Here is a 57,671-nt window from a genome sequence, read left to right as displayed (position 1 = left end):
TTGTTTACTAACTTTCCATCCTTTAGTGCTACTATATTATCTGAATAGCAAGATGCAAAGTTTATATCATGTATAACAATTATTATTGTTTTTCCAAAGTCATTCACCATTTGTCTTAGCATCCTCATCATTTCTGCAGAATGCTTCATATCTAAATTATTTAATGGTTCATCTAAAAGAATATAATCTGTATTTTGAGCTACTATCATAGCTATGTATGCCCTTTGCTTTTGTCCTCCACTTAGTTCATCAAGATATTTATCTTGAATATCTATAAGCTTCATGTATTCTAAAGCATTGTCCACTATTTTTTCATCTTCCTTTTGAAGCTTCCCTTCACAATATGGAAATCTTCCAAAAGAAACAAGTTCCCTAATAGTTAATCTTATATTCAAATTATTGCTTTGTTTTAATATAGAAAGCTTCTTAGATAACTCTTTTGAATTCCACTCTTTTATTTCTTTACCATCTATAAATACTTCTCCTGAATCTGCATCTAAAAGTCTTGATATTATGGATAAAACAGTACTTTTACCAGCGCCATTTGGCCCAATAAAAGAAGTTATCTTTCCTTCCTCTATATTAAAAGAAACATTATCTACAACCTTTTTATTTCCGTAACTTTTATTTATATTTTTTATTTCTATCATAGCTTACTCTCCCTTAATAATAGATTTATAAAGTAAATTCCACCAATAAAGTTTATTATTATGCTTATAGTTGTATTAAATACAAAGACCCTTTCAACAAGGAATTGTCCACCTACTAAGGCTATTATACTTATAAGAGTACCAACTATAAGAAGAACTGAATGTTTATAAGTTTTTGTTATTTCATAGGTCAAGTTAACAACTAATATTCCTAAGAAAGTTATTGGTCCAACTAAAGCTGTTGATAATGAAACTAAAATAGCAACAATAATTAATATTTTTTTGCTAAATTTATCATAATTAACACCTAAGTTTATAGCTTGTTCTCTTCCTAGAGACATAATATCTAACTTACTAAAATCCTTATATAATACAAAGGCCACTATTATAAGTATTACAATTGAAACTAATATTATTTTTGTATTAACCAAACTAAATGATGCAAATAATTTTGCTTGAAGTGCATCAAATTCATTTGGATCTATTAAAACCTGCATAAATGAAGACATACTCCTAAATAAGGTTCCAACCACTGTCCCAACTAAAAGTAAGAAAAATATATTATTTTTACTTTTCTTAAGAACTACCTTAAATAAAATCATTGATAACATAACCATTAATGTACCTGATACTAAAAAGTTAACTGTTTTATTTACCATAAAAATTGATGTTGAACCAAAGGTAAAAACCACAATTGTTTGAACTAAACTATATAAAGAATCCAATCCTATAATACTTGGTGTTATAATTCTATTATTTGTTATTGTTTGAAATAGTATAGAAGCTACTGAAATAGTTCCAGCTGCAATTAAAATACCTAATACTTTAGGAATTCTTAAGGATAAATTAAATCTATAATTTTTAGCAGTTAGTCCCCAGACTACGAAAAGAGTTAAAAACACTATTGCTATAATTGACATTGTTATTATTTGTTTTTTATTCTTACTCATTAATTATTCCTCCTAAAAATTAAGTAAAGGAATATTATTGCACCAATAACACCTATAGTTAAATTAATAGGAATTTCATAAGGTGCTATTATAATTCTACTAATTATGTCACAAGCTAATACAAAACTTGCACCTAAAAGTGCTACTAGTGGCATATTAGTTTTTAAATTATCACCTTTCCATATAGAAACTATATTAGGTATTACAAGCCCAACAAAAGGTAAACTACCTACAGTTATTACAACTAAAGAAGAAATTAATGCAACTATTACTACTCCTAAATTAGTTACTCTTTTATAATTAAGTCCTAGACTTACTGACATCTCTTCCCCCATACCTGCTAAAGTAAATTTATGTACATAAGAAAAAGCTACTATAACTAATGGAATACTTAGATATAGAATTTCGTAGTTCCCTTTTAAAATAGTTGAAAAACTTCCTTGTAAAAGTGCTCCCATACTTTGAGTTAAATTAAATCTATATGCAAAAAAATCTGTTATAGATCCCACTACATTTCCAAGCATAATCCCTACTAATGGTATAAATATTACACTTTTTATCTTTATTTTCTTAAGTATAGTCATAAATATAAAAGTACCTGCTACTGAGAAAATAAAAGCTAAAATCATTTTTTCAAACAAACTTGCTGAAGTGAATATTATCATTGAAAATAAAACTCCAAGCTGTGCTGAATCTACAGTTGCTGCAGTACTTGGTGAAATAAACTTGTTATTACTTATTTGCTGCATAATAACTCCACTTATACTCATTCCAACTCCAGCTACTAATATACTTATTAATCTTGGAAGTCTGCTTATCATAAGGACTTGTACATCCTCTGAGGTAAGATTAAATATATTTATATCTATTACTCCAACAAAAATTGAAATTATTGATAGTAATATAGTTATAATCCATAAAGATTTTTTAGCCATAAACTCAACTCCTGTCATTTGATAATTTATATCAACTGAGTATTATTATAATTGATAAGGATTATCATTGTCAATATGTATTTTGGAAATAAAAAAATAGAAACTACATAATTTCTTATTCCGTAACTACGGTATAAAATAGAAAATTATATCGTTCCTATATATCTTATTTTAATCTTTATATCTATTAACTTCTTTTTTCACTAAAACTAATAAATTATTTAACTCATTTATTTCCCCATCTTCTACTAACTTATTTAAAGAGCTTTCAAATCTACTTGCTTCAGCATTTTTTCCTAAAGATCTTAAACTTAATATATTATGCATAATATTAGTAATGATATCTGATTTAATTTCAAATAATTTTTGTGCATCTTTAATTTCATCTTTAATATCTAACATAAGTTCATCTAATTCAAAAGCTGCATCTGCTGCTTTCTTTAGCTTTTCCCTTACCATTTCTGGCAATTGTTTTTTATACTTATAATTTAAAGAATGTTCAATAGTGGCCCAAAAATTCATAGCTAAGGTTCTTATTTGAAATTCTGCTAATATCTCCTTTTGTCCTTCTGCCATGTTTACAGGATATTTTATTATTATATGATAGCTTCTATATCCACTTTCCTTTACGCCTCTTACATAGTCCTTTTCGTAAAGAATTTGCATATCTTTTCTACATCTTATTATTTCTACAACCTTATCTATATCATCTACAAACTGACACATTATTCTTATACCAGCTATATCCTCAATTTCGTATTGAAGTCTATCTACTGGTATACCAAACTTATTTGCTTTTTCTAAAAGGCTAGAAATTTCTTTTACTCTACCTGTAACAAACTCTATAGGTGAATATTCATTCTTTTTTCTATATTCCTTTCTTATGCTTCTAAGTTTAACTTTTAATTCATCTACTGCCTGTTCATAAGGCATAAAAAAACTTTTCCAATCATGAATTACCATCTTATATCACCCTTTTCAAACTTCACCCTAACTATTATATCAAAAAACTTATAATGTGTAATCTAATTCTTATATAAAATAATTTCTTATATCTACATTTTTCCTATATTATGCTATAATTAGATATATGTAGAATTACGAGGTGATAACAGATGATAAACTCTTTAAAAAGTAATAAAGATTTAATTAACAAAGATAATAATATACATAGTAAAAACATATTTTTAAAAGAAATTACTTGTCCAGTTTGTGATAATGTCTTTAAAACACCTGCAGTTAAGGTTAATGCTCCAAGAATTACCTCAAAGGATTCGGACTTTTTCATTAGATATTCTGTGGAAAATCCCTACCTTTACGAGGTTTGGTTATGCCCTAATTGCGGTTATGCTGCTCTAAAATCAGATTTTGAAAAAATAAGAAATTTTCAAACTAAGCTAGTTAAAGATAATATTACTCCAAAATGGGTTAGTAGAGACTATCCAATTCCCTTTAATGAAAATGTAGCTATAGAAAGATATAAATTAGCTTTACTTAATTCCTTAGTAATTGAAAGTAAATCAAGTACTAAGGCAATGATCTGCCTAAAAATAGCGTGGATGTTTAGATTATTATCTGATGAAGCTAATGAAAACAATTTTTTAAGACAAGCACTAGTTGCTTTCAATGATACATATACTAACGAGAAGCTACCAGTCTATGGATTAGACAGATTTTCAATTATGTTTCTTATTGGAGAAATAAATAGGAGAATTGGAGAAGAACAAACAGCCTTAAGATGGTTTTCTGAAGTCATTACATCTATAGGTGCACCTCAAAAAGTAAAAGAAATGGCTAGAGATGGAAAAGATAAAATTAGGAGGTAGAAAAATGGGTTTATTTTCTAAGAAAAATAAGAAAGCTGTAATATCAAATGATTCTAACAATACTATTTTAGACGAGGTTGCAGCTACTGAAATTATTGAAAGAGAAAATACTAATGAGAGTTTAAAAGATGAGATGGTTAAATTAAGTGAAAGTAGTTCTAATATATCTACTGCTATTCATGATGTTAATAGCTCATTATCAGCTTTAACAAGTGCAAGTTTGACACAAGCTGAAGAAATTAATAATGCTAGAAATATATTAGAAACCTTTAATAATCGTATGGAACAGTTAGCTTATAATATTACTAATGTTCAAATAACTGTTTTAGATACTGATAAGGTAGCAGATGAGGGATTAAATACATTTACTGATTTAGATCATTCATTAAATGCTTTACAGCAAGCTTTTAAAACAGTTAGTTCAACTGTAAATTCTCTAGTGTCTAAACTTGAATCCGTAAATACCATTACTGATTCTATTAGCCAAATTGCAAGTCAAACAAATTTACTTTCTTTAAATGCTGCTATAGAAGCTGCAAGAGCCGGTGAAGCTGGTAAAGGTTTCTCAGTAGTTGCTGGTGAAGTTAGAAAGCTTGCAGAAAACTCTAAGCAATCCGTTGAAAGTATAACTAAAATATTAGATGATATTAAAACAGACATATTAGATGCTTCAAAAGCTATGGAAGCTGGTGGTGTTGCTGTTGATAATCAACAAAAAACTTTACAAAGTACAAAAGGAAGTTTTACTAATATAAAAGCTTCAATTAATGAATCAGTTAAGGAAATAGATAGTTGCATAGAAAATCTAACTACTGCTTCTTCAGAAAAAGACGATGTTTTATCCATAATGGAAAAGGTAACTACTTTATCTCAAGAACATTCAGCTGTTTCAGAAGAAATTGCAGCAAATATGGATTTACAAACTAGAAACCTTGAGGATTTAAACAACACTATTTATTCATTAAATAATCAAATAAATTAATAGGTATATTTAAAATTGTGTACTAAGAATGAAAATATAAAAATGGGTTGTCTTTGACAACCCATTAAATTTTCCCTGTAACTTTAGTAGAGTAAAATATTAGTATTTTATATAAATAAATTAATATTTGAGTCATCTGCTTGACCCAAGTAATATCCAACCCCACCATAAGTAATTCCATCTATTAATTCTTCTTTTTTAATCCCCATAACATCCATAGACATAGTACATGCTACTATTTCTACTCCATTTTTTATAGCTGCCTCCATTAAATCTTCTAAGGATTGAATGTTTTTATTATTCATGACTCCTCTAATCATTTTGGCTCCCATACCACCCATATTCATTCTTGATAAACCTAATTTTTTACTTCCTCTTGGCATCATAACTCCAAATGCCTTTTCAATAATATTTTTAGATACATTAACCTTTTCAGGCTTTCTAAGAACATTTAATCCCCAGAAGGTAAAGAACATTGTAACCTTTTTCCCCATAGTTGCTGCTCCATTTGCAATTATAAAGGATGCTATAGCTTTATCCAAATCTCCGCTAAATACCACCATAGTTTGCCCATCTTTCACTGGAACTAATGGTAAATTATTGTTTTGGAAGTTATTCATCATCTTTTCTTGCATTTCTTCTTTATTTAAAAGCTGATTTGAGCACTTCATAATTGTTGCTTCAATTATTCCCTTGTCTTTTTCTATATTTAATAATCTATTATTAGTTTTCTTTGACCAAGCTTCTATATCTCTATAAAATCCTGGATCTGATGCTCTAACCTTTAACACTTCCCCATCAAACATACTATCCATAGTTAGTTTAACTTGCATTAATGGTCCTGGACATGATAATCCCGTAGCATTTAATTCTCTAACCTTGTCTATTGCAACTTCCTTCATTACTAAATCCTCTTCCTTCTCATTATTAAACTCTATTACTTTTGCCTTGTAGTCAAAATTTAAATAAGTTTTATATCCGCCATTTAAATTTCTAACTTTAAATCCATTGGCCTTTAACAATCTAGCTGCTATATAACCTCTAAGACCTACTGCACAATAAACTATTATTTCCTTATTTTTATCTAGCTTATCTAAATTATTTCTTAAATCATTTAATGGTATATTAATTGAATTTTCTATTCTACCTAACTCCACTTCCTCTTTATCCCTTGTATCTAAAAGAATTTGCTTTTCAAAATCTAAACTTTTTATATCTTCTATGTTTATTAAATCTACTAAGGCTTTTCTTTGATTTTCTGCCATGAACCCTGCCATATTAGCTGGTGATTTAGCTGATAAAAATGGTGGTGCATAAGCTAAATCTAACTCCTCTAGATCTTCCATTCTTCCACCAAATTTTATAGCTGTTGCAATTACGTCTATAAATTTATCTACTCCATCATACCCTAATGCTTGAGCTCCTAATATCTTGCCTTCTACATCATAAATAACCTTAATAGTTAATGGAATGGCATTTGGATAGTATCCAGCATGACTCATTGGGTGCAAATAAACTTTCTCATATTTTATGCCATATCTATTTAATGTTCTTTCATTATTTCCTGTAGCAGCTGCAACCATATCGAAAACTTTTATTATTGATGTTCCAAGACTTCCTTTATATTCAGAATCTAAACCTGCAATATTATCCGCAACTATTCTACCTTGTCTATTAGCCGGTCCCGCTAATGGAATAAAAGCTTCTTTACCATTTACATAGTCTTTAACCACTACAGCATCTCCAGCCGCATATATTCCTTTTATATTTGTTTCCATATGATCATCAACTACTATATGACCTCTATCTCCAAGGTTTATTCCACTATTTTTTATAAAATTAGTGTCTGGTATTACACCTATAGCTGAAATAACCATATCAGCTTTAATCATTCTTTCATCATCAAGAACTACACTAATTGAGTTTTCTTCATCCTTAAAAGCAATAACTTTATTATTTAAAATTATACTTATTCCATTATCATTTAATTCTTTTTCAATAATATTAGAAAAGTCTGAATCAAATGGTGCCAATACATGAGGAGCTGCTTCAATTAAAGTTACATTTATTCCTCTTTCTTTAAGATTCTCAGCCATTTCGATTCCTATGAATCCTCCACCTATAACAATAGCTGAGTTAGTTACGGAATTATCCACATATGCTTTAATTTTATCTATATCAGATATGTTTCTAACTGTAAAAATTTTCTCACTATCTATTCCTGGCAAATTTGGTCTTATAGGTTTTGCTCCTGGTGATAATACTAAATAATCAAAAGTTTCTTCATAATCTCCATTAATATTTTTGACTTTAACTTTTTTATTAATTGAATCTACTTCTATAACCTCACTATTTACTCTTACATCTATATTAAATCTATCTTTCATTTTTTGTGGAGTTTGAAGTAATAAAGCATCTCTTTCTTTTATAACCTCACCTACATAATATGGAAGTCCACAATTTGCAAAAGAAATATATTCACCTCTTTCAAATATTACAATATCCATATCTTCTCTTAATCTTCTTAACCTAGCTGCAGCTGATGCTCCTCCAGCTACTCCTCCAACCACTAATACTTTTTGTCTCATTTTTTTACTCCTTCCCTTATAATATAAATCTTTATATTAATATATTATGATATTTAGATATAAATGTTATTAAAAAATACTCCATTATGGAGCATTTAATTTTTATGATTTTAATAATGCTTCTATTATTTTTCCAGCTCTTTCATCAACTACCTCATAAACTATCTCTAACCCATTTCTCTCACCTTTAATTATCCCAATGCTTTTAAGCTTTTGTAGGTGTTGAGAAATAGTTGATTGAGGCATACCTAAACAACTATGCATATTAGTCACATTACAACATCCCTTTTCCAAAAGATTTTTAACTATGCAAAGTCTAACTGGGTGTGCTAATACCTTTAAAAATTCTGCTACATCCTCATATTGCTTATAATTACTCTCCAACCATATCACCTCATTTATATTCCCATTTTTTTCAATATTGTTATAATAATATCAATAATATTACTATATTCAAATTTTATGATGTTGTTATTAAATTGTCAAGCTTTATTTATAAATCCAATTTTTTATTTTTATTTTCCCTCTACCTAATTCTAAAATTCCTCTTTTCTCTAAAGTCTTTAAACTTCTACTTACAACTTCTCTTGAAGACCCTATATCAGCCGCTATTTTTTCATGAGTAGTATAGATTATTTTTACTCCATTGTTTTCTTCTAGCTTTAAATTAAAATAATCAATTATCCTATTTTCAATGCTATTAAATGTTACTTTTTCTAATCCTTCAACTACATTTTCAAACTTATTATATAAGTTTTTAAAAATATATTTTAAAAAAACACTATTATTAACTAAATATCTTTTAAATAAATCCATAGGTAAAATAGCTATCATAGCATTTTCCTCTACATCCGCAAAGGATTTTTCTTCTGAATCAGTTAAAGCACATAATATAGTATTAAAGCAACTGTCCCCTTTACTAATTCTATAAAGAGTTATTTCTTTTCCATCATCACCAAGCTTATAAATCCTAAGCTTTCCTTCTAAAATAAATGAAAATCCTATACAACTTACGTTGTTGCTAAAAACATTTTGACCTACTTCATAATTATTTACTATTATTCTACTTAAAAATAACTCTAATACTTCTTTTTCCAAGTCTTTTAAAAAAGGATAATTCTTTAACAATTCATACTTTAAATCCATATTTCCCCCTTAAATAAAAAAAGTAAAACTACCTTAATTGTAGCCTTACTTTTTTTAATAATCAACTGATTAAATGAATATTGAAATTTATAGGTCTAATAATGAGTCTATTCTATTCTTATCAAATCCAACAACTATACTTCCGTTTATGTCTAGAACAGGTACTCCCATTTGTCCGCTTTTATTTATCATTTCCATTGCTGCAGCTCTATTTAATCCTACATTTACTTCTTCATAATTTAAATTTTTACTTCTTAAATAGTTTTTTACCTTAGTACACCATGGACAAGTATTTGTTGTATAAACTTTTATATTATTCATTTTGAATTCCTCCGTATCATAAAATATTTCTATGATATAAGTATATTCTTATTTACTCTTTTTGACTGTAACAAAGTCACAAAAGGTATTTATCTTAAAATAGCTACAACTGTAAATAAATAAACAAAAAATCCAATAGTACTAGCTATATGTAATTTTCTTGTAGCTCCTCTTCTATTTTCTTTAAAAAAGTAGCCTGTTATTCCGATAGCAAGCATTATTAATGTAAAACCAATATATTTTATAAAGTCTTCACTTCCTATTTTTTGTATTAAAGCAAGACACATAGCAATTACAGATATTCCTCCTATAACTATATGTGCTTTTCTAAAATTGAATTTTTTTATTCTTAAAAGTTTTGGTATATAATAAGCTAAAAGTGATACCATAAACAAAAGTGATGATAATCTTTCCATACGTTCTTAACCTACACTTCCTCTTTAAGTTTTGTTGATAATTTTTCTTCTTTTGTAATAGTCTTAATTCTAAAAATAAAGTAATAGAATTTAAATAAAATTAATCCTAATATAAAACATTTCATAAAAATACTATCTAAAATAATAAGTGGAAAAGCTAGCATAAAATCTGCAAAAGCTAAAAGGCATACTTTTTCCTTTAATGTCATAGCTCTTTCCTTAACAAAGGATTCTAAGTGATTTTTATATAACTTAGTATTAATAAACCAATTATTAAATCTTTCTGATCCTCTAGCAAAACAATATGATGCTAATAATAAAAATGGTGTTGTAGGTAATATAGGCAGAATTACTCCTATTGCTCCTAATACTACTGCTATAAGTCCTACTGATATATAAAAATATTTCTTTATTGACTTCATACTAATCTCCCCATCTTAAAATTATATTTTTAATAAGTTAAATGTCTAAATAATTCTATTGGATTATATATAAGTAGTCTTGGCCCTGAAAATCTCATAACCGCTTTAACTTTTTCCTTCATATCCTTTTTGTAACAATGTATTGGACACTTTCCACAGGTAGTCTTTTCTTCACCAAACTTACAAAAGCTAAGTCTTTTATGTGCATACTCTAATAAATCCTGACATTCATCACATAATTCCTTATTCTTATGCTTTTTCTTACAATAAATTTTTATCATAAGCTCTATAGTTCTTTTTTCTCTTTCTATTTTAGTCATATATATCTAATCTCCCCCCATTAGGTTTTGATAATCATTATCAATAATAATTCTTAATAAAGAGGATTTATCATCCTCTTCATTAAAGTTATACTATTTTTTTGTTTTCTAGTTTACAAACTTTATCACATATAGCCGTTGTAGACTTTCTATGTGAAATAAGTATTATAGTCTTATCCTTACAATTTTCATTTATAGACTTTAAAATTTCTCCTTCATTTAAAGCATCTAAATTACTAGTTGGCTCATCTAATATAAGTACTTCACTATCCTTTAAGAAGGCTCTAGCAAGTCCTATTCTTTGCTTTTCTCCTGAAGAAAGATTTCCACCAAGTTCCCCCACTTTAGTATCATAACCCTTAGGCAGCGTTAATATAAAATCATGTATCGATGCTTTTTTAGCAGCTTCAATAACTTCTTCTTCAGTAGCATTCTTATTTCCTATCTTAATATTTTCCATTATTGATTCATTAAAAAGATAAGTTTCTTGGCTCACTAATCTTTGTCTATCTCTTAAAGATTTAGTATTAATTTCTTTTATATTTATATCATCTAATTTTATATCCCCGGAATTAACATCCCAAAATCTCATTATTAGCTTAATAAATGTACTCTTACCAATTCCACTTTCCCCTATTAATGCAATCTTTTCTCCCTTTTTGATATTTAAACTAGCCTTTTCAAATATCTTTTCTTTTCTATTTGGATAAGAGAAGGTTACATCATTATAAGTTATATCCCTGCAAAGTGTATCATTCATTCCTGTAACTTCTTCTACTTGTGGATTTTCATCTAAAAGTTCAAATATTCTTTCTGCACAAGCAAAAGTTTGAAGTAATGTATTAGATAAATTACTTAAAGCAACTACTGGCCCAAAGGATGATGAAATTATTACAATAGCAACTATAGCAGTTGTAAATGCTATTTCTCCATTTAAGAATTTACTTACGCCAAGTACAACAAATGTTAATATTGCTATCATTATCGTTATATCTGTAGTAGCTCTTATTATTCCTTCATGATCTTTTATCTTATCTAGACTCTTATTTAGTCTTCTAGAATTTTCATTTATCTTCTTAAGTCTCTCTTCACCATTTTTATATAATAATACTTCTTTTAATCCTCTTAAAGAATCTAAAACATAGTTATTACTTTCTCCAAAGATATTTCTATAATTAACTCCAGCTTCTTTTGCAAAGCTTGAAGAAGCATATGGTATTACAAATCCTACTATTATATAAAATATAGCAGCTATAACTCCGAAAATTGGATTAATTAAAAATAATATTATAGCTATAATACTATTTGTTATTATTGCTATAGATATTGGTGCTATAGTATGAGCATAAAAAACTTCTAAAAGCTCAATATCTGAAGTTATTAAAGCAATTAAATTTCCTTTTTCCTTACCTTCTAATTTTGCAGGCGCAAGCTTTCTTAAAACTGTGAAAATCTTATCTCTTAAGATATATAAGATCTTAAAAGCTATATAGTGTCCTGATAATTGTTCACCATATCTTAAAAATCCTCTTAATACTGCAGCTACAGCCATTACTATTAAAGCACCTTTAAAACTTATAAATGTTATATCTCCAATAAAAGCACCTAGTGCAACTGCTCCAAAGGCAGCTATTGAAATAGCAGCTAAAAATCCTAACACTCCCATAGATATTGTAATTAACATTATTGGTGCAAGTGGTTTTAATTCTACTATTAATCTCTTCATTATTTGGAAGCCTGATCTTCTTTTCATATTAACAAACCTCCCTAATTTCTTCTAATTCATTTTGTTTATTTACCATGTTATGATAATATCCATTAAGATTCATTAACTCTTCATGAGTTCCTTCTTCTACTAATTCTCCCTTATTCATAACATAGATATTTTTAGCATCTCTAACATTAGCTAATCTATGAGATATTACCAATATAGTTTTATCCTTAGATAAATCGTATATAGCTTCCCATATAGCCTCTTCACTTTCAACATCTATATTTGAAGTAGCTTCATCAAATATTATCATTTTTCTATTTGCAAGTATTGCTCTAGCTAAAGATAATCTTTGCTTTTGTCCACCAGATAAGGCACTTCCACCTTCTCCTACATTAGTATTTAATTTATCCTTTAATCCTTCTACGAAACTATCTAATCTTGCAACTTTTAATGCTTCATTAATTTCTTTATCTGTAGCATTTTTATTACCTACTAAAAGATTATCTAATATGCTTCCATTAAAAATATAGCTATTCGTAGATATTAATCCTATATTTTCATATACAAGATTTAAATTTACTTTTTCTATATCTGTATTATTTAATAAAACTTGTCCCTTATTAACTTTATAATTATTTAATACTATAGATGCAACAGTACTTTTACCTGAACCACTTTCCCCTACTATTGCAACTATTCCCTTTGGTGTAATATCCATATTGATATTCTTTAATACTTCTCTTTCACCATCATAACTAAAAGTAACATTTTTAAGTTTTATATTTATATCTTCTTTAATTTCTTTTATATTTTCATCAACTTCTTTTTCTCTTTCCTCTGCATCTAAGATTCCAAAAATTCTATCAGATGCTGCCATTCCATTCATTGCTATATGGAAATATGAGCCTAAAAGTCTTAATGGAATAAAGAATTCTGAAGATAAAAGTATTATTATAAGTAAACTTCCTGGTAGCAAATCTCCATTTTTCAATTGAATTAAAGCAACTATAGTTCCTGCTGCTGCACCACCAAAAGCAACTAAATCCATTATTGTAATAGAATTTAACTGCATACTTAAAACCTTCATTGTTATTTTTCTAAACTTTTCAGCTTCTATATTCATCTTTTCATGTCTTTCTTCATCAATATCAAATACCTTTAATGTTGTAAGACCTTGAAGATTCTCTAAGAAACTTCCACCTAAGTCAGAATAACTTTTCCAATAATCCTTTAAAATTCTCTTTGCTATTTTCATTATTGCAATTATTGAAATAGGAATAAGAGGCACACAAAGTATAAATACAAGGGCTGCTTTAAATGATATAAAGCTCATAAATATAAACAATGTAACCGGAACTAATAGTGAATAGAAAAATTGTGGTAAATACTTACCAAAATATATTTCAAGTTGTTCTACACCTTCTACCATTACTTGAACAATAGATGATGTACTTTCAACACCACTATAGCCAGTACCTAATTTAAGTAACTTCTTATACACAAGTTCTCTTAAAATTGTTCTTGCCTCTGAAGAAGCTAAATTAGAAAACTTAGCATATAATATGTTGCAAATAAATCTTATAATTAAAAGTCCAATTATTATAACTCCAGGTTTTAAAATATCACCTAAATTTAAAGTAGTTATTCCTCCCGAATAAATCCTATTTATAAATTGTCCAACAAGTATAATAGTAATAATATTACATATTATGGATATCCAATTTGCTAATATAGTAAGAACTATGTATTTCTTGGATTGGCTACATAAATTTATTAGCCTTTTATTAATCATCATAATATCTTCCCCCTTATATAAATACTGATATTCATTTTCATATGATAACAACAATTGATATTATATCCCAAATGATATTAATTTTCAATAGATAATCGTTAAAAATTTACCTCTTCTCTCTAACTATTTATTATATATTAATTGTAAAATATGTTTTTATTTTACTTCTATTTATGTATAATTAATTATATAGATTAACTAGTAGTAGTTAAATTTTATTTAGAACATAGTCTAAAATAAAATAGAGAAAAAAATCAAATGATTTTTTTCTCTAATATATTAATACTATTAATTTACTTAAATTTTTCTAGTTTAATAACTCTAGAATGTACTATGCTTCCACATTCTTTACATATTGTATGTTCAATTGGGCTTCCTAATCTAAGACCCCATAATTCAGGATAAACACACCCCTGAGCGTATTGATGACCTGTAGTGAAATCTTTAGCTCCACAATAAGGACATTCTTCAATCTTAATTTCCTTCAACTTAAACCTCTCCTTCAATTACTATTCTCAAAAAGATCTCATTATCTTTTCATTATACATTAAACTGTATATAATTACTATATTTACCACAACAAATCCTTTTATTAAAGATTTCTACTTTAAAAATAAAAACTCAGCAAAAGCTGAGTTTTTACATTAATTTTTTATTTTTAACTCTTCATTATTCACCTGACTAAGATTGTACTACTTCTCTAACTTCTTCTTTATTGAAATATTTAACTAAAATCAATATTCCAAGTGTAACTATTCCTAGAAAGGTTAGAAACTCTAATGTATAAATAAGAGTTACTCCACCTGTAATAAGTGTTGCTATGAACCTAAAGAAATAAGCTACTACCCAAGCTAATACAAATTGATAAATAACAGATAAGAACATCATTTTTGTTCCATACTCTTTTTTCATAACACCTATAACCGCAAAGCATGGAGTATATAATGATACAAAAACCAAAAAGCTTAATGCTGTTATTGCTGTAAACATTGTTGGTAAAACTACGGCTAAATCTCCATAAACTATTTCCATAGTTCCAATTATAACCTCCTTAGCTGCAAGTCCAGTAAGTATTGATACTCCAGCTTCCCATCCACCAAATCCTAGTGGCTTAAATATAGGCGATATAAATCCGCCAAGGCTAGCTAAAAAGCTTGTGTCTATTTCATCTGTAAAACCATTCATATTAAAATAAGTTAAAAACCAAACTACTATTGAAACTGCAAATATTAGTGTTCCAGCTCTAATAATAAATCCCTTTGATTTATCCCAAGCATTTAAAATAATACCTTTAAAACTTGGTAACTTATATTGTGGAAGTTCTAATATAAATGGTTGTTCATCCTTTTTAAATAAAGTGTTCTTAAATATCAATCCAACTAAAATTGCAACTACAATTCCTAATAAATATAATCCCATAACTACAAACTCTTGATTTGAAGCAAAGAATATTGATGCAAATAAAGCATATACAGGTAATCTTGCTCCACAAGTTACAAGTGGGGCTAATAATGCTGTCATTTTTCTATCCTTTTCACTCTCTAAAGTTCTAGTAGCCATTATTGCAGGAGCTGAACATCCAAATCCCATTATTATAGGAATAAATGCTTTTCCTGACAATCCAATTTTTCTCATTATTCTATCCATAAGGAAAGCAACTCTTGACATATATCCACTATCCTCTAAGAATGATATACCAATAAAAAGCGAGAATACTATTGGGAAAAAAACTATAACCCCGCCAACTCCGGCTACTATTCCATCAACTATAAGTGATTTAAACCAATCTGATGAATTTACAAGTAGACCTTCTATAAATGGAGTAAAAGTATTCGCTACAAATCCATCTAATCCATCAGCTAAAGGTTGTCCGAACCAACTGAATGTAAATTTGAATATTAAAAACAATGCTAATAAAAATACTGGATATGCTAAAATTGGATTTAAAACTATTTTATCTATTTCTTCTCCTATGTATCTTGATTTTCCTTTTTCTTCAGATGCTTTTTTTATAACATTATCAATATATCTATATGCCTCATTTTCACTTTTAAAATTTATATTATAATTTGGAATAATTTCTTTAGATTTGTTTATTACTTCTGATATATTAGCTAGACCAATTTTATTTTTAGCTGATATAGGTAAGATTTTTACCCCTAGATTTTCCTCTAAAACCTTTGTATCTAGATTGATCCCTCTTTTTTTAACTATATCCATCATATTTAAAAATACTAGTATAGGTTTATTAAATTGCATTAATTGAGTTGTAAGGTATAAATTTCTCTCTAAATTCGTAGCATCCACTACATTTATTATTACATCAACATCTTCATTTTCTAAATAAGTTCTTGATATTTTTTCTTCATTTGAATATGTGTCCATTGCATATATTCCTGGCAAATCAACTATTGTTATATCTTTATTGATAAATCCATATTTCTTATCTATAGTTACTCCTGGCCAATTTCCTACATATTGCTTAGATCCAGTTAATGCATTGAAAACAGTAGTTTTTCCTGTATTAGGATTACCAACTAGTGCTACATTTATCATACTCCCCACTCCTTAAACATTTAAATAAATATTCTTTGCATCATTTTTTCTAATTGCTAAATCAAAACCTCTAAAAGTTATTAATATAGGATCTCCAAGTGGAGCAACTAACTTCACCTTAACTTGTGTCCCCTTTACACATCCTAAGGCCTTTAATCTCTTTGCCAATTTAGGATCTCCTAGTACTTCTTTTACAGTTCCAGATTCTCCTACTTTCATTCCGTATATATTCACATATACTCCCCCTTACATGGTTTTCTATATACAATTATAACCAATTGATATTGATTGTCAATAACTACTGAAGTTTTTTATCAAAATTTTGTGAATTTTTTAGCAAGTCAAATAAAAAAGTGAACTTTACACTCTATTTTTTGTGTAAACTTCACTTTTTAGTTATTCTAATATTTTTATAGGATCAAAATTTAAGTAGTCACAAGAAGTTATAATATATTCAATGTTATCCTCTACCCCATTAACGGCTGTTAACAATGATGGCCCATGAAGATGTCCATAAATGACTTTTTCAACTCCATATTCTTTAAATATCTCCGTAAAAGCTGAAACTTCTCTTTTCTCATTTATTGGAGGATAATGAATCATAACTATAAACTTATTATATCCAGCTTCTTTTGCTTTATCTAAAGATAATTTAAGTCTTATAATCTCTCTATTAAATATTTTTTTATCTTTTTCTGTAAATCTATCCGTTCCCTCAAGTATCCATCCTCTTGAACCACAAATAGCATAATCTTTATAGGTGTAAAAATTGTTTTGAAGGAATTTAGTATTTTCATACATCCTATTTAGCTTAGATATACCACTCCACCAATAATCATGATTCCCCTTAGAAATTATCTTTTTACCTGGCAAGTTATCTATCCAATCTAAATCGCCTTTACTGTCACTTGCCTTCATTGACCAAGATATATCTCCAGCTATAAGAACTGTATCTTCTTCGTTAATCTTGTTAATCCAGTTTTCCTTAATCTTTTCATCATGCCTAAGCCACTTTTCTCCAAAAATATCCATTGGTTTATCTGTTGTAAAAGCAAGATGAAGATCTGAAATAGCGTATAAAGCCATTAAACCTACTCACCTTTCTATTATTCTATCTAAATCTGTTACATATGCAATAATATGTGCTACTGCTTCATAAAGATCTCCTGGAATATATTCCCCAATATCTACATTACAAAGCAAATCTGTCAATTCCTTATTATACACTATCGGCACATCATTTTCTTCTGCTTTTTCAATAATTTTATCGGCAATATGTCCCATTCCACTAGCAGTAATTACAGGAGCCACTAAATTTTCTTGATATTTCAAGGCAGCAGCTTTCTTTCTTCCCTTCATAATTTTTTCCTCCTATTATAAAAGACTATACCCTCCTATCTATAGAAACTCCAAAACCAGAATTAAAGAAATCTCTACATGTAGTTAGTGATACTTCTTCCTCTTTTTTAGACACCTTCACATCTACTATAAACCCCATATTTTCAATGCTAGATACTAATTTATTTTTTGCCATATCTACTATTTTAACATAGCCATCCTCACATTTTAAATCTATATCTATTTTTTTATCTAAAACTTTCATATATCCATCTACTGTACCTAAATTTTTTGTATCTATAGTTATTACCATCTTTAAATTTTTACTATCTATTTTCTTTCCATCTTCTCTTTTATCTTTAACAATAATTTTACAAGGATACTCTCTTTCTTTTATATTAATTGGAATATCCGCATAATAATATTCAGAACTTACTTTATTAAATAGCTTAATTTCATTTATATTATTTTTTAAAACATCTACTATCTTTTCAGATGTAATACCTTCACTTTTTATACTAACTAATAAATCCTTCAGTATTTCTTTACTTGCTTCCCCAGTTTTATTGATAGAATTTTTTATAATTTCTTTTGTAGGCAAATCTTCAATAGTACTTTTTAAATTTGTCATTTCCTTAATATTTTCACTTATACTTTCCTTCATAATATCTATTTTATCTGATTGTAAGATATCCTTTAATGGACTTTCTTTATCAATAACTTCTTGATACTTCAAATTTATTCCGTCTTTTAACTTACCAAACTCATCTTCAGTTAAGTTTATTCCTTTTCCCATAAGCTTTGACAGTAATACTTCTAGTTCTCCTTTAGTAAACTTTAATGTTTCTGTTATACCTAAAGATTCATTATTAACCTTATTTACATACTGTCCTAAATCGTTATCTATAGGTAACTCCCCTATTTCTTTAAATTCTGAAATAACAGCCTTTAGACTTTTTATAAATTCCTCAGGCTTTAGCTTGTTTATCCTATTGAAAGTTCTATCAAACTCACTACTAGTAAATTCAGTTCTTCTATTTAATAATATATCCTTTAACCCAACATTAATATAATCTTCTGTTTGCCCTGATATAGACTTTAAAATAGAAAGTAAACTAACTTTTGAATTTCCTTCATTTTTTTGATATGCTCCACTTCCAATTCTATTTCCTAAATTTCCATCCTGAATATTGTTTTCTTCCTTAATAATCTTATTTATATTTCCTTCTACTTCTTTTGAATTAATATTATTTTTTAGCTGCTCAACTACATTATCTCCACCTTCTGAAATTGATGTTTTTAACTGTGGTATAGCAGTTGAAAGATCATTAATTAGTTTTATAATACTATTTTCAGTTTTAAACATTGTATTAAAACCTTTAATATTTTCTTTATTTAATTCAATATTATTTTCAAAAAATAATAATAAATCTTCCTTTGATAAAGTCTTAAATTCAACAAAGAAGTCCTTTAAAATATTGTTTATCTTATTTCCTTCTAAAGTGCTTTCCCCTATTCCTTTACTTAATAGATATTTAGAAATAAATTCTTTAACTTCATTTGGATTTTCATTAATCTTATTTAAAAACTGAATTAACCCTTTAATTTCTCTTATATTTTCTTTAGTAAGAGGGATATTAAATTTAACCATATCTTTCAGCAAATTAATATCTTCTTTACTTAAACCTTCTTTAAGAATAATTTCATTAAAATCCCCTTGATTTAATTCATCACCCTTAACTTTTTCACCTATTATCTTTAACTTTAACTTTCCATTTTCAAATCCTTCAACTTGAAATCTTGTAAGACCTTTTCCTAAAGAGTCTAAGTCTCCATCTACTTCAGCTTGAAATTCCCACCCATCTATTAAACGGATAGTAGCTTCATTACTACCTTCTTTTTTAATTACCTTTCCTGAAAACTTTTCACCAGTATCAAAAGTTAGCTTACTAGATATTCTTTTATTATTTACATTATAGGTATTCCCTATATTAAATATTCCTGGCATTTTCTCACCTCTTAGTGTCTTCTATATTAATTATAATATCGGCTACCCTATAACCTTTCTGAATAGAACTCATCTTGGAAATAAGTTGGAAATATCATCGTTATCTTTAGAAATTTCTTCAGAGTATTATTAAATTATAGAAATACAGGAGGTATAAAAATGAAAAAAGGAATTATAAAAAATCTATTATTATTATTTATTATATTATCTTCTTTAACTCTTTTATCTTGTAGTAATACTTCTAAAAAAATTACAGTCAGTGAAGATACTAAAGAAGAAATTTCTCTTGAAGAAAAAGAAATAATAAAATCTATAAGCGCTGGAGAAAAACTTCTAGATGAAAATAAATTTGATGAAGCTAAAGAAGCCTTTAACAGAGCTATTAATTTTGATAAATCAAATAAAGATACCTATATAAGAATAAAAGATAAGTATCTTTCAATGAATAAAGCGGATGATGCCTACTCCATTATTAAAACAGCAATATCTAATAATGTTGATATTGATAATATGAAAATAATACTAAAAGAAATATCATCTAAATTTGAAGTAATCAAAATATCAAATTCTGTTTATCAAAATGACAATTATGCTTTACCTAAACAAGTAATTATAAATGTATCAGATAATTCAATGACTATCCCTATAACTTGGGATAATGAAAAAGTTGATACTTCTAATCTAGGTACCCTCACCTATGAAGGCTATAACGATGAATATGGCAGAAAAATAGTAGCTGAATTAACAGTATTAGAAAATGTATATGATAAACAAATTGGATGGCTGAAAAACTTATATGAAAAAAATGGTGAAATCTATATTGATATAGACTTAGTTGAATTCTATTTAGGTAGAGAAGAAGCCCTTAGAGAAGCTATTAAAGATGGTAAAGCTGGTATAGATGAAAATGGAGAGTATTTTTTACCTGATCCAGTATGGATAAGAAATAATTCTGATTCTATATTCACTTACCAAGTATCTTCAGATTCCTCATATTCATTATGTGGATATAATACTACACCTAATGATCCTTACGATAGAGGTTTAGTTTCTAAAGTTTCTTACGATGAGTTTCTTAATGTATTCAACAAAACTAAAACTAATGAATCACGTATTCTTCTAGTTTGGATAGATATAAAAAATGGTTCAATTTCTAAAATTACCGAACAGTTTTTACCTTAAAAGAAAGGAGATTTAATTAATGAAAAAAATACTGAAATTACAACTTCTATTTATAATTATTATCTTAGCAACTACTCTATTTGCATGTACTGGTACTATAACAAAAGATGTCATTTTATCTACAAACACAACTGATGATATTTTAGTAGAAGAAAATGAAGCTAATGAACTTATTAATAATGGAACTAAACTTCTTTCAGATGAAATGTATGATGAGGCAATGGCTTACTATAATAAAGCTATTGAATTGGATAAATCTAATAAAGACTTATATTTAGAAATTAAAGATATTTATATAGAAGCTAATAGATTAGACGATGCTTACTTTATAACTAAAATTGCTATTGCTAATAATATAGATACTGAAAATATGAAAAAAATAGCTGAAGATATATCTTCTAAACTTGAAATAATAAAAATTACTGATAAAGTTGAGCAAGATTCAGAGTATTATTTTCCTAAAACTGTTAATACAATAATAAATGGAAAATCAATATCCTTACCTATAAAATGGGATTATTTAAAAGCTGATACAACTGTACCTGGAACTTTTGAGTATTATGGACTTAATGAAGAATACGGAAGAAAAGTCCAAGTTACTTTAACTGTTTCAGAGGTTATTTATGATAAACAAATTGGATGTATAAAAGATATATATACTATTGATGGAAAAACTTATATAGATGTAGATTTGGTTGAATTTTATCGTGGTGAAAATGCCTTAAAAGAGGCCCTAAAAGATAATGAAAAAATTGATTACACGGAAAATGGTACTCCTTATGTTCCAGATGGTTACTATATTCGAAATAATTATGCTAAAATAACTACCTATGAAATATTAAGTAATTGTAGCTTTCAATTATTGCATCATGATTTCACAGATTTAGGCTATAATACTCCTGCCCCAATTAATTCTTCTATAACAGAAACAGCTTCATTTAATGATTTTAAAAATTATATTGATTTAAGAAATCCTATGGATATAAGAGATTTGAATATAGATTCAAGTAAACCAATAACTCAAAGAGAGACATTATTCTGGATTGAGTTAAAAAACAATAAAGCTTACTCAATTTATAGACAATATACTCCTTAAGTCATTTGTAACAATAAAGGATTAATAATTCTTTATTGTTACTTTTAACTTTGTAATATATACCATATAATTAATAATATACCAACAAAGGAGCTGATCATATGTCTAATGAAATATTAATTGTTGAAGATGATAAATCTATAAATGACATATTATTTCATACTTTAAAATCTGAAGGATATATATCCTATAGTGCGTTCACTTTAAAGGAAGCTAAGGACTACTTAAATATAAATTTACCTGATTTAATTCTTCTTGATTTAAATTTACCAGATGGAAATGGATTTGATTTATGTAAAGAAATTAACACTAACTATTCTATTCCTATTATAATTCTAACAGCTAAAAATGATGTTGTAGATAAAATATTAGGCCTAGAACTTGGTGCTGATGATTATATAACCAAGCCCTTTCATATTAAAGAAGTATTAAGTAGAATAAAAGCTGTTTTTAGAAGAATTGAAAAATCCGCTTCTAATACAAATAATCAATTTATCAATATTAATCAAAATATTAAAATAAATTTTAAAAATAGAACTGTATTAAAAAATGAAAAACCTATTTCACTTAAGCCTAAAGAATATGATCTTCTAGAATTTTTTGTTCAAAATAGAAATAAGGTTTTTTCAAGAGAACAATTAATAGATAATGTTTGGGAATTTTCTTATGATGGTGATGTAAGGACTGTAGATATTCATATAAGAAGACTTAGAAGTAAATTGGACAATCCTAATGAACCATCTATAATTGAAACAGTATTTTCTGTTGGTTATGTTATGAGGTAAAATATGAAATTAAAATACAAATTCACCTTAATAATTACTATTACCTTAATTTTTTTAGGATTATCCTTAAATATCTCAGTTAGAAAAATATTAAAAGATAACATGGAAAATTCTATTACCAACTCTTTAAAAGAGGTTATGAAAAGTACAAGAGAGTCTATAAAATATACTTTATCTGTAAGAGATTATGTTCTAAAGGACAAAGCCTTAGCTCAAGAAGCTAATTATTTAATTGAATATATATCTTTAAACTATGAAAGTTCTTTAGAAATTTGTGATGTTAATGGGGAATTGCTTTCCAGTAATATAGATACTAGTCCTGTAGAATTCAAAAATAATTTACCTGAAGTTAAAGATGGAAAAACTATTGTAAATATAAAATATACTAATAATAACCTTACTGGTGTACTTTCTTATCCTCTTATAATAAATAAATCTTATATAGGGATAATTAACTTAACTAAAGACTATACGCCTCTCCTTATTGACTATAAAAAAGCAACGACTACCTTAACTTTAATTGAAATACTACTTATAATCTTTATTTTTATAATTTCTTATAGACTTATAAAAAAAATTACAGATCCAGTTGAAATACTTACTTCTGCATCTAAAAAATTAGGAGAAGGTAACTATGATATAAACATAAATACAAATGGAAATGATGAAATTTCTATACTTTCAAAGGAATTTATTAATATGAAATCTAAAATTCAAGAGCAAATCTTGGATATAGAAAGAGAAAAAGAAAAGGTTGAAAAACTAGCTATAAGTAGAAAAATATTTTTCGATACAGTTACACACGAACTTAAAACACCTTTAACTTCAATTATTGGTTATTCAGAAATGATTTTAGAGAATGTTGTAGATGATGAAAGCTTTAAATTACATGCTATTAATAGAATACATTCTGAAAGCGAAAGATTAAATAAACTTGTTCTAGAAATAATAAAAATTTCTAAGGGTCTATCTTCCATAAATGATACCTACGAAAATATAGATATTTCTGAACTAATAGAGCAAATAATTTCTGACTTAAATATTAAAGCTACAAAATATACATTAACAATAAACTCTAATATAAAGAGTAAAACTATTAACATTAAGCCTAATAAAATAAAAGAAGTATTAATTAATGTAATAGATAATGCCATAAAATACTCTATTAAAGATTCTACAATATACGTAAACTCATATATAGTAGATAACTTATATAATATAGAAATTATTAATTTTACTGAAGCTCCTATTCCAGATGAGGTTTATCAGCATATATTTGAACCCTTTATAAAATCTATGCTATCAACAGATGAATATAGTACAGGCTTAGGTTTATATTTATGTAATGAGATTATTAAGGATCATGGTGGTTCAATCTCATTAGAAAATGGTAAAAAAATAAAAGTGATTATTTCTCTTCCTATATCTACCTAAACTAATTTCAATTTGCTAAGCTATAATAAATTAGGAGCTGCCTTAAGCAGCTCCTTAATATTATTCTACAACTATCTTATTGTAGTTTTTCTTTCCTCTTTTTAATAAAGCACATCCATCTTCTAAATCAGCTTCTTCTAAAGTTCTATTAACTTCAGTAACTTTTTCACCATTTAAAGATAATCCACCTTGTTGAATTAATCTTCTTCCTTCTGCTTTAGATGGAACTATTTTATTTTCAGCCATTATATCTAATATAGTATTTCCTAACTTTTCTTTAGATATAGTTACTGTAGGAACATTACTCATATCAACTCCACCTGAGAATAACGCTTCCGCTGCTGATTTAGCCTTTAAAGCTTCCTCTTCGCCATGTACAAGCTTTGTAACCTCAAAAGCAAGCCTCTTCTTAGCTTCATTTATAGCAGCTCCTTCTACAGCACAAATAGCTCTAACTTCCTCCATAGGAACAAAAGTTAATAAAGATAGGCATTTTTCAACATCAGCATCATCAACATTTCTCCAATATTGATAAAAATCAAATGGTGATGTTTTTTCTGGATTAAGCCATAAAGCTCCCCCAACTGTTTTTCCCATCTTTTGACCTTGACTATTAGTTAAAAGTGAACAAGTCATAGCCATTGCTTGGCCTTGAGCCTTTCTTCTTACAAGTTCAACTCCTGCAATCATATTTGACCATTGGTCATCTCCACCTAATTGCATTTTACAACCATATTTTTGATTTAATACATAGAAATCATATCCTTGCATTAACATATAGTTAAATTCTAAGAAAGAAAGTCCTTTTTCTAATCTTTGCTTAAAACACTCTGCTGTTAACATTCTATTAACTGAGAAATGAACTCCTACTTCTCTTAAAAAATCTACATAATTTAAATTTAGTAACCAATCTGCATTGTTTACTAATATTGCCTTATTATCAGAAAAGTCTATAAACCTTTCCATTTGCTTCTTAATTGAGTTTACATTATGTTCAATTTGCTCTTTAGTAAGCATTGTTCTCATATCTGTCTTTCCGGATGGATCTCCTACCATTGCAGTTCCACCACCAAGAAGAGCTATTGGTCTATGCCCTGCCTTTTGCATATGAGCCATAAACATTAACGCAATAAAGTGTCCTACATGTAAACTATCAGCTGTTGGATCAAATCCTATATAAAAAGTTATTTTTTCCTTTTCTAAAAGCTCTCTAGTTTCATCTTCATGAGTAAATTGCTTTATGTATCCACGATCTAATAACTCGTCTAAAACATTCGCCATTCTACGTATCCTCCTCTTATCTTTACTTATTATAGTATATCTTTTTATTAAAATAATATCAATTACTAAAGAATAAAAAAAGTGTGCTATATAAGTTTGCTTATAACCTAGTCTTCACTTCAAGTCATCCCAGCTTAATACAGAACACTTAAAACTAAAGGAAAGAAAGTATAAAAAGTTAGTAATTATGATAAACTTTTTACACTTTCTTTTAATAGCCTTTTTATTATAATTTTGTGCTTATTTTCTCATTTATTAATTTCTCATACTAATCAATTTTTATCAATGGGAATCCCCATATTTTTATACAATACTCTATTTTCACATTATATTTTCAATTATTTTAAGCAACATACTCTCTAATAAAGTCTGGTAGTTCTTCCATACATTCACAATTTAAATTTATAAATATATTTAAGTTATATCTTTTCGAGAATTCCTTTAATTTTTTGAACAAATTATTTGATTCTAATATATTTCTATTTATTATATTTGATAAAGCATCCACATAAACGTTTTCAATATCATAGTTTTGAGATATAATCCCACAAATTAATCCATAAAAACTATCGCAATCTACTACACCTAAATCATTGGTGTCTATAAACCTTATCTTTCCCTTTAATTGCATCATACGCCTTGCATCATCATCGATATAAACTGAATCACCCTTTGACATTAACGAACGGTCATTTGCAAGCTCTATTAACTTTTTAGACTTGCCTGCACCTCTTTTTGAACAAAAAACTTGAATCATTGGAATCCACTCCTTTAATAGATTTTATATCTTATTTTATATATATTCTTTACTACTGAAATTATTTACAATAAAATCAATAATAAAGCAAAAAGATAGAGAAACTTTTGCCTCCCTATCTTTATTACCTAAAAAAATGTGAACTCATCACTTTATTTTTTCCCACATGTTTAGCTTTATAAAGATATTTGTCTGCACAATTTATTACAGCCTCTAGAGTTTCACCATCATAGGGATAAAAACCTAAGCCAAAACTTGCTGTTATATTTTTCTTTATTTTTCCTTGTGAAATATAATTATTATACAGTGCTTTTCTAATAGAGTCTATTCTTTCATATACCCCATTAGGATCCTTTGTACAATCTATATATAAGATTATTTCCTCTCCACCATATCTAGCAATTATATCTTTAGGTCCTAACATGCTTTTTATTAAATTTGCTGTCTCAATTAAAACTTTATCTCCAAACTGATGTCCTAAAGTATCATTAACTTTCTTAAAATCATCAAAATCAATCATTGCTATTGCATATTCTTTTATATTCTCATTAGCTACTCTTTCATTAACAAGTTCATAAAAGGTTTTTCTATTATAAATACCAATTAATGCATCGCATTTAGCCGCTTTTTCTATTTTTTTATATAAAATCGAATTTTCTAAAGCTATTGCAATTTGACTAGCTATAGAGTTCAAAAAAATTTCGTGAAATTCACTTAAAAAGTTGTAATGAGTATGATCAACTACAATATAGCCAATAAACTTTTCTGCAACTTTAATTGGAACACCAATTCTTGAATGAATGTATATTCCATTCTCCTCATCTTTAGTAATTGATTCCTTAGAATTTAAAATAAAAGTTTTATGATCCTTTATGTATTTAACACATTCCTCATTAAGAACTATACTTTCCTTTGTTCCATTAGTAGCCCTTATAACAAATTCGCCATCTTCTTGTAAGTAAATAGTAGATTGAGTAACTCCTATAATTCCTATTATCATATCGTTAATCATTTGTATTATATTTTTACTACTTAAATTAGAATTAATATAATTGCTAATTAATATCACATTAGAAAGCATATCTAGATTCTTCTCATATTGTACATTACTGGAGCTTAGCTCCTGAATTTTACCTTCAGTGATTTTCTGATAGCTTTCGTATTCTGACTTAATTTGCTTATACTTAACTTTATAATCGTCCATACTCCCTCCCTATTTTCTTATGTATAGTATGAATCGAATTCAGAGAATCTATATAACTTAATATTACTTTATTTTCCTTTTAATATCAATAGGTTTTTGACTTTATTTGTTTTTCATCAAAATAATATCAAATTATTTACAAGCTATCTTTTACTATTCCAGTTCCCTCCATGATAATGTCTACATTTACTTCTAATTCTGTTTTGCTTATAGGATTTTCAATACTAACTTTTGGATAATTAACATCTAATAATCTTTCTATTTGAAAGACATCTATTCCTTCTTCTTTATATTTTTCAAAGGAACTTTTTAAATAACTTTCAACTTCTTTTTCCTTTGCAATTTTTATATAATCTAATAATTCTTTATTAACTATAGCCTCTCCTTGAATTTCTGCTATAGCTACTCTTATTTTTAAATCTTTAATTAATTTAATTTCATTATTATCATATTTTAAACTACTATTAGTAGTATTGCCCAAAATTTCTAAAGTTATAAACCCATTTTCATCTTGTGGATTAGAAATTTCCAAAGTTCCTTTATTTACTTTATCCATTAATAAATTGTAACTCATCGCTTCTCTAGAATCTATCCTATTTACTAAAATCCCATCCTTTATAACAGAGCCTCCACCTATCTCTACTTTTTTATCTAAGGCATCTTCTCTAATTTCAATACTACCAACTATATATGTACTACTAGGTTCTATTGAATTACTTAAATAATCATTAATGTTTGCCCTCATAGCTCTTGGATTCCTTTTATTTTTATGTACTAATTCTTCAAGATATAAACCTAAATATTCTTCATCACTAGAAGTTACTTTTAAAAGATCATCTACCTCTCCGTAATATACAAATATATCTGGCTTTATTTGAAATTCTTGATTATTATTAATTAAATCTATATATCTTTTTATTCCTTCTTTTGCTGCTCTTTCTGTAAATATGTAAGCTCTGTTTTGAGAATAGTTAAGCTCATAGCTTGAGGCTAAATTAACATCTCTCAAAGCTTCTAACGCCGTTTTCCCTAATCCCTTATATATTATTCTTTTTCCCTTATCTGAGCTTTCATTAGTGCTTCTATAAGGCTTAACGCAATCTACATATACTACCGCTCTTCCAAAGTCATCAGTATCAAAAATAATACTTGTAGAAAAGCTAACTTTATTTATGTCTCTATAATTAAAACATCCTACTAATAATAAAGGAAGAATTCCTATTGATAAAACCTTTAAAAAACCTTTAAACTTCATTTTCATCTCCCCTTTTTAATGAAATCCTTAGATATTCTTTTTAATGATCCTCTTAATACTACATCTTTAAATCTATACTCACTTATACTTCCAACAGGAAATAGGAATTGATATCCTACAGAATCTAACTCTGCTATTTGTATTAGTAGCAATAAGGCTCCTGATAAAAATCCTGGAATTCCAAATGCAGCTGAAAAACAAACCAATATTAATGCCCAAAAGGATACTGCCCCATAAAGTTTAGGTATTAAGAAATAAGATAAAGTGCTTAAAGCCACAACTATTATAGTTATTCTAGAAGCTATACCTGCACCTACTGCAGCATCTCCTAGAATCAATGCTGAAACAATGCTCATTGCTCCGCCTATTGGTTGTGGTAATCTAAGACCAGCTTCTTTAATAAACTGAAAAGCTAACATCATTATCAAAACCTCAAAAAAAGTAGGAAATGGTACTCCAGCTCTTGATACTGCAAGTCTAAACATAAATAAAGATGGTATCATGGAAAAATGATATGTTATTATTGCAACATATAATCCTGGTACTAAAGTAGCAATAAAAAAAGCTATCCATCTTAAAATTCTATTAAAATTTGTATAGTATTTATTAAGATAATAATCATCTGGCATTTGAAAGTTCTCTAGAAAGAAATATGGAACTGTAATAACGAATGGTGTTCCATCTACTATTACTCCAATTCTACCTTCTAATAACTTTGCACAAACTTCATCTGGCTTTTCTGTATATCCTACCGTATCAAAAAAACTATTTTGAGTCTTAAGAGCATCTTCTATATAGTTAGTATCTAAAATAAACCTTAAATCCAAACTTTTTACTTTATTCTTTATTTTATCTATTAACTCACTTGGAGCTATTTTATCAATATAACATATAGCCACAGAAGTTTGAGATTTCTCTCCAACTACTACAGCTTCAAATTTTAAATCTGGATTTTTAATTCTTCTTCTTATTAAAGCTACATTATTAACTATTAATTCATTAAAGCCTTCTCTTGGTCCTTTTAGTACAGACTCTGTTTCTGGTGTTCCAATACCTCTAACAGGAAACCCCTTTGTTTCTACAAATATTATTTCATCATAATCATCGAAGACAACTGCAGGATCTCCAGATAATATATGCATTATTGCATCATCTACATCTTTAGCAATATCTGTTGCGCCTATATCTAATACATTTTCTATTACTTCCTTTACTGAATCAATACTGCCTTTTTTAGGATTAATTTTTCCAAAACCTCTTAAAGGTAGTAATACGTATTCACTTATCATATTTACATTACATAAATCATCAATGAATACTACAGTTGCATTGCCTATTACAGTTTTAACAGGTCTATATTTTACGTCAAAGGAGTTTTTTAATTTCTCCTTTATATATTCTAAATTATTCATATACATCACCTGATTGTATTATTTGTTTGAAAACTGTTTAATATTCATTTTTTTGCTAATACTAAGAAAAGAATATTTATTATAGAAAGGATTTTAATATGAATAAAATATCTAGTAAGCATTTTATGTTATTTATACTTGGTGTATCTATAATTTCTCTAAAAACTTATTTATCTGTCTTTATATCTATAGGGGGAAGAGATACTTGGCTATCTTCCTTACTAGCTGGAGGTATTTTTATTTGTTTTTTATTATATATAATTAAAATTTGTAAAGTAACCAATACCTTTAATATAAATGAAATTTTCTTTAATGCCTTACCCAAAGTATTTGCTTTTATTTTATTGGGAATATTTATTTTAGCTTTATTTGTAAATGCTATTGAAGCAGCTGCTGTAGATGCTAATGTTATTCATACAACCTTATTTATTGATACACCAGTTTGGTATGCTTTAATCTTCTTTATAGCTCCATCCTTATTTATATTTAGTAAAAAACTTCGTACTATATTAATTTTTGTATTAGTAAGTGTCTTCACTTTAATAATAAATGGAATATTATTCTTTATCCTAACCCAAAGTTATAAAGATATAAATAATCTACTTCCTGTTTTGGGGAATGGAATAAAATCAAACTTTTTTATTACAGGTATATTAATTCTAGGTGGCTTTTCTACGTTTATGATAGCTATGCCATTTTTAAAGTTTATAGATAAACATGAACATTTAAGTAAGCATAGTTTTTACTCTTCAGTAATTACTGTAGCCTTTGTAGTTGTTTCCTTTGTAGGTGTTATTACTGCTTTTGGTCCATTAAGGGCTGCTAATATATTTTATCCTGAATTTGTATTAAGCCAAAGAATTGAAGTAGCTGGATTTTTAGAGTTTGGTGAGTTATTCTTTATAATTCAAACAGTAGTTGGCTTCTTTATAAAATACGTTTTATGTACTTATAGCATATTAATAATATTCGAAAAATACTTAAAGAATAAAGCTATTTTTATTGGTATTTACACCTTTATTACATTTGTAATCTCTAACTTTTTAAGTATGAGTAACTATTATTTATATGATATACTTAAATATATACAAATCATAAATTTAATTGCATTTTTAATCATTCCTTTTGTTGTCTATAGTGTTTACTACATTAGAATAAAAAATAAAAATTTACACTTAACTAAAAAATAATAAGTTTTATTCTTCTTAAAACAAATGTTATAATTTTCATATTTTTTTATTGCAATAATTCTATTTTATGTTATAATTAATATGAATATTTAAATGATTAGGAAAAATTAGATACATCTCTCCCCTTAAAGTTCATAATTTGCCTTAAGGAAGAAATTATCAGTTTGTCCCTATGAATTTTAAGGAGGATTTTTAAATGGAAGATAAGAAAATAACTTGTAAAGATTGCGGAAAGGAATTTGTTTTCACAGTTGGAGAACAAGAATTCTACAAAGAAAAAGGATTTGACAATGATCCTGTAAGATGTCCTGAATGCAGAAAAGCTAGAAAAGCTCAAAACAACAGAAGATAGTTTCTGTTTTTAAAGACTAACTACTTAAGTAGTTAGTCTTTTCTTTTTATGAATTTTTTTATAAAATCTGGACAAAATACTTTGGAGTTAATTATAAGGAGGATAATATATAAAATGAAATCAATGAAAATACCTTTTACACTATTAATTTTGATATCAATAATATTTTTAATATTTAAATTTTCATTTTGGTCCATAAACCTAATAATAATTTCATCAATTTTATTTTTGCTAATAGATATTTTTAAATTTAAGGAAAAAACTCCCTAGGGAGTTTTTAAAATTTATTTTACTTTTTTTATCAACAAATTTCCATCGTATATATTTTTTATTTCACCTTCTCTATACATCCATTCCTGACATAAATCAAAATCTTCTTTTCTATAATCTCCATTGATTTCAAAAGTAAAATTTTCAAACCCTACTGCTACATCTTTTGGAAATCCACAATACTCAATAAAATAATTAGCTTTCTCTTTAGCAGATGAATTATTAAAAATTTCTGCTGCTTCATTTAATGCTTCATGAAAATTTCTAACAGCTTCTACATTATTATTATAAAAATCTTCATCAAAACACCACATAACTAAATTTTTATCACTGTTTTTTGAATCCCAAATAATTTTCCCTCCATTATTAACTACCTTAGATACAAAAGGTTCTATAGCAACTAATGCATCTATTTCTCCATTATTTAGTGCTTGGATTCTCTCATAAGTATTATTAATCCAAACTATTTTAGGATTCCTTATAGAATTCTTTAAATCATTTTCTAAGAATAATCTAAATAATCCCTTTCTATTAACTCCAACTCTTAGTTCATTTAAATCCTCAGGTAAATTTTTACCTCCCACTAAATTTATAGTTCTTGTCAAATTAGAAGTTATAACTGCTCTTTTACCTTTTTCAAGCATATAAAAAAAGAAAGTTGTGTCTCCCATCATTGCATCTGATCTACCTTCTAGAAATTCAATATTCCCATTGAATAAAAAGTCTTCATCTAAATATAAATTCATATCTATATTATATTTTTTAAATATTCCTTTTTTATCTGCAATTATTGAAGTTAAACTAAGTGGATTTTTCTTTATTAAATTTAAATTTATTTTTACCATATATCCTCCTTCTGTATAATTGATAATGCATTATTCATTATCAATTATCCATTATAAAAATGTTGGCATTTTTATACATATTATGAATTCTAGAGACATTATAAAGTGAAAACTATATATAAGAAGTAGCGGTCTCGGTCCCCACTCTCTTCCCATCTCCTTATATACTTCTTTTATTTTATAATAATCCTTATACCATTTCACATATCCATAATAATAAAATATTAATAATCCTGATATAAATATTATTAAGTTTATCTTAGATATTATAAATAGTATTATCCATGCTATTAACATAACTATAGCTTCTGGTATTATTATTTTAATGGAATTTCTAAACCCAATAATATGAGGTAAAGTTACTCTAACACCTTTATCCTTTTCATAGTCTGAAGTATTATTTGTAGACATTAAAAATACAGTCATTATCATAGATATAAGTGCATATAATACTATTTCTATGCTTACTTTACCTTGCTGTATATAGGCAGATACAAAACTACTTATACCACCTGCAAATATTCCAGAAATCAATTCTCCAACAGGATAAATAATATATGGCTTTGGTCCCAATGAATATGTTATTGCAGCTAAAGCACTTATTATTCCTATAAGTAATATGCTTATATTTTTAGTTATTAAAACTATTAAAAGTCCACTTCCTCCACCTAAGGCTAGCATAAATACCAATGCTATTACTGCATCTAAAAACTTTGCATCGCCTCTAACTAAACCTTCACTGCCTAAATGTCCAGTAAAAGTATCTTCATTTTCCTCATTTTTCAAAAATGCCCTTATTTCATTTGCTATATTGGCCACTATATTTAAACTAAAACCAGAAATAAACATTAACACTAATGGTAATAAATTTAGTTCTTTTGTTAAGTAAGCTCCAAATAACCCTCCACTTAATGCTGGTAATCCTGTTGCAAATCCTGTTCTAAGTTCCATTACTGTATAAATACGTCTAAAAAAGTTATTCTTCATTATCTTATACTCCCTGATGTTATTCCCTGATAAATATGCTTCTGTAAAAATATAAAAAATAAAATCATAGGTATCATACTTATTACAATTCCAGCACAAATTACTTGCCATTCTGTAGAAGAGGGTCCTATGAAGCTAAATAAACTAGTTGAGATAGTATTTAAACCTTCTCCTGGCATATATAAAAATGGCACATAAAAATCATTGTATATTGAAATTATTTTAAGCATAATAGCTGTTGCTGTTGCAGGTTTAAGTAAAGGAAATATAACTTTTCTATATATTTGGAAATATCCTGCTCCTTCTAGCATTGCTGCTTTATCTAAATCTCTTGGAACCTTCTCTAAAGCCTGTATGTAAATATAAACCATTAATACATCTGCACCTAAATAAATTATTATTGGTGCAAGCCTAGTATTATATATACCTAGTGAATCAATTATTTTAAAAGTTGCAACCTGGGACATTTCCATAGGTACTATCGACACAAGTAAGTACATGAATAAAATCATTTTTTTAAACTTAAATTGAAATCTACTTATAACAAAGGCTACCATAGAACCTATAATAACACTTCCTATTGCACCAAAAAATATAAGTATAAATGTATTAATGAACCCAATCAGCATTTTTCCATTTACAAATGCTTTTATATAATTTTCAAAATAGGTAAAGCTATTTGGTGGAGTAATTCCACTTGTTCTTGTAAACTCATCATAGGTTTTAAAAGATCCAAAAATAACAGTTATTAAAGGTAAAAATACTACTATTGTCCATCCTATTAAGGCTGTATATTTTAATATTTTTGCTATTATAGACTTAATACTCATCTTCATCATTACTATATACCTTCTTCTGAATAATTGTTGCCAATATAATTACTATGGAAATTATTACTGCCATACTAGCTGCAAGTCCTATTTTCTTTTGCTCAAAGGCAGTTTTAATAGTTTGAAGTAAAAAGGTGCTAGTTCCATTAGATCCATTAGTCATTATCATAGGTATTTCAAAAACAGATATAGCTCCTATAATAAGTAAAATAAAATTTATCTTAATTATTGTATGTATATTAGGTAATATCACATATCTAACCTTTTGCATTACAGAAGCACCTTCTATTTCTGCAGCTTTTATATATTCCCTTGGTATAGATTGAATTGCTCCAAAATACATAATAAAGCTTCGTCCTGTAAATCTCCATAGAGATATACTGGCTAAAGTATAATTTACAATCCTCGGATCTCCCAGCCAATAATGAACAAATTCTCCAAGACCTAAAGTTCCAAGTGCAGCATCAAAGGTTCCACCAGGTTCAAAAAAAACTCTAAACATCATTGATATAGCTACTCCACTTATAAGAGTGGGAAAAACAAAGCTAGCTTTGAAAAAGCTTTTAAATTTAACTTTAAATGATAACATAATAGCAAAAAACATAGCTACTATTATTTGTAGCATTCCAGATAAAAAATAATATAAGCTATTTTTAAATACCTGCAAATAAGCTTTATCTGTTAAAACTCTTATATAATTGTCAAAACCAATAAACTCCTTAGTTTTTGATATACCATTCCAGGATGTAAAACTATATATAACTATTTCAATTATAGGTAAAAATCCAAATAAAAATAATAATAAAATAGGAAAAAAAAGAAAGAGAAAAATAATTTGTCTTTCTTTTTTTATTAAATTTACATTATTCATTTGCCTTTGCTGCTGCTTCCCATTTGGCTTCTAGTGAATTTACATAATCAGTATAACTTTCATTTTGATTTGGATATAAACCTATATTAATAACCTTTTGAAGTACATCTGTTAATCTTCCAACTCCTACTTCATTAGCAATTGCAGAATACTTAGCATCAATTTCTGGAGTTTCTGTAGCTGATGTCATTACTATATTATTCTTTTCAAAAATTTCTTTTTGTTCAGCATTTAAATCTTCCTTGTTTGGAGAAATTCCTCCTAAATCATCTGCATAACCGCTTTGAGCTGAAATAAAGAATTCTAAAAATGCTTTAGCTGTTGCTTTATTTTCACTATTTTTGTTTATTCCAATTACTGATGGTGCTCCAAAAGCAATACTTGTTTGCCCATTAAATTTAACTGGTAATGAAGCAATATTTATCTTATTTCCATTTGTACTAAGTTCTTGAATCATTTTTGCATCTTGAGAACCCTTCATTATCATAGCAACTTCTCCATCTGCTAGCATTTGTAATGACTTAGCAAAGTCCCCTGTTATAGGATCTGGTTCTGTAAGTCCATTTGAAGATAATTCATAAAATAAGTCCATTATTTCACGTATTGGTTGACCTTCTTTAAATGCAGTTCCAGCCTCTAACATTGCTGATCTATATTTTTCTCCACCATAAGAAGTTAATGTTCCACCCCAAGTTCCTAAAGTTTTATTATAATTTGTATAGAAAGGAATAGCATCAGTATTTTCTTTTATTTTCTTACATGCTTCTATAAATTCTTCTGTAGAAGTTGGCATTTCTTCTACTCCAGCCTTCTTTAAAACTTCTTCATTATAAATAATTCCTAAGCTATTTAAAACTGCTGGTAATCCATATACCACATCGTTATAATCTGCTTCTGTAACATCAATATATTTGTCTTTAAGCTCATCAACACTACCTAAAGGCTCAAAATAATTTTCATACTCTTCAGGAGTTCCATTCATTGTAAATGGTACAAATAAAACATCTCCATAATCCTTAGTATTCATTCTAGTCATTATGTACTTATCATAATCAGAAGATGATTCCCATACTATATCTTCAACATTTGGATAAAGCTTTTTAAAATCTTCTTCTATTTTTTCAAATAATTCATCAGCATCAGTTCTGGAAGTAACAACCTTTATAGTACCTCCAATTTCTTCACTTTGCTTTTTATCATTACTTTTACAACCAACCATAAGCATTGGCAACATCATTAAAGTTACGATTATTTTTTTTGCTTTCATTTTTATTTACTCCTTATATTTTGTTTTGTTAATATATCAAAAATATTAGCCTTATCAAATTTAAAACTAATATTAATTTTATCCCCTACTTTTAAGTTATTTACTCCATAATCCTTTAAAGTAAACTTTAATTTATTATTTACAAGATAAAAAATTGTTTCACTTCCAAGATACTCAATTTTTTCTACACTTACTTCAATTGAATTTTCAGCATTATTATCTACCTTAATAGTATCCTCTGATCTTAATCCAATTATATATTTTCCTTTATCTAAATTATTAAATTCTCGGGGTTTATTAAATTTAATTGCTTCAGATAATAAAATATTATTATCATCAATACTTACCTCAAATAAATTTATTTGAGGTCTTCCAATAAAAGTCGCAACAAAAATATTACTCGGGTTATTATATATTTCAAAGGGAGTTCCTATTTGCTGAATTTCTCCATTATTTAATATTACTATTTTATCTGCCATAGACAAGGCCTCAACTTGATCATGGGTAACATATATTGTTGTAGCTTTCAATTCATTATGTAAATTTCTAATTTCATTTGAAGTAGAATTTCTAAGCTTGGCATCTAAGTTAGACAATGGTTCATCCATTAAAAAGCATTTAGGATTTCTAACCATAGCTCTAGCTAATGCTATTCTTTGCCTTTGTCCTCCTGATAAATTTTTAGGCTTAGACTTTAAACAATCTTCAAGCTTTAATATCTTAGCTGCCCACTTTACCTTTTCATCTATATCCTTTTTGTTTTCTTTTCTTATCTTCATTCCAAAAGCAATATTTTCATATGCCGTTAAATGAGGATATAAAGCATAATTTTGAAACACCATAGAAACATTTCTATTTTTAGGTTCTATATTGTTAATTATTTTATTATCTATTTTTATTTCGCCTTCTGTGATATCTTCAAATCCACATATTAAATCCAAAAGAGTTGATTTTCCACTTCCACTAGGTCCTAATATAACTATAAACTCACCGTTTTCAATATTAAAACTTATATCCTTCAAAGCATATTTTTCAGCATTCTTATACTTTTTAGATATGTTATTAAACTCTATATAACTAATTTAAATCACCCCCATATAAATCAATAAATCTAAATAATATAATTCCTACAATAGTATATATCTTTTTACTTTGATAAATCAATAACAATTATATATTTTACTTCGTAAAATAATAAATAATAGATAATGCATAATTAATGAATAAACACCTATTGTGTTTATAAGTTTTTACAACTCAGCTCGCTGAGTTATTTCAATAATTTTTAATTTATTGACACAGTCTCTTGCCATATCTATAATTAATTATATAGTTAAACGTTATGGTTATTATTATGCACAAATGAAAGGAGTGCTTTAATTGGAAAATAATACAGATAAAAAGAAGGTTATTTTTAGTGGTATTCAACCTTCTGGTCAATTAACATTAGGAAATTATCTTGGAGCTATAAAGAATTGGGTAAAGCTACAAGATGAATTTGATTGTTATTTTTGTGTAGTTGATTTACATGCAATTACTGTTAAACAAGAACCAAAGGATTTAAGACAAAGAACTTTAGAAGTTCTTGCAATATATATAGCATCTGGAATTGTTCCTGAAAAAAATACACTATTTATTCAGTCCCATGTTCCAGCACATAGTGAGGCAGCTTGGTTATTAACTTGTAACACTTACATGGGCGAGCTTGGACGAATGACACAATACAAAGATAAATCTCAAAAATATGGGGACTCCATAGGTGCTGGGTTATTTACTTATCCAGTCTTAATGGCAGCTGATATACTTTTATATAATTCAGATTTAGTTCCTGTTGGTCAAGATCAAAAACAACATTTAGAATTAGCTAGAGATATTGCTAATAGATTTAATAACGCATATAGCCCAACCTTTAAAATTCCTGATCCTTATATTCCAAAGGTAGGGGCAAAGGTTATGAGCTTACAAGAGCCTACAAAGAAAATGTCTAAGTCAGATGATAATCCAAATAGTTATATCTTAATAATGGATCCACCTGAAGTAATCAGAAAAAAGGTATCTCGTGCAGTTACTGATAGCCTTGGAGTTATTAACTATACTTATGAACAACCAGGCGTTAAGAATTTGCTAGACATATTAATTGCAATTAATGGATCTACATCTGAAGAACTAGTTGAATACTATAAGGATAAAGGCTATGCTGACTTAAAGAAGGATGTAGCTGATGCTATAATTTCAGAATTGGAGCCAGTTCAAAATAAAGTAAATGAAATTCTTAAGGATAAGAAAACTCTTGAAGAAATTTATAAGCTTGGTGCTGAAAAGGCTAGCTATGTTTCAATGAAGACATTAAGAAAAATGCAAAAGAAAATTGGATTTATTCCAAGGTAAAATTTTAAACTCCTATTAAGTTAGGAGTTCTTTATTTATTATATTATGAAAAATGAGGTTATATTATGAAGTTATATAAAGGAATATTAAATCTTCTAATTTTATTATTTATAGTTCTATACCCAATATTGCCTAGTTATGGTTCTATAAATTCAGATTTAATTTTATATTTATTAGCACTTATCCAAATAATAGGATTTATATTCTTTAAAGATGAAAGGAAAAACTTTAATATAAATTTACGCTTATTAATAAAGGACAAAATATTTTTATCCTTATTCTTGCTAAACATAGTTATGTATTTTTCTACTTTAATAGCTGAAGATAAAAGAATAGCTTTAACAGGCAGTATTAGATTTACTATGTATATATTTATCTATTACTCAATAGCATACAAACTTAAAGTAAAAGATTCAATCAATTTAGTTATGACATCATTTATAGGTATTGCTACTTTATCTGGGATAGTAAGTATTATTCAATTAATAAGTTTAAATTTTTCACATATAAAGCTTAATGAGGAACATAGAATTGCATCATTTTTAGAAAATCCTAATAATCTTGGTGCCTATACTATTTTATCAATTTTTATAGTATTACTATTATTTCTAAGCGAAAAAAATAAGAGAAAAAAATTACTATTATTTTTCTCTCTCATTATATTAAGTGTAAATATTATTTTATCTCAATCAAGAAATGCTTTGATAATGTTATTCTTAGGCGCATTATTAGTTGCAATAATATACGATAAAAGAGTTTTAATATTTTCAATACTTCTTCCTGTAATATTATTTATTATCCCTCAAAGTCGTTATAGAATAATGGATATATTTAATCCTGATCAAAATAGTAGCCGATTTAAAATTTGGAAATCTGCTGTGCTTATGATTAAAGATAATCCTTATTTTGGAGTTGGATATGATAACTTTGCCGTAAAATATCCTAACTACATTTATCATAATCCTGATCTTATGGTTCATGGAAGTTATAAGGCCCTACATCCTCATAATATTTTTTTAAAGTTTCAAAGTGAATTAGGTATTTTAGGATCATTTTTCTTTATATTATTTATTATTATTACTCTATTAACATTATATAAATATATTAACTGTTCTAAGAATAATAATATAAAAACTATACTAATAGGAATAGCAATTTCATTTATTTGTTTTCAATTTATGAACCTTATAGATTGTTATTATTCTTCATTAAAAGTAATATTAACATTATTTATTTTAATATCTATTCCTAGGCTAATAAATAATAATTCATAAATAAAAAAGATATACACTTTCAAAATTATATGCCCCCTGTCAAGTAGGCAGGGAGCAATTCAAAATGTATAACTTTTTTTATTTTTTCCAATCTCTATTTGTTAAATACTGAATAAATGGTTCTCTAAGCTCATCTCTCTTCAATGCAAATTCCACTGTAGCTTGTAAGAAACCAAGTTTATCCCCAACATCATATCTTCTTCCTTCAAAGTTATATGCATACATAGCTTCATTTTCAATTAGAGTTTGTAATGCATCTGTAAGTTGAATTTCTCCACCCTTACCTGGCTTAGTATTTTGTAATATATCAAATATCTGAGGAGTTATTATATATCTGCCCAAAATAGCTACATTACTTGGTGACTCTTCAACAGCTGGTTTTTCAACTAATTTTTTAACTTTATAAACTCTATCTTCAATATGAATTCCATCTACAATTCCATATTTATTCACGTCTTCTTTTGCTACAGTTTGAACTCCTAATATAGTTGTTTTATACTCTTTGTAGCAATCCATTAATTGCTTTAAGCATGGGACTTCTGAATCAACTACGTCATCTCCTAGTAAAACAGCAAAAGGTTCATTACCAACAAAGGCTCTTGCACATGATATTGCATGACCTAATCCCTTTGGTTCTTTTTGTCTTATATAGTGAATATCTACCATATCAGATATTCCTCTTACCATTTCCAGTAAATCTTCCTTGTTACTCTTTTGAAGCTCCATTTCTAATTCAACCGATTTATCAAAATGGTCTTCTATACATTTCTTATTTCTTCCTGTAATTATTAATATTTCTTCTATGCCTGATGCAACGGCTTCTTCAATAATATATTGAATTGTAGGCTTATCAACTATTGGAAGCATTTCCTTTGGCTGTGCTTTAGTTGCAGGTAAAAATCTAGTTCCAAGTCCCGCTGCTGGTATAATAGCTTTTCTTACTTTCATATCTATCCCTCACTCCCATACAAATATCTTTTTACATAATATATCCAATTGTAATTTTAACATATTAATTTAAATAAAACAATTTATCTAATTTTCTTTATATGCTCTATGAACCTATCATGATTTATGGCAAAATTTCCAGATACCTTTTCTCCGTCATTTAAATTTTTAGTAACAACAGAACCTAGACTTATACTAACCTTATTACCTAATATAAGTCCATTAGAAATTATAGCTCCAAGCCCTATCCATGAATCATCACCTATAACAGTTCTACCTCCAAAAGTAGCTCTAGATGCAATTAGGCATCTCTTGCCTACTTTAACCCCGTGTTCAATATGAACTAAATTATCAAGTTTAGAGTAATCACCTATAATAGTATTATCCCAAGTATAAAGAGCTTTATCTATACATGAATTGTATTGAACTTCAACATTCCTTCCAATAATAACTCCTCCACAATGCTTAACATTCATTATTATCCCATCTAATCTCTTATACTCATATCCTTCTCCACCCAATACGACCCCTGATCTAATTATACTATTATCTCCAATTATAGTATTTTCACGGATTACTACGAATTCTTCTATTATAACGTTATTACCTATAATTACATTCTTATCACTTATGGAAACAAACTTACTTATCTTACATTCATTTCCTATTGATGTGGTAAACTCTTTTCTTTTATAACTTTCTAAGTTTGATAACTCATTATGTAATTTAAAATAATCAGCTCTAGGATTTTTGGAAATTATAACTCCATATCTATTTTTTAGTTTTTCTCCAATATCTTTCGTAGTAATTAATCCCATAATATTATTGCTTAAACTGTTTATGTACTTTTCACTTTCGATAAATGTAAGTAGTTTTTCATCACAATCTGCAACAGCAAGACCTAAAGAAGTAAACTCTATATCTCTTAACAATTCCACTCCATCTATTAAATTTGTAACTTCACTTAATAACATAAGAAGCCTCCTCAAATAATTTAAATATATTATACCAATATTTTCAGAACTTTTAAATCTAATAATTACTTGAAGGACTTTAATCATTATGTTAATATATTTAGTATTATTTAATATTTTTTTAGAAATAATCTGCTTTTATTGAAAGTTTATAAATAATTTGTAATTTACGGAGGAAAAATGATTAAGAAAAGTACTAAAGATTCACTTGTAGTTGGCTTTGCACTATTTTCAATGTTCTTTGGAGCGGGAAACTTAATATTCCCTACCTTCTTAGGAAACACCATAGGAAGTCAATACTTATTAGGGATTATAGGTTTTATTATAACCGGTGTAGGATTACCACTATTAGCTATTATTGCTTGTTCTAAAGGAGATGGAACATTTAAAACTTTATCTAGTAAAATCGGTCCTAAGTTTTCAGTAATGTTTACTGCCATATTATTTATTGCAGTAGGTCCTATGCTTGCAATTCCTAGAACCGCAGCAACTACATATGAACTAGCAATAAATCCATTTTTCAGTAGCATATCACCTTTTATAGCTATGGCAATATATTTTCTAATTAACTTATTTTTTGTTTTAAGAAAAACTTCAATTATTGATACTATAGGCAAATACTTAACCCCTGCTCTTATGGTACTTTTATTTATATTAATAGTTAAGGGATTAATGATGCCAATTGGAGATATAGCTCACACTAATGCCACAAATGTTTTATCAAACTCTTTATTAGAAGGTTATCAAACTATGGATGCTATAGCTGCTCTTTTATTTGCTGGAATAATAACAACGTCTTTAAAATCTAAGGGATATGAAAATAAAGATATGTCTAAAATGATTTTAAAATCAAGCTTAGTTGCAGTTTTAGGACTTGCTTTTGTTTATGGCGGATTAACTTATATTGGAGCTCAAACAGTTAATTTAGCTTCGTCAGATATAGGAAAAACTGGACTTTTAATATTAATATCTAAAAATATTCTTGGCTCTGCTGGTCCTATTATCATTGGAATAGCTATGGGGCTCGCTTGCTTAACTACTTCTATTGGATTGCTTACTGCAGGTGCTAACTTCTTTGATAAGATTTCAAAAGGAAAGTTACCATTTAAATTTAATGCTATTTTAATTTCAATTATTAGTTTAGGACTTGCTACCTTAGGAGTAGATAAAATTATTGTATTATCAGTGCCTATACTTAATATACTATACCCAGTTTCAATTACTCTTATTGCAACTACAATTTTATCTAAATATATAAATAATATTAGAGCTATGAGAATTGGAGTATATACTTCATTAGCTTTTGGAGTAATATTTGCAATTCCAGGAGTAAATTTAAGCTTTATTCCTCTAGCTAGTATAGGCTTTGGATGGTTAATTCCAACAGTAATTTCTATAATTATTGGTTGTCTATTTTTAAGTAAAAGTTATAAGTAAAAATATAAAATACAAAAGGTGCTGTTAAAAGCACCTTTTTAATCTCATTAATAATAAACATCCTTTTTTTCTTTTTTAAAGTTTCTAAAAACAAAATATGCAATTATACTTACTACAACTATTATTGCAGTTCTTAGTAAGACTAATTCATATTCCCCTAAAGAATACCTAAAATAAATTTCATCTAAAACACTACTTATAAAAGGAGCACTAGCTATTCCTACAAAGGTTATTATAATAAAACATGATAATTTTTTAGGAAAATCAAATATTATACCCTCATTCATATTTTCTACTAACATCCTATTAGTCAATAATTTTGAAATAAAAATTAATACTAATCCAATAATTATGAAAAAACTTGATATACAAATAATCTGAAAGCTTGAAATAACATTTCCTATAGTATATGCCCCTATATATTCCATTAATCCATTATAAATATATCTTAATCCATATACTTGCCCATTAATATAATAACTTAATATTGGATTATAATTAACCATAAGAAATACTAAGTAAAGAAAAGAAAATATTCCAGCACCAATCAAATAGTATAAATTAGCAAAAACAGTATCTAATATTGATAAAATTCCTATTATTAAAGTTGAAATACTAATTATTCTTAAAATATCAAAAAGGATTATTATATTAAAATCATTAATATACTTTAAAGTATCATAATATTGAATATAATTTTTAAAGATAATAGCTAAAAATATAATAATATATATAAATACTGACATTACTATTATTATTAATTCTCTTATTCTAATGTCCATTCTAGAAAATGGTCCAGACAAGAAGGTTGACCATTTTTTTCTTTTGAATATTCCAACTGTAATTATATAAATAATAGAAATATAAGCTCCTAATATTATTATTCCATCTATAGAAAAGACATACCTTATATTTATTGGGTTATACAGATACTGCCTTATATCATAAGTAAAGAAATTATTTACGCTTATTAAAGTAAGTATGAAAGCTGCTATATAAACAATACATAAGGGAATAAAAATATTTGCATCTCCTTGATAAAATAAACTCTTATTTAAATACTTCTTCATCACTTACCTTCCCTTCTATTCTATTTATAAAGACTTCCTCTAAGCTCAAGTCTATTTCCTCAACAAATAAAGGATTAAACTTCTTAATAAATTCCTTAAACTCATTATCATTATCCTCTATTACAATAGTAAAGACTCTTCCTACTTGTTTAATATTAAATATACCATTAAAATTTAAGTCCTCTTCATATACAGGCATATCAAAGGCTACTTGAATCTTCTTGATATTGCGCTTTATATTATCTAAGGAATTATGATATTCAATCTTTCCCTCATTAAGAATTAAAACCTCATCACATATTCTTTCAAGTTCTATTAAATTATGAGAACTTATTATAACAGACTTATCACCATTTGAAACCTCTTCCATGATTATTTTAAGAACTTTTTCCTTTAAAATAGGATCTAATCCAGATGTAGGTTCATCTAAAATTAAAAGTTCTGAATTTAAAGAAAATGCAATCATTAAGTTAACCCTCATTTTCATTCCCTTAGATAATTGTAAAAATCTCTTATTTAGTGGGATTTTAAATATTCTATTAATTTTATAAAATTTTTCATCATCAAAATTAGGATATAAAGATTTATAGAAGTTAACTATTTCCCTTAAAGTTATTAAATAAAAGCTATTATGTTCATCTGGAACATAAGCAATCTTTCTTTTAACATTAGAATTATCATATATTTTTTCCCCATCATAAGTTAAAGTTCCTGAGGTTCCCTTATAAATCCCAACAATCCCTTTAATTAATGAGGTTTTTCCTACTCCACTTGGTCCAACTATACCTAGTATTTTCCCTTTATCTAAGGAAAAACTTATGTTATCTAAAATTTGACTTTCTCCGTAATTTAAAGAGAAGTTTTTTAACTCTAGCATATTATACCCCACCTCTTATTTCTTTGAATCCTTGACTCAATAAAGTAATTAAGTCCTTTTCCTCAAGACCTAAGTAATTTGCTTCTAATATAAGCCTCTTAAAATCTATAACTAATTTGTTTAACTTTTCCTTGGAAATATTATTTTTATAGTTATTTGATATAAAGGTACCCTTCCCCTTTATAACCTCAACTATATTCTCCTTTTCTAACTCTGTATAAGCCTTGCTTACTGTATTAGGGTTTATAGTTAAAAGGGAGGATAATTCTCTAACTGAAGGTAACTTATCTCCTTCTTTAAGAACACCTTTAATTATAAGCTCCTTAATTCCAATAATAACTTGTTCATATATTGGAACACTAATTCTAGAATCTATTTTTAACATAATACTACCTCAACTTTATATTATTGATATACACTTGTATAATAATCAATTACATATCCTTCGCCTTCATCCACTACGAATAAATATATAGTTATTGGCATTTCTATATCATTAAAATCATTTTCCACTGTTCCATCTTCATTTACATCATACTTTTCAATATTTAAATTATGGGATCCATATCCATCTAATCTAAACACTCTAGGATTATGATCTCTATTATATTTACCTATGTTTTTAAATGAATCCTCATAATTTGTTTTTATACTACTTAAAGAATCATATTCTACTTCTTCAAGTTCATACCTAAATATAATTGGTATTGATTCATTAATATATTTTCCCCAACCCTTTTCACCTACATATAATCTATACCTTTCTGATATACTTTCTAAAAATTCCCTAGAAGGTACATTATAATAGCCATTATCAGTTTTTACATTTTCATAAGTATTTATATATCCAATAAAATTTGCTATAACTTCTTCAGGTGTTTTAAAATTTTCTTTTTTCTCATATAACCTTTCCCTATTACCAAAAGCTGATACCATGAAAAAAGCTAATACAACCCCACCTAAAGCTAAAAAAAGTGATTTTTTCATATATATTCCTCCTAAAGAATAAAAAAAATACTAAGTGTATCATTCTACGTAGTACACTTAGTATTATATGGAATATTACCTTTTAATTCAATTAATTTTTCCTTAATAAATTGCTTTAATCTTAAGATTTCCTTAAAGTTAATTTTTCATATCAGAACTTGAAAAATTACTTAATGGGAAGTTTACAGGCATACCTGTCTTTCTTGACTTATAAGCTGCTAAAATAATAGATAAAGGAACTATTGCATCTTCAGCACTTACATATGGTTTTCTATCTTCATTTATGGCTTCTATTACATCTTTAAATAATGGAGTATGTCCCTTGCCATAAACACTATCTATTTGAACTTGTAAATCCTTTTTAACAGCCTCCTCATCTTCGCCTTCAAATCTCCAAGTCTTAAGTTCATTAACAGCAAGACCACCTATTACTACAGTTCCCTCAGTACCAAATACACTTAATGTTTCTTCTAAGTTCTTTGGATAAACAACTGCACTACCTTCTACTATTCCTATACTGCCATTTTTAAATCTAATTACTATAGCACCAAAGTCTTCTCCTTCAATTGGATTCCTAAAAGTATCACATTCTGCATATACTCTCTCAACTTCAGATCCTATCATCCATTGTAATAAATCTATATTATGAATACATTGATTCATTAGAGTACCACCATCTAAATCCCAAGTGCCTCTCCATGGAGCTTGCTTATAATAATTGTCATCTCTTCTCCAAAGGATTCTTGCAGTACCATTCATTATTCTTCCAAGTTTGTTACCTTCAACAGCTTCTCTTAACTTTTGAATTGGCTTATTAAATCTATTTTGATGAGCTACAGATAATTTAACATTATTTTTCTTTGCAACTTCAATCATTTCATTTGCATCATCTATTGACATAGCCATAGGCTTTTCAACTATTACATGCTTTCCTTTATTCATGCAATAAATTGCAATTTCAGCATGATATCCACTTTCAGTAGCAATAGTTACTACATCTATATCTTCCTTTTCAAGCATTTCCTTATAATCTTCATATACACCAACTTTTAAGGAATTATCATTCATTTTCTCAATGTACTCTTTAGCCTTAGCATCAGCAAGTTCTATTTTAACATCACATGTTGCAGCTAAATTAGCTAAATCTTTATTTTCATATAATCCTTCCACATGTTTATATGAAATTCTTCCACAACCAATAATTGCAAAATTAAGTTTTTTCATATTAACCACCTTCAATAACTTATTTTAAACATTTTAATAAGGTTTTTAGTATAATTTTTATATCTAAAAATATATTATTTTTAGATATATACTTCAAATTCAACTGAAGTTTATGTTTCATAATTACATTGATGTAATATTCCTCAGGATTTTCTACTGTCCCTAAAATTTCATTTTCATCCCTATATTCTATTGAAGCAAAATCAGTAATTCCTGGCTTAACCTTAAGCACTTCTCTTTCACTTTCATTATAAAGCTTAACATACTTAGGTACTTCTGGTCTAGGTCCGACTAAGCTCATATCTCCTTTTAATACATTAAATAACTGTGGCAATTCATCTAATTTATATTTTCTTAAGAACTTACCAACCTTTGTTATTCTAGAGTCATTACCAACAGTAATCTGCTTACCTATCTTTTCAGCATCTACTATCATAGTTCTATATTTCAATATTTCGAATACTTTTCCATCTTGACCTACTCTTTTTTGCTTAAATAATATAGGTCCTCTTGAGTCAAATTTAATTAATATAGATATGATAATAAAAACTGGAATTAAAATTATACATCCAATTAAAGATGCTATAAAATCAAACATCCTCTTAATAATTTTATTCAACATATTAATCTTCCTTTAATACTTTTTTAACTAACCACATTTCAATTATGTTAACTTATTAAATACTTCTACTAATTGCTTAGTTAAATTTCTTCTATCATATTGTGAACATTTACCAATACTATCGGTATTTAAATCATATCCACTTTTGAATTTTTTATATTCTTCTAATATAAATTCCTCTATTTTATCTATATCATTATGATTAACCGCTAAACCAATATTATTTTCATTTATTAACTTTGCAGCTACTCCATCATCTGGCATTATCCCTAAAATTGGCCTTTCAGCTAATATATAGTCAAATATTTTTCCTGTAAAAACACCCTTACTTTCCTCTATATCAGGTAAAATAATTAAATTTATATTTGAATTAGCCATAATATTTAATATCTCCTTATGTTCAACATAAGAATTAACATTTATATTCTTTGATATTTTTGAATTATTTATCATATTTATCAAGTCGTCTGATACATAGCCAGTAAAATCTACAACCAGATCCTTTGCTAATTCTTGATTTTTAGAAAAAATATTCTCTAAAGCTATTATTAAGCTTTTAGGTGTTCTTGAAGAGTCTAATAAACCTGCATAACTTATTTTAAACTTAGTATTATTATACCTTTTTATAGAATCCTTATCTCCGCCATCAAAACCATTAGTTATAGTTATAAATTTATTCTTGAATTGTGGATATCTCTTTTTATACATTTCTGTAATAGGATCAGTTACATTAATAACTATGTCTGCTAAGGTTACAACTTGAAGCTCCATTTCCTTTTCTTTTTTAATTCTTTTTTCACTATATCTCCCCATAATAGAGTCATTTCCTATCCATGGATCTCTGAAATCTGCAACCCAAGGCTTATTAGTTTTTTTCTTTATTTCCATAGCGATTAAGTGATCAGTGTATGGAGCTGATGTAGAATAGATAACATCAATTTTATTTTCTTTTAAAATTATATTTTTTATATTCCTAATGGCATGTTTATACCATCTAATTTTTGTATCAGGAACATAATAATTATATTCTAAATATCTAAATATCTTATCTTTTATTGTATCCTTATTTTCGGAATTACCCTTATTCTCTTCTACAACTTCTTCTTTAGAAGAAGTTCTTAATTTACTTAGAAATTCATTTACTTTTTCAATAATTTCTCTAAGCCAAAGCATTTCTCCAGAATTAGATCTATAAACCTTAACATTCTCTGGAATTTCTTTTAACATTCCGTAATCATATGCAAAATTATGTCCCTCTTTAACTGTTGCAACTATAGGATTATATCCATTGCTAGGTAGATACTTTACATACTTTAAACTTCTTTGAACTCCACTTCCACCAATAGGCGGAAAATGATATGCAATAAATAATACATTTTTCTTCATATAAATACCTCACAATTTATATAAAAATATTTTCTCATATTAAAACTAAATTTAATTATACTATAAATAAATGTTTGTTGTCTATATACTCTAAGTATTCTCTCTTTCTAATAACTATGATAATATATTGTTAAGTATTATTTTATTTATATTTATCAGGAGGAATAAAATGAAAATTTTAACAGTCATTGGGGCTAGACCTCAATTTATTAAAGCTGCTGCTGTTTCAAATAAACTAAGAGAAAATCATCAAGAAATCTTAGTACATACTGGTCAACACTATGATTCAAATATGTCCGATATTTTCTTTGAAGAATTAGGAATACCAAAACCTGACTATAATTTAGAAATAGGCTCTGGTAATCATGGCTATCAAACAGGTAAAATGCTAATAGCTCTAGAGGAAATATGCCTTAAAGAAAAACCGGATATGATATTAGTCTATGGTGATACCAATTCTACTTTAGCAGGAGCTTTAGTTGGAAGCAAATTGCTAATACCAATAGCTCATATAGAAGCTGGATTGAGAAGTTTCAATAAGAATATGCCAGAAGAACAAAATAGAATACTAACTGACCATATATCAAAGTATTTATTTGTTCCATCAAAGACAGCAGTAGATAATTTAAATAAAGAGGGAATTACTAATGGTGTACATAATACTGGTGATGTTATGTTCGATGCAATTAATTTATTTAAAGAAAAAGCTGAACTAAAGTCTAATATTCTTTCTGTGTTAAATTTAGAATCTAAGAATTATATATTATCAACAATTCATAGAGCTGAAAATACAAATGATATAAATAGACTTTCAAATATAATAAAAGCTTTAAATAATTCTAATGAAAATATTATACTACCACTTCATCCTAGAACTAAAAAATTTATTAAAGATTATAATATTACTATATCTAATAAAATTAAAATCATTGAACCTGTAGGTTATTTAGATATGATAAAATTAATGAATCATGCAAAAAAAATAGTTACTGATAGTGGCGGAATTCAAAAAGAAGCTTATTTCTTAGAAATTCCTTGTATAACTATGCGAGATGAAACAGAATGGGTGGAAACTATAAATAATGGATGGAATATACTAGTTGGTAGTGATGTAGAAAAAATAAAAAATGCAATACATAATTTTACACCTACTACTAAGCCACAAATGGTTTTTGGCGATGGAAATGCTGCTGAAATAATTTCAAGCATAATTTCTCAATAATAAGAAGGCTGTATCTAAATTAATTAGATACAGCTATTTTCTATTTCAAAATTGCTTTATATGAGTTTATTACCATATTCATATTATCTTCCCATATTGCTCTTTCTTTAATAATTTTCTTATTTAATTTTCTTGAGGATTCTATAAGTTCTTTATCTTCAATTGTTCTTATCATTAATTTGCTTAATTCTTTCGAATCAAATTCATCTAAAATTAAGCCATTAACACCATTTTCTATCCACTCCCTATTAGCCGGCAAGTCAGATACTATTGGAAAGCTTCCACTTATCATACTTTCCAAGAGAGTTACTGATGTTGAATCAGAAGTAGGTATTGAAACAAATGTTAATCCATTATTTAATAATTCAAACAACTGATCTCTGTTAATAAAACCTTTAAAATCAACTCTATCTTCTATCCTTAACTCTTTAATATAATTTAAAATCTGCTTTTCACTACTTCCTGAATTAGTAATTATAAGCTTTGAATCATTATACTTTTCTAAAACTCTTTTAAAAGCATCTAAAATACATTCTATATTAGAATTTTCACATAATGTTCTCATACTTAAAAATATTTTTTCTCTTTCCTCTTTTATATTTTCAATATTTATATCAGATAAACTAACACCCATAGGTACTGTAAGAACTTTATTTTTATCAGCTTTTAATTTTATTATTTCTTCACTCATATAATCTGAATCCGATGTTACTAAATCACATTTTTTTAAAACATATTCAGTTAATAATTTATAAACTTTATTTTTTTTAGGGGTTACTAGTATATCTGTTCCCCAAGTTGAAACTACAAAAGGAATTTTACCTTTAACTATACTCCCAATAAAACCATAACTTGTTAAATAATGAGCATTAATTAAATCCGGATTAATTTGCTTTATTATATTTTTAATTTTAAATATCTTTTTAAGATATTGCTTATTGCCACCATCACTATCTATATTTATAGAATCACCCATATAATAAAGCTTAACTCCATTAATATCAGCCTTTCTAAAAGATATTAGATGAACTTCATTTCCTGTATCTCTAAAAAATTCTATCCATCTTCTTGTATGTATACTTCCAGCATCACCTAGAAAACAAATCTTCATAATTCACACCTCTAAACAAATTCATTAATATAATCCATATAAAACAAAATAAATAACATCATGAATGTACTTGAAAAACTATATATCTCTCCAGTAAAATTAAATGCTATTCCTGTTAAATTTCCATAAATAAAAAATACAGCAATAACTATTCCTAAAGATAGATATGTTATTCTAGTTTTATCCTTTGTTTTAAAATATCCAATTAATGAATCAATCCCCATTTTTACTATTAAAATTAATGCTATCAACATAAAAGGAACTCCTACTTCCGCTGAAAAATTTAATAGTAAATTATGAGCATCTATATAAGACTTAGTTGTTCCTGAATATTCATTAAAGAAATATTTAAAATTTCCTAATCCTACACCTGTATATGTATAATCATTAGTTATTTCTAAAGCAGATTTCCATATAATTTGTCTTGTTCTGCTTTGAGATTCTATTACTTTAATAATTACCTGCTTAATTTTTTGATTACCTTTATTATTGGAATTATTCGGTTTTTCTATAATAGTATGTATCTCATTTATTGTATCTTCATCCGATACATCTGGTCTTGAAAAAACATTTGCTGAAACCATTATTCCAACTATTAAAAATACTACGCCATATTTTTTCCAATTCTTAACATTAAAAATTAAATACAATATAAATATAGAAAAAATAGCAATCAAGGCTCCTCTTGATCTTTGAATTCCTATTGATAAACTAAATCCAATAACATAAAGAGTCCATCTGTTTTTTATTCCTTTTTCTTTGGCCCATTTTCCCAATACAATTATAAACATTAATAAAGAATATGCTAATATTGCATTAGATCCAAGAGGCCCATATAACTTTTCTGTACTCCCCTTAATTAAAGATAGCATATAATAAAAGAAATCTGGAGCTACTGATATTAATGCACCTAAAATAGATGCTTCCAAAATTTTATTATAAAATGATTTTTTATCCTTAAAATTTGAAGTTCTCACAATATAAAACAAAAATATAAATGGTAAAAATGATAATAGTATTATCATAATCGATACTTGTTTATTAAAAGCAAAAAAAACATTTATTATAATCATTGCAAGAAGAATAAATCTAATATATTTATTTTTTATTATATTCTTATCTCTATTTATTCTTTTAAACATTCCGTTTTTAATAAGAAAAAATAAAATAATAAAATAAAATACTGTATAAAACATCCATTGCTTATCTAATAATCCTATTCTCAAAAATATATATCCACTTAATGGTAATAAAAATATACTAAAAAAAGTAGCAAGGATTGTATTTTCATATGATTTATCCATATACCAAATAATTAAAAATACAAAAGGAATTCCAAATATAGACGCTAAAAAAGTTAATTTTGCTTCTGTTCCCCATAATGTAATAATTGATAAAATCTCTAAAACAGAACATAAAATAATATAATAATAATTTTTATTTAAGCTCTTCATTTATATGTCTCCAACTCCCTCTAAACATTGACTATATCTAATTATATAACTTAACTATATTATCACCCGAAACTGATAATGCATTTTTACTTATGCAATACCCTACTATATCTTCATATACTTCTATCCACTCTTTCCAAAAGGAATTCTCATCTAAACTAGAATTATGCCATAGCAAAGAAAATATTCCATTAACATCTATAATCTTATTAATAAGTTCTTTAACATACTCTTTAGCTTCTTGAGGTTTTAAACCCATATATTGTTCTTCTGATATAGTTCCATCCATTACTATTAGCGGTATTTCTAAAATATTAATAACTCTTTTATTCAATACATCAAAAGGTTTATATGGTGTACATATACCAGCCCTAAATCCTGCATATTTTGCATATCCTAAAGTCGTATCATACTTTAAATTACATTTTTCTTGTATATTCCATGTATTAGGAACTATAAATCTTAAATAGTGTTGTCTAATACCTACTACAGTAGAAAACTTATCAATTTTACTTTTCTCATTATTTAATATCTCTGAATTATTATAACTGTTATAACTTCCATGGATTCCAATTTCGCTTGAATTACTTTTTATTCTTTTAAATATATCCTTTAATACTTTATTATTAATATTATAATAATTATCCTTTCCTGTTTCTCCTCCAGACATAAAATAATATGATGCTGAAATATTATTTTGTTCTTCAATATTTAATAGATAATTAAACTTCCAAAATGGATCATTATCTTTGTTCTTTATAACTTTAAAATAATTTTTTATAGCTTCTATTGAAGAACCTATATTTTTTTCTCTTAATATTTTCACTCCAATAGTCCTAATAAATTTATCTTTATACTTAAAAATAGAATCAATATCATGACTTAAAAAAAATATAAATTCCTTATTCCCAAATCTTTTTTTCTTTTCTATTTTTTCATCTATACTTTTCAATAAACTTAAAATTAATTCAATTTGCTCATTCACAATAGGTCTATCTAAAAATTTATATTTATATGCTAAGGATTTTTCTAAAAGAAATCTCTCGTGATTATCTTTATCTTCAGAAATAACTTCTTCATATCTTGTTACCATAAAAAATATGTCTGAAATTATATCTGCATATAAATATATTCCATTATCTTTATTATCTAATAATTTATCCTCATTTGAAAAGATAGATATAATATTTTTTATAGATTTAATATTTTTTTCTAAATCTAACTTTTTAACATTATATTGTGGTTCTGACTTTAGATAATATTTATTAAATAAATTTTTACTTTCTTTAATCCAGATAAATTTATTCACAAATTTTTTTTCAAATATAGAAGAATAACAAATCACTAAATCATTATCTCTTATTTGATTTTTATTTTCTAAAAACTCATAATTAATTCCTAAAGTAGAAAATATTAAGTCAAAAGTATACTTTTTTTCAAGTATAAATTCATCTTCATTTATATCTATCCAAATCATAATAAACCTCTCTTATATTATTTTATAAATTTTTTTATTAAGTTTTTTAACTTAGGTGCTCCCAAAACAAATGTTATAATCGATTTTCTTAAATCAAATTTAAAATCTTTAGCTATTGTAAAATATTGTTTTTGAATTCCTCCAAATGAACTAAAAAACTTTTCAATATCTTTATTCATAGAACCTTCAAAATCAAATTTTATTCCCATGTCACACGCTGACTTTATTGCTTCCAATAATAATAATGAAGTTGAATTTGAATTTTTATAATCTGGATTTATTCCACCTAATAAATAATACATACTTTCTTTATCCCATACAACATAAATTGCTGCATGAATATTATTTTTTTCATCTTCAGCATAAAAAATTTCTCTACAGTTTCTATCATTACATACTTTGTCTATTTTTTTTAAAGTACTAATATCATATGGCATCTCCATATTTTTTCTATCAAAAGTCATTTTATTAATTTTATAAAATTCCTCTACAGTCATTCCTTTTTTGACTTTAACAACTTTTTCAGCTTTCCTAATAACATTTTTAGTAGTAGAATCTATTTCATTATATATCTCTTCATAATTAGAAGTATCTTCTATAATATAACTATATCTTGTTGTTTGATTATAATTTTTCCAGTAGAAAGGTAACCAATTCGTAAATGAATAATCAAAATTTTGAGAATAACTTTTTATATCTTTTCTTTCTAATTCTCCTATTAAACTATTAATTACTTTTCTTTCAAAGGATAATTTAGAAGTATATTTTTGATTTTGAGGATAATTTATATATATTCCACTTTTTTGAGTTATTTTTCCTTCTTTTATAATCATTCCTTTTTTTGTTTTTTCAAAAGAATAAGGTAAAACCCCCAAAATCTTACCACCCTTTTCATTTACTATAACATCCCAATTTTCACTTCCTACTACTGCATCCAACCAAAAAGGCTGAACAAATATATTAACATTAATCTGTTCACAAAATTTAAGATATTTTTCTTTATTATTCATATAAACTCCTTCAATCATTATTAATAATCTTTTTAATACGTTCTGAAACTAAACCATCTATTTTATAAAAATTTCTCTTAATATACTTATAATTAATTTCCCATTTTAAATCATTTAGTAAGTTTAAAAGTTCATCTTTATTTTTAGCACCTCTAGATATATTGTTTTTAACAAAATTACCTTGATCCCAATAATTTTTTAAAAGTAAGCATATAGACGGTTTATTTAATATAGCAGCTTCTAAATTCACGGTAGAATGTGCACTTACTACTACATCCGACCACATTATAGCATCATATATATCAATATTTTTACTTATCTTAATATTTTTTATGTTATACCTTTTTACCATTTCATCATACATTTCGAATAAAGTATCACTAGGATGTAATTTTACAATAATTTCATATTCTTTTTCAAAACTTGATAAAGTACTAAATAAAAATTCTGTTGCTTCTTTTGCTAAGCTTTCAATATATTGAGTTGCATATAAAATTTTGATTTTTTCACTTTTACTATTTTCTAAATTTAGATTATGAATTTTTTTATATAAATAATCTGTTCTAGTCTGTCCTACAACTAAAGTATTATTACCATCATATACCTTTGTACCTTTAATTAATTTTTCTTTAAATTCCTCTCCCCATACAAAAGTTTTCTTAGGAATATATACCTTCGCATCTGATGGAATAAAATATGAAACAGAAGCCTCTGAAATTATACCGTGTTGAATTGCATATGTAGGTATATTTAATTTATTACCTGAAAAAATTAAGCACCTTGCTCTATCAGCTTCATCAGTACATATAATTTTATCAATTCTTAATAATTTCAAAAATTTTTTATAAGAATAAATTTCATATATATAGCTATCAAATATATCTTTTAAACTACTAAATAAAAACTCATTTAAGAAATTATATAAATTATATCCATGAATATATAAATCAAAATCTTTAAGCAAATATAATTTATCATTTATCTTATTATTATCTAATTTAATTTTATATAAAGTCTTTTTTAAAATTATAAAATTTTCAAAAGGAAATAAATCTCTGCCAATATTATTACTCTTTTCTAAAACTGAATCATTATTTAAATACTGAATTCTAAATACATTTTTTTCCTTCTTAAATGTACTTAAAACTTCTCCAAATTGGCAATCATAATTAATATTTCTATCTTCAATCTTAATACTATTTATATCACTACAATGGGTCATAAA

56 protein-coding genes (2 of these 56 only partly in view) are annotated in these 57,671 nt (G+C 26.8%); 12 read left to right on the top strand and 44 right to left on the bottom strand.

All coding sequences use genetic code 11. The annotated features are described in order from the left end of the window. From BN6774_RS05090 to BN6774_RS05075, 4 genes are all read right to left on the bottom strand, one after another. On the bottom strand, positions 1 to 650 hold the 5' portion of the coding sequence (locus tag BN6774_RS05090; RefSeq protein WP_066890767.1) for an iron ABC transporter ATP-binding protein. It extends 106 nt beyond the left edge of the window; the window shows 650 of its 756 coding nt (coding positions 1-650); its start codon is at positions 648 to 650; its stop codon lies beyond the left edge, outside the window. Beyond that, positions 647 to 1,600, bottom strand: a complete 954-nt coding sequence (locus tag BN6774_RS05085) for an iron chelate uptake ABC transporter family permease subunit (protein WP_066890762.1) — start codon at positions 1,598 to 1,600, stop codon at positions 647 to 649. Before BN6774_RS05085 ends, BN6774_RS05090 begins: the two co-directional genes overlap by 4 nt. Further along, entirely contained in the window at positions 1,600 to 2,535 is a 936-nt protein-coding gene (locus tag BN6774_RS05080; protein ID WP_066890760.1) for an ABC transporter permease, read from the bottom strand. Before BN6774_RS05080 ends, BN6774_RS05085 begins: the two co-directional genes overlap by 1 nt. Positions 2,536 to 2,706: 171 nt before the next feature. Beyond that, positions 2,707 to 3,498 (bottom strand): GTP diphosphokinase, encoded by a 792-nt coding sequence (locus tag BN6774_RS05075; RefSeq protein ID WP_066890758.1) that lies wholly within the window; start codon positions 3,496 to 3,498, stop codon positions 2,707 to 2,709. A 152-nt stretch (positions 3,499 to 3,650) separates the two neighbouring features. On the opposite strand from BN6774_RS05075, the gene BN6774_RS05070 reads away from it, so the two are divergent. Together BN6774_RS05070 and BN6774_RS05065 are read left to right on the top strand one after the other, a co-directional pair. Beyond that, complete coding sequence (locus BN6774_RS05070) at positions 3,651 to 4,361, top strand: DUF2225 domain-containing protein (protein ID WP_066890756.1); 711 nt, start codon at positions 3,651 to 3,653, stop codon at positions 4,359 to 4,361. Positions 4,362 to 4,365: 4 nt separating this feature from the next. Then, positions 4,366 to 5,343 (top strand): methyl-accepting chemotaxis protein, encoded by a 978-nt coding sequence (locus BN6774_RS05065; RefSeq protein ID WP_066890753.1) that lies wholly within the window; start codon positions 4,366 to 4,368, stop codon positions 5,341 to 5,343. A 107-nt stretch (positions 5,344 to 5,450) separates the two neighbouring features. Here the strand turns inward: BN6774_RS05065 and BN6774_RS05060 are convergent, their stop codons facing one another. From BN6774_RS05060 to BN6774_RS04990, 15 genes are all read right to left on the bottom strand, one after another. After that, positions 5,451 to 7,931, bottom strand: coding sequence for a DsrE/DsrF/DrsH-like family protein (locus BN6774_RS05060; protein ID WP_066890750.1), 2,481 nt, complete (start codon positions 7,929 to 7,931; stop codon positions 5,451 to 5,453). A gap of 102 nt (positions 7,932 to 8,033) precedes the next feature. After that, complete coding sequence (locus BN6774_RS05055; protein WP_066890746.1) at positions 8,034 to 8,315, bottom strand: ArsR/SmtB family transcription factor; 282 nt, start codon at positions 8,313 to 8,315, stop codon at positions 8,034 to 8,036. 105 nt (positions 8,316 to 8,420) lie between these two features. After that, the gene (locus BN6774_RS05050; RefSeq protein ID WP_066890743.1) at positions 8,421 to 9,077 is read right to left on the bottom strand and encodes a Crp/Fnr family transcriptional regulator; all 657 of its coding nucleotides are present in this window, start codon (positions 9,075 to 9,077) and stop codon (positions 8,421 to 8,423) included. 87 nt (positions 9,078 to 9,164) lie between these two features. Then, positions 9,165 to 9,398 carry a glutaredoxin family protein gene (locus BN6774_RS05045; protein ID WP_066890740.1) on the bottom strand — a complete coding sequence of 78 codons (234 nt, stop codon included), beginning with the start codon at positions 9,396 to 9,398 and terminating at the stop codon, positions 9,165 to 9,167. Between the two features lie 89 nt (positions 9,399 to 9,487). Next, positions 9,488 to 9,814, bottom strand: coding sequence for a hypothetical protein (locus BN6774_RS05040; protein ID WP_066890737.1), 327 nt, complete (start codon positions 9,812 to 9,814; stop codon positions 9,488 to 9,490). An 11-nt stretch (positions 9,815 to 9,825) separates the two neighbouring features. Then, a complete protein-coding gene (locus tag BN6774_RS05035; RefSeq protein ID WP_066890733.1) occupies positions 9,826 to 10,236 on the bottom strand; it encodes a YbaN family protein in 411 nt (136 codons plus the stop codon). A 29-nt stretch (positions 10,237 to 10,265) separates the two neighbouring features. Then, entirely contained in the window at positions 10,266 to 10,556 is a 291-nt protein-coding gene (locus tag BN6774_RS05030) for a nitrous oxide-stimulated promoter family protein (RefSeq protein WP_066890730.1), read from the bottom strand. A gap of 88 nt (positions 10,557 to 10,644) precedes the next feature. Beyond that, a complete protein-coding gene (gene cydC, locus BN6774_RS05025; RefSeq protein WP_066890727.1) occupies positions 10,645 to 12,309 on the bottom strand; it encodes a thiol reductant ABC exporter subunit CydC in 1,665 nt (554 codons plus the stop codon). Between the two features lies 1 nt (position 12,310). Continuing rightward, positions 12,311 to 14,065 (bottom strand): ABC transporter ATP-binding protein/permease, encoded by a 1,755-nt coding sequence (locus BN6774_RS05020; RefSeq protein WP_066890724.1) that lies wholly within the window; start codon positions 14,063 to 14,065, stop codon positions 12,311 to 12,313. A 293-nt stretch (positions 14,066 to 14,358) separates the two neighbouring features. Further along, entirely contained in the window at positions 14,359 to 14,553 is a 195-nt protein-coding gene (locus BN6774_RS05015; RefSeq protein WP_066890721.1) for a hypothetical protein, read from the bottom strand. Positions 14,554 to 14,746: 193 nt separating this feature from the next. Further along, positions 14,747 to 16,621 carry a ferrous iron transport protein B gene (gene feoB / locus BN6774_RS05010; protein WP_066890718.1) on the bottom strand — a complete coding sequence of 625 codons (1,875 nt, stop codon included), beginning with the start codon at positions 16,619 to 16,621 and terminating at the stop codon, positions 14,747 to 14,749. A 12-nt stretch (positions 16,622 to 16,633) separates the two neighbouring features. Continuing rightward, complete coding sequence (locus BN6774_RS05005; RefSeq protein ID WP_066890715.1) at positions 16,634 to 16,855, bottom strand: FeoA family protein; 222 nt, start codon at positions 16,853 to 16,855, stop codon at positions 16,634 to 16,636. A 162-nt stretch (positions 16,856 to 17,017) separates the two neighbouring features. Beyond that, positions 17,018 to 17,707 carry a metallophosphoesterase gene (locus BN6774_RS05000; protein WP_066890713.1) on the bottom strand — a complete coding sequence of 230 codons (690 nt, stop codon included), beginning with the start codon at positions 17,705 to 17,707 and terminating at the stop codon, positions 17,018 to 17,020. Between the two features lie 9 nt (positions 17,708 to 17,716). Beyond that, entirely contained in the window at positions 17,717 to 17,980 is a 264-nt protein-coding gene (locus BN6774_RS04995) for an EscU/YscU/HrcU family type III secretion system export apparatus switch protein (protein ID WP_066890710.1), read from the bottom strand. Positions 17,981 to 18,005: 25 nt separating this feature from the next. Then, positions 18,006 to 19,967 (bottom strand): hypothetical protein, encoded by a 1,962-nt coding sequence (locus tag BN6774_RS04990; protein WP_066890707.1) that lies wholly within the window; start codon positions 19,965 to 19,967, stop codon positions 18,006 to 18,008. Between the two features lie 159 nt (positions 19,968 to 20,126). Here BN6774_RS04990 and BN6774_RS04985 point away from each other — a divergent pair, with 159 nt between their 5' ends. The 4 genes from BN6774_RS04985 to BN6774_RS04970 all read left to right on the top strand — a co-directional run bounded on the left by BN6774_RS04985 (position 20,127) and on the right by BN6774_RS04970 (position 24,464). Beyond that, the gene (locus BN6774_RS04985; RefSeq protein ID WP_066890704.1) at positions 20,127 to 21,149 is read left to right on the top strand and encodes a tetratricopeptide repeat protein; all 1,023 of its coding nucleotides are present in this window, start codon (positions 20,127 to 20,129) and stop codon (positions 21,147 to 21,149) included. A 19-nt stretch (positions 21,150 to 21,168) separates the two neighbouring features. After that, positions 21,169 to 22,245, top strand: a complete 1,077-nt coding sequence (locus BN6774_RS04980) for a tetratricopeptide repeat protein (RefSeq protein WP_066890701.1) — start codon at positions 21,169 to 21,171, stop codon at positions 22,243 to 22,245. Between the two features lie 101 nt (positions 22,246 to 22,346). Then, on the top strand, positions 22,347 to 23,030 hold the full coding sequence (locus BN6774_RS04975; protein WP_066890698.1) for a response regulator transcription factor: 684 nt from the start codon (positions 22,347 to 22,349) through the stop codon (positions 23,028 to 23,030). A 3-nt stretch (positions 23,031 to 23,033) separates the two neighbouring features. Continuing rightward, positions 23,034 to 24,464 (top strand): HAMP domain-containing sensor histidine kinase, encoded by a 1,431-nt coding sequence (locus BN6774_RS04970; protein WP_066890695.1) that lies wholly within the window; start codon positions 23,034 to 23,036, stop codon positions 24,462 to 24,464. A gap of 60 nt (positions 24,465 to 24,524) precedes the next feature. On the opposite strand, the gene tyrS is transcribed toward BN6774_RS04970, so the two are convergent. From tyrS to BN6774_RS04945, 5 genes are all read right to left on the bottom strand, one after another. Continuing rightward, entirely contained in the window at positions 24,525 to 25,745 is a 1,221-nt protein-coding gene (gene tyrS, locus BN6774_RS04965) for a tyrosine--tRNA ligase (protein WP_066890692.1), read from the bottom strand. Between the two features lie 343 nt (positions 25,746 to 26,088). Next, positions 26,089 to 26,502, bottom strand: coding sequence for a hypothetical protein (locus BN6774_RS04960; protein WP_066890689.1), 414 nt, complete (start codon positions 26,500 to 26,502; stop codon positions 26,089 to 26,091). A 124-nt stretch (positions 26,503 to 26,626) separates the two neighbouring features. After that, entirely contained in the window at positions 26,627 to 27,706 is a 1,080-nt protein-coding gene (locus BN6774_RS04955) for a sensor domain-containing diguanylate cyclase (protein WP_066890686.1), read from the bottom strand. 136 nt (positions 27,707 to 27,842) lie between these two features. Beyond that, positions 27,843 to 28,961: a Ger(x)C family spore germination protein gene (locus BN6774_RS04950; protein WP_066890683.1), complete on the bottom strand. Its 1,119-nt coding sequence runs from the start codon at positions 28,959 to 28,961 to the stop codon at positions 27,843 to 27,845. 2 nt (positions 28,962 to 28,963) lie between these two features. Next, positions 28,964 to 30,373 (bottom strand): spore germination protein, encoded by a 1,410-nt coding sequence (locus BN6774_RS04945; RefSeq protein ID WP_066890680.1) that lies wholly within the window; start codon positions 30,371 to 30,373, stop codon positions 28,964 to 28,966. A gap of 98 nt (positions 30,374 to 30,471) precedes the next feature. Here BN6774_RS04945 and BN6774_RS04940 point away from each other — a divergent pair, with 98 nt between their 5' ends. Both BN6774_RS04940 and BN6774_RS04935 read left to right on the top strand, forming a co-directional pair. Beyond that, complete coding sequence (locus tag BN6774_RS04940; RefSeq protein WP_066890676.1) at positions 30,472 to 31,563, top strand: endospore germination permease; 1,092 nt, start codon at positions 30,472 to 30,474, stop codon at positions 31,561 to 31,563. Positions 31,564 to 31,759: 196 nt separating this feature from the next. Further along, positions 31,760 to 31,915, top strand: a complete 156-nt coding sequence (locus BN6774_RS04935) for a zinc-ribbon domain-containing protein (RefSeq protein ID WP_066890674.1) — start codon at positions 31,760 to 31,762, stop codon at positions 31,913 to 31,915. A 284-nt stretch (positions 31,916 to 32,199) separates the two neighbouring features. Here the strand turns inward: BN6774_RS04935 and BN6774_RS04930 are convergent, their stop codons facing one another. From BN6774_RS04930 to BN6774_RS04905, 6 genes are read right to left on the bottom strand one after another with little or no spacing between them, the layout of a single operon-like run. Next, positions 32,200 to 33,030, bottom strand: coding sequence for an ABC transporter substrate-binding protein (locus BN6774_RS04930; RefSeq protein WP_066890670.1), 831 nt, complete (start codon positions 33,028 to 33,030; stop codon positions 32,200 to 32,202). A gap of 51 nt (positions 33,031 to 33,081) precedes the next feature. Further along, complete coding sequence (locus tag BN6774_RS04925) at positions 33,082 to 34,017, bottom strand: prenyltransferase (RefSeq protein WP_066890667.1); 936 nt, start codon at positions 34,015 to 34,017, stop codon at positions 33,082 to 33,084. Further along, on the bottom strand, positions 34,017 to 34,856 hold the full coding sequence (locus tag BN6774_RS04920) for a carbohydrate ABC transporter permease (RefSeq protein WP_235829583.1): 840 nt from the start codon (positions 34,854 to 34,856) through the stop codon (positions 34,017 to 34,019). Before BN6774_RS04920 ends, BN6774_RS04925 begins: the two co-directional genes overlap by 1 nt. After that, a complete protein-coding gene (locus BN6774_RS04915; protein WP_066890664.1) occupies positions 34,837 to 35,718 on the bottom strand; it encodes a carbohydrate ABC transporter permease in 882 nt (293 codons plus the stop codon). The genes BN6774_RS04920 and BN6774_RS04915 overlap by 20 nt, the downstream gene beginning before the upstream one ends. Then, complete coding sequence (locus BN6774_RS04910) at positions 35,711 to 36,985, bottom strand: ABC transporter substrate-binding protein (protein WP_066890661.1); 1,275 nt, start codon at positions 36,983 to 36,985, stop codon at positions 35,711 to 35,713. The genes BN6774_RS04915 and BN6774_RS04910 overlap by 8 nt, the downstream gene beginning before the upstream one ends. 2 nt (positions 36,986 to 36,987) lie before the next feature. After that, a complete protein-coding gene (locus tag BN6774_RS04905) occupies positions 36,988 to 38,007 on the bottom strand; it encodes an ABC transporter ATP-binding protein (RefSeq protein ID WP_235829582.1) in 1,020 nt (339 codons plus the stop codon). 358 nt (positions 38,008 to 38,365) lie between these two features. Here BN6774_RS04905 and trpS point away from each other — a divergent pair, with 358 nt between their 5' ends. Both trpS and BN6774_RS04895 read left to right on the top strand, forming a co-directional pair. Next, complete coding sequence (trpS, locus tag BN6774_RS04900; protein WP_066890656.1) at positions 38,366 to 39,373, top strand: tryptophan--tRNA ligase; 1,008 nt, start codon at positions 38,366 to 38,368, stop codon at positions 39,371 to 39,373. A 65-nt stretch (positions 39,374 to 39,438) separates the two neighbouring features. Continuing rightward, positions 39,439 to 40,647 (top strand): O-antigen ligase family protein, encoded by a 1,209-nt coding sequence (locus BN6774_RS04895; RefSeq protein WP_066890653.1) that lies wholly within the window; start codon positions 39,439 to 39,441, stop codon positions 40,645 to 40,647. Between the two features lie 78 nt (positions 40,648 to 40,725). Here the strand turns inward: BN6774_RS04895 and galU are convergent, their stop codons facing one another. Together galU and BN6774_RS04885 are read right to left on the bottom strand one after the other, a co-directional pair. Then, positions 40,726 to 41,595: a UTP--glucose-1-phosphate uridylyltransferase GalU gene (galU, locus tag BN6774_RS04890; RefSeq protein ID WP_066890650.1), complete on the bottom strand. Its 870-nt coding sequence runs from the start codon at positions 41,593 to 41,595 to the stop codon at positions 40,726 to 40,728. An 83-nt stretch (positions 41,596 to 41,678) separates the two neighbouring features. Next, entirely contained in the window at positions 41,679 to 42,569 is an 891-nt protein-coding gene (locus BN6774_RS04885; protein ID WP_066890647.1) for a UDP-3-O-(3-hydroxymyristoyl)glucosamine N-acyltransferase, read from the bottom strand. A 183-nt stretch (positions 42,570 to 42,752) separates the two neighbouring features. On the opposite strand from BN6774_RS04885, the gene brnQ reads away from it, so the two are divergent. Then, complete coding sequence (gene brnQ / locus BN6774_RS04880) at positions 42,753 to 44,006, top strand: branched-chain amino acid transport system II carrier protein (RefSeq protein ID WP_066896436.1); 1,254 nt, start codon at positions 42,753 to 42,755, stop codon at positions 44,004 to 44,006. Between the two features lie 47 nt (positions 44,007 to 44,053). On the opposite strand, the gene BN6774_RS04875 is transcribed toward brnQ, so the two are convergent. The 7 genes from BN6774_RS04875 to BN6774_RS04845 all read right to left on the bottom strand — a co-directional run bounded on the left by BN6774_RS04875 (position 44,054) and on the right by BN6774_RS04845 (position 50,172). Beyond that, complete coding sequence (locus BN6774_RS04875; RefSeq protein ID WP_066890644.1) at positions 44,054 to 45,076, bottom strand: hypothetical protein; 1,023 nt, start codon at positions 45,074 to 45,076, stop codon at positions 44,054 to 44,056. Further along, positions 45,057 to 45,953 (bottom strand): ABC transporter ATP-binding protein, encoded by an 897-nt coding sequence (locus BN6774_RS04870; protein ID WP_066890641.1) that lies wholly within the window; start codon positions 45,951 to 45,953, stop codon positions 45,057 to 45,059. Before BN6774_RS04870 ends, BN6774_RS04875 begins: the two co-directional genes overlap by 20 nt. A gap of 1 nt (position 45,954) precedes the next feature. Further along, positions 45,955 to 46,338 (bottom strand): GntR family transcriptional regulator, encoded by a 384-nt coding sequence (locus BN6774_RS04865; RefSeq protein ID WP_066890639.1) that lies wholly within the window; start codon positions 46,336 to 46,338, stop codon positions 45,955 to 45,957. A 20-nt stretch (positions 46,339 to 46,358) separates the two neighbouring features. Continuing rightward, a complete protein-coding gene (locus tag BN6774_RS04860) occupies positions 46,359 to 46,940 on the bottom strand; it encodes a hypothetical protein (protein ID WP_066890636.1) in 582 nt (193 codons plus the stop codon). A gap of 138 nt (positions 46,941 to 47,078) precedes the next feature. Continuing rightward, positions 47,079 to 48,164 carry a Gfo/Idh/MocA family protein gene (locus tag BN6774_RS04855; RefSeq protein ID WP_066890633.1) on the bottom strand — a complete coding sequence of 362 codons (1,086 nt, stop codon included), beginning with the start codon at positions 48,162 to 48,164 and terminating at the stop codon, positions 47,079 to 47,081. Between the two features lie 19 nt (positions 48,165 to 48,183). Next, positions 48,184 to 48,792, bottom strand: a complete 609-nt coding sequence (locus BN6774_RS04850) for a sugar transferase (RefSeq protein ID WP_066890630.1) — start codon at positions 48,790 to 48,792, stop codon at positions 48,184 to 48,186. 36 nt (positions 48,793 to 48,828) lie between these two features. Continuing rightward, entirely contained in the window at positions 48,829 to 50,172 is a 1,344-nt protein-coding gene (locus BN6774_RS04845; RefSeq protein WP_066890627.1) for a glycosyltransferase family protein, read from the bottom strand. 169 nt (positions 50,173 to 50,341) lie between these two features. Between BN6774_RS04845 and wecB the strand changes: the two genes are divergently transcribed. After that, on the top strand, positions 50,342 to 51,394 hold the full coding sequence (wecB, locus tag BN6774_RS04840) for a non-hydrolyzing UDP-N-acetylglucosamine 2-epimerase (RefSeq protein ID WP_066890624.1): 1,053 nt from the start codon (positions 50,342 to 50,344) through the stop codon (positions 51,392 to 51,394). A 40-nt stretch (positions 51,395 to 51,434) separates the two neighbouring features. Here wecB and BN6774_RS04835 read toward each other — a convergent pair whose 3' ends face one another. The 5 genes in view from BN6774_RS04835 to BN6774_RS04815 are tightly spaced (at most 37 nt apart) and all read right to left on the bottom strand, a layout consistent with a single transcriptional unit that may run on beyond the window. After that, the gene (locus BN6774_RS04835) at positions 51,435 to 52,505 is read right to left on the bottom strand and encodes a glycosyltransferase family 4 protein (protein WP_066890621.1); all 1,071 of its coding nucleotides are present in this window, start codon (positions 52,503 to 52,505) and stop codon (positions 51,435 to 51,437) included. A gap of 11 nt (positions 52,506 to 52,516) precedes the next feature. Then, positions 52,517 to 53,959, bottom strand: coding sequence for an O-antigen ligase family protein (locus BN6774_RS04830; protein ID WP_066890618.1), 1,443 nt, complete (start codon positions 53,957 to 53,959; stop codon positions 52,517 to 52,519). 37 nt (positions 53,960 to 53,996) lie between these two features. Further along, complete coding sequence (locus BN6774_RS04825; RefSeq protein WP_066890615.1) at positions 53,997 to 55,436, bottom strand: polysaccharide deacetylase family protein; 1,440 nt, start codon at positions 55,434 to 55,436, stop codon at positions 53,997 to 53,999. 17 nt (positions 55,437 to 55,453) lie between these two features. Then, positions 55,454 to 56,446, bottom strand: coding sequence for a GNAT family N-acetyltransferase (locus tag BN6774_RS04820; RefSeq protein WP_066890612.1), 993 nt, complete (start codon positions 56,444 to 56,446; stop codon positions 55,454 to 55,456). A 10-nt stretch (positions 56,447 to 56,456) separates the two neighbouring features. After that, positions 56,457 to 57,671, bottom strand: partial view of a UDP-N-acetylglucosamine 2-epimerase gene (locus BN6774_RS04815; protein ID WP_066890609.1) — the 3' portion only. The gene runs 486 nt beyond the window's last position; the window shows 1,215 of its 1,701 coding nt (coding positions 487-1,701); its start codon lies beyond the right edge, outside the window — the gene reads right to left on this strand; its stop codon occupies positions 56,457 to 56,459.

Source organism: Clostridium nigeriense, assembly GCF_900086595.1.
In the GTDB taxonomy this organism is placed as follows: Bacteria; Bacillota; Clostridia; order Clostridiales; family Clostridiaceae; genus Clostridium; species Clostridium nigeriense.
Note: the sequence above shows the minus strand (reverse complement) of the source record. Positions and strands in the feature narration are given on the sequence as shown.

Excerpts from the sequence above, each read along its gene's own strand:
- BN6774_RS04910 (WP_066890661.1), bottom strand. The coding sequence starts at position 36,985 with ATGAAAGCAAAAAAAATAATCGTAACTTTAATGATGTTGCCAATGCTT.
- BN6774_RS04995 (WP_066890710.1), bottom strand. The coding sequence starts at position 17,980 with ATGAAGGGAAGAAAGAAAGCTGCTGCCTTGAAATATCAAGAAAATTTA.
- BN6774_RS05030 (WP_066890730.1), bottom strand. The coding sequence starts at position 10,556 with ATGACTAAAATAGAAAGAGAAAAAAGAACTATAGAGCTTATGATAAAA.
- BN6774_RS04865 (WP_066890639.1), bottom strand. The coding sequence starts at position 46,338 with ATGTTAAAAATAGATTCTAGAATTAGTGTTCCAATATATGAACAAGTT.
- BN6774_RS04925 (WP_066890667.1), bottom strand. The coding sequence starts at position 34,017 with ATGAAGAATAACTTTTTTAGACGTATTTATACAGTAATGGAACTTAGA.
- BN6774_RS04930 (WP_066890670.1), bottom strand. The coding sequence starts at position 33,030 with ATGGTAAAAATAAATTTAAATTTAATAAAGAAAAATCCACTTAGTTTA.
- BN6774_RS05075 (WP_066890758.1), bottom strand. The coding sequence starts at position 3,498 with ATGGTAATTCATGATTGGAAAAGTTTTTTTATGCCTTATGAACAGGCA.
- BN6774_RS04915 (WP_066890664.1), bottom strand. The coding sequence starts at position 35,718 with ATGAATAATGTAAATTTAATAAAAAAAGAAAGACAAATTATTTTTCTC.
- tyrS (WP_066890692.1), bottom strand. The coding sequence starts at position 25,745 with ATGGCGAATGTTTTAGACGAGTTATTAGATCGTGGATACATAAAGCAA.
- BN6774_RS04950 (WP_066890683.1), bottom strand. The coding sequence starts at position 28,961 with ATGAAGTTTAAAGGTTTTTTAAAGGTTTTATCAATAGGAATTCTTCCT.
- BN6774_RS05060 (WP_066890750.1), bottom strand. The coding sequence starts at position 7,931 with ATGAGACAAAAAGTATTAGTGGTTGGAGGAGTAGCTGGAGGAGCATCA.
- wecB (WP_066890624.1), top strand. The coding sequence starts at position 50,342 with ATGAAAATTTTAACAGTCATTGGGGCTAGACCTCAATTTATTAAAGCT.
- BN6774_RS05040 (WP_066890737.1), bottom strand. The coding sequence starts at position 9,814 with ATGGAAAGATTATCATCACTTTTGTTTATGGTATCACTTTTAGCTTAT.
- BN6774_RS04920 (WP_235829583.1), bottom strand. The coding sequence starts at position 34,856 with ATGATGAAGATGAGTATTAAGTCTATAATAGCAAAAATATTAAAATAT.
- BN6774_RS05050 (WP_066890743.1), bottom strand. The coding sequence starts at position 9,077 with ATGGATTTAAAGTATGAATTGTTAAAGAATTATCCTTTTTTAAAAGAC.
- galU (WP_066890650.1), bottom strand. The coding sequence starts at position 41,595 with ATGAAAGTAAGAAAAGCTATTATACCAGCAGCGGGACTTGGAACTAGA.
- BN6774_RS04980 (WP_066890701.1), top strand. The coding sequence starts at position 21,169 with ATGAAAAAAATACTGAAATTACAACTTCTATTTATAATTATTATCTTA.
- BN6774_RS04885 (WP_066890647.1), bottom strand. The coding sequence starts at position 42,569 with ATGTTATTAAGTGAAGTTACAAATTTAATAGATGGAGTGGAATTGTTA.
- BN6774_RS04835 (WP_066890621.1), bottom strand. The coding sequence starts at position 52,505 with ATGAAGATTTGTTTTCTAGGTGATGCTGGAAGTATACATACAAGAAGA.
- BN6774_RS04825 (WP_066890615.1), bottom strand. The coding sequence starts at position 55,436 with ATGATTTGGATAGATATAAATGAAGATGAATTTATACTTGAAAAAAAG.
- BN6774_RS05080 (WP_066890760.1), bottom strand. The coding sequence starts at position 2,535 with ATGGCTAAAAAATCTTTATGGATTATAACTATATTACTATCAATAATT.
- BN6774_RS05065 (WP_066890753.1), top strand. The coding sequence starts at position 4,366 with ATGGGTTTATTTTCTAAGAAAAATAAGAAAGCTGTAATATCAAATGAT.
- BN6774_RS04855 (WP_066890633.1), bottom strand. The coding sequence starts at position 48,164 with ATGAAAAAACTTAATTTTGCAATTATTGGTTGTGGAAGAATTTCATAT.
- BN6774_RS05035 (WP_066890733.1), bottom strand. The coding sequence starts at position 10,236 with ATGAAGTCAATAAAGAAATATTTTTATATATCAGTAGGACTTATAGCA.
- cydC (WP_066890727.1), bottom strand. The coding sequence starts at position 12,309 with ATGAAAAGAAGATCAGGCTTCCAAATAATGAAGAGATTAATAGTAGAA.
- BN6774_RS04955 (WP_066890686.1), bottom strand. The coding sequence starts at position 27,706 with ATGGACGATTATAAAGTTAAGTATAAGCAAATTAAGTCAGAATACGAA.
- BN6774_RS05045 (WP_066890740.1), bottom strand. The coding sequence starts at position 9,398 with ATGAATAATATAAAAGTTTATACAACAAATACTTGTCCATGGTGTACT.
- BN6774_RS04860 (WP_066890636.1), bottom strand. The coding sequence starts at position 46,940 with ATGAAAAAATCACTTTTTTTAGCTTTAGGTGGGGTTGTATTAGCTTTT.
- BN6774_RS04945 (WP_066890680.1), bottom strand. The coding sequence starts at position 30,373 with ATGAATAATTTAGAATATATAAAGGAGAAATTAAAAAACTCCTTTGAC.
- BN6774_RS04895 (WP_066890653.1), top strand. The coding sequence starts at position 39,439 with ATGAAGTTATATAAAGGAATATTAAATCTTCTAATTTTATTATTTATA.
- BN6774_RS04935 (WP_066890674.1), top strand. The coding sequence starts at position 31,760 with ATGGAAGATAAGAAAATAACTTGTAAAGATTGCGGAAAGGAATTTGTT.
- BN6774_RS05020 (WP_066890724.1), bottom strand. The coding sequence starts at position 14,065 with ATGATGATTAATAAAAGGCTAATAAATTTATGTAGCCAATCCAAGAAA.
- BN6774_RS04960 (WP_066890689.1), bottom strand. The coding sequence starts at position 26,502 with ATGATTCAAGTTTTTTGTTCAAAAAGAGGTGCAGGCAAGTCTAAAAAG.
- BN6774_RS05000 (WP_066890713.1), bottom strand. The coding sequence starts at position 17,707 with ATGGCTTTATACGCTATTTCAGATCTTCATCTTGCTTTTACAACAGAT.
- BN6774_RS04985 (WP_066890704.1), top strand. The coding sequence starts at position 20,127 with ATGAAAAAAGGAATTATAAAAAATCTATTATTATTATTTATTATATTA.
- BN6774_RS04870 (WP_066890641.1), bottom strand. The coding sequence starts at position 45,953 with ATGCTAGAGTTAAAAAACTTCTCTTTAAATTACGGAGAAAGTCAAATT.
- BN6774_RS04975 (WP_066890698.1), top strand. The coding sequence starts at position 22,347 with ATGTCTAATGAAATATTAATTGTTGAAGATGATAAATCTATAAATGAC.
- BN6774_RS04875 (WP_066890644.1), bottom strand. The coding sequence starts at position 45,076 with ATGAAGAAGTATTTAAATAAGAGTTTATTTTATCAAGGAGATGCAAAT.
- BN6774_RS04845 (WP_066890627.1), bottom strand. The coding sequence starts at position 50,172 with ATGAAGAAAAATGTATTATTTATTGCATATCATTTTCCGCCTATTGGT.
- BN6774_RS04940 (WP_066890676.1), top strand. The coding sequence starts at position 30,472 with ATGAATAAAATATCTAGTAAGCATTTTATGTTATTTATACTTGGTGTA.
- BN6774_RS05085 (WP_066890762.1), bottom strand. The coding sequence starts at position 1,600 with ATGAGTAAGAATAAAAAACAAATAATAACAATGTCAATTATAGCAATA.
- BN6774_RS04830 (WP_066890618.1), bottom strand. The coding sequence starts at position 53,959 with ATGAAGAGCTTAAATAAAAATTATTATTATATTATTTTATGTTCTGTT.
- BN6774_RS05070 (WP_066890756.1), top strand. The coding sequence starts at position 3,651 with ATGATAAACTCTTTAAAAAGTAATAAAGATTTAATTAACAAAGATAAT.
- BN6774_RS04970 (WP_066890695.1), top strand. The coding sequence starts at position 23,034 with ATGAAATTAAAATACAAATTCACCTTAATAATTACTATTACCTTAATT.
- feoB (WP_066890718.1), bottom strand. The coding sequence starts at position 16,621 with ATGATAAATGTAGCACTAGTTGGTAATCCTAATACAGGAAAAACTACT.
- BN6774_RS04820 (WP_066890612.1), bottom strand. The coding sequence starts at position 56,446 with ATGAATAATAAAGAAAAATATCTTAAATTTTGTGAACAGATTAATGTT.
- BN6774_RS04990 (WP_066890707.1), bottom strand. The coding sequence starts at position 19,967 with ATGCCAGGAATATTTAATATAGGGAATACCTATAATGTAAATAATAAA.